Source organism: Bacteroidota bacterium, assembly GCA_017303975.1.
GTDB lineage: Bacteria > Bacteroidota > Bacteroidia > JAFLBG01 > JAFLBG01 > JAFLBG01.
This window is the reverse complement of the sequence record JAFLBG010000006.1, coordinates 57,672-109,202: the sequence shown is the minus strand read 5'-3', so window position 1 is coordinate 109,202 and position 51,531 is coordinate 57,672. Positions and strand designations below refer to the sequence as shown.

The window sequence follows — 51,531 nt, the reverse complement described above, 5'->3', positions numbered from 1 at the left end:
GCCAAACGCCTGTTAGCAGCATACCCTTCTTCTTTGTCTTGATGTTTTGATGTCACGTTAAAAAGAATCCACAAATAATTCCACCAATTAGTCCAAGTCCGAGTATAGGTTTATACTGCTTTGTAATTATTGCGTCTGGTAAACTTAAAATAAACCCTACAAGCCCGCCTTTAAGCCATCCAAGCATAGGAAGTTCCATATTGAAGATGATAAATCCAATTGCGAATCTGCTGATAAATGAAGCTGTGATTGCTCTTGTTTTATCTTCAAATTTCATAAAGAACATTGGAATGATTGACACTATTCCGAAAATTGTTCCTGCAATAAATCCTTTGATAATATTGTCCATTTGTCTACTTTTTAAGGTCGTATGCTGCCTTTAACCAAGTTAATAATTCTTTGTTAACGTCTTTGGGGTTTGTCAATTTGATTGTGTGGTGAAAACGATTTACTGAGGCTTGTTCTACCTTTGATACTCTGTCGCTTGTCAGTTTGTAGTTTAAGTGAACTTCAAGGTTAATGTAGTCCTTACGGGTATATACACCTGCAAAGCCGAATCTATTCCCGAGATGAATACTTGTCTTTTTAGGTTCAATTTTTAGTTGTCCGAATTTTTGAAGGTCAGTAATAAGCTTTTCGTAAATGTCAGTTACGATTTGTTCTTTGTCTTTTAAATGGTCAAGTTCAGAATATTCCATTGTCTTTGTCAGTTTATTGGTATTTGCAATGTCGTCAGTTAGGGTTGCTGCTAACGGTTTTCGGCTTGGCGATGTGGCGGAAATCGAAGCACATATGTTCAGTTTTGCACCAAAGTTCAATCGAAGAACTGCTGTTGAATTTAGCACTTCAGCCGCCATATTGCCAAACCGATGTTAGTGGCAGTTTTATTTGTTCTCTCAATTCGTTATTTATATTTTCTTTTGTCAAACCTACTGTTTTCAAGGTCTGCCATAATTCTGTTTCAGATTTTAGCAATACCAATAATTTATCTTTTCCATAAATTCGCATTGTCCTTTCACAAATAAGTGCCGAAGTCAAATATGGAACTGAAGTTTCATTTTCAAAATAAATTCTTTCATATGGGTCAAAATGTTCAGCAAAATTAAATGTCAGATTTTCTGCGATAAATTTCGCTAATTTTTTACGATGCCATTCATAGTCGTATTTACCACTTCCTGCAATGTATGTTGCAATTCCCTCGTCAATAAATTTGTCAATTTTGGGATAAAGTTCGTGAGTATAAATGTGTACTATTTCGTGTGTATAAATTTCGGAATTATTCCCTGAAAAAATAATATTACCATAATCAGCAAGTCCGCCAGTTTTGTCAACATACATCATTGGATTGTAGTCAAAGCCTTTTATTTCAAAAATTTCTTTTGGATTTACACAAGAATAATAAGTTAAATAAATTGGATTACACTTAAAAAATTGGCAAAGTTTTTCAATATCATTTTTTTGTTCAGCAATTTCTTTTTCGTTTGCTATTTTATTTGGAGATATTTTATAGGTCAAACCCAGTTTTACGTCTGTTATTGCTGTCCAATTTCTAGTTGAATAATCCAAATATCTGCTAAATACTATTTTGTCTTGTTTGATGTTAGCAATTAGATTGTATATTGATTTTAACTGATTTTCTTTTGTTTCATTGTTATGTCCGATAAAAGCAAGCTTTACAATTTTTTGATTTTGTCTTTCGGTAGGAATTATATCCACTAAAGTAGGCAAATAAAAATCTTTCCCATATTTTGAGTTTTCAATATTATAAATGTCGAGATATGGATAAATGAACTTTTGAAAATCTGATTGAGCCCAAAATTTATTCTCTGTCATCGAAGTATTTTTGGTTTTTAGAAATTCAGTCAACGTTTCAATAATTATCTGATTTGTTTTGTCAGTTTTGTCAATAATTGGAGAAACGGTCAATGCAAATTTATCTTGCTTTGGTACTTGTCCGTTACAAGCCAAAGTCAAAAAAGTCGTTAATATGAGTAAAATTTGTTTCATTGTTCAGTTCTCTAAAAATTGCCACTAACGTTTCGCGGCTTTGCGTAGTGGCGGATTTCGAAGCACTAAACTGTCAACCCTCCACAAAGTTAATTTGAAAAACTGACCTTCAATTTACCACTGCACCCGCCATTACGCAAAACCGCTGTTGTGTGCTGCCCTTCTGTCTTTATCGTCTGTTTGTCAGTCATTTAGTATCTACTTTGTCTTGGGTTAGCTTGGTGGCTCTTTTGCAAAACTTGGCTTTAGCGTGGGATTGTGCGGTTTTGCAAATGTGCCTCCAAATGCGTTGGTGTTTTAACGTGTTTCTAAATAATATTTTGCTCTACTTTCTTTAAATAATCTAAGTTGTTCAACGTGTTCTTTATACAATTTATGAAGTCCGTTTTTAGATGTTTTTTGTTCGGGAAATGTCAATGAAAAAGCATCTGAATCGTTTGTGTGAATTGCATTTTCAGGTACAGCTTCTTTAATTTTTTCTAAAGCACTGAAATAATATGTTTCGCTGATTTCACAAGCGGTTAAACTCAAACCTGCTTTGTAGCAAGCAATCGCAATAGTTCCGCTACCCAAATGTGTGTCTAAAATTTTGTCACCTTGTTTAGCGTACATTTTCAAAAGCCATTCGTAGAGTTCAACAGGTTTTTGTGTCGGATGAATTTTATTTCTGTTTTTTCTTACGCTAAATTCAAAAATTTTTGAAGGCTTGTCTAACGAACTCCAAGCCATTTCAGCCATTGAAAAATTATTTAGCGTTTCTGGTTGTTTTTTGTCCCAAATGATAAATCCTTTGTTGTATTCACTTCTTGTCCATAGTTGCCCAAAGTAGTTTCCGCCCCATATAATTTGATTTTTTGAAACACGAAATAACTCATTGAAGTAATCATCATTGGGTTTTACATCCCATTGACTATATTCATCCATATTGAATTTATAGTCACCGCCACGTTTTGTTTTGTTTAATATTCCATAAGGTGGGTCCACTATTGCAAGGTCAAAATAATTGTCGGGATACCTTGCCATTAATTCTATATTGTTTTCTCTTGTAATTGTAATCATAGCAAGTTTATTTTGAAGTTGCGAACCTTGAAATAGTCAAGTCTGAAATGTTTTTACTGATGTCTTTTCCTAGATTATTGATAATAATGCTGTCAAAATCTTCGTAGTCAATTTCTCTTACATCATTGTCAATACAGTTGTATAGATATTCAGAAAAAGTATTTGCACGTATTATCACAATTGGACTTGTACGAATATCTTGCAGTACCGCAGGAACGTATCTTGGCGTAACAACTATTGTATAAGCACCACCAATTTTTTCTCTGTGTCCTGCCAATCGTCCTGCGTTTACGCTAGAAAGTTTGTTTTTAGTTGATTTGGCTTCAACAGTAAATTTCTTCTTTCTTGGAATGTACAAACATTCCAAATCTGTGTTTCCTGCTCCACTGATTTTTTGTGCTTCTACATTGTGGAACATATTGAAACCGTCTGCCAAAGCATCCTCAAATAGATATGCTTCTGCTCCTTCGTTATTATTGGCGTATTGTTCAATTAGTTTTGGAAGATTTAGTAACTCAAATTTAAAGTCATCAACAGCTTCGCCAATTTCAACCAAAAGTGTTTTTGGATAAAAACTGTAAATTTCTTTGATAACGTCTAATTTCAGACGTTCAGGGTCATTAAGTAATAATGGTTTTTCTAAAAACGAATATTCGTTTTGTAGCTGTTCAACCAATGATTTTAGATTATCGGGAATAGAAACTTCGTTTCTTGTAATTTTTCTAAATGTATTTGTAGTTCCGTGTTGCAGTTTGGTAATAACTACACCATCTTGTTTATTCAAAACACCTGCACTTTCAAACAATCTTGAAACGTAATAATCCCATTCATATGCAGAGTTCACAAAGGCGTGTTTGTTTTCTTGGAATTTCTCTTCAAGTTCATTATCTGAAAGTTTTCGTAAGTCCAACAATTCATTGACTAATTCATTGTAAGTCTCTTTAGTTGCCTCTTGTAGGAAAACAACAGAATAAGCAACTTCAAAAGCATAAAGTTTATTGGAAAGTTTAGGTTCTGAAAGTAGTTTGTAAATCAAACGAAAAGGATACAGTTGAAAATCGTTGGCTGTTCCGCTATGAGGGTGCTGATATTGAACAGCCCAAAGCATTGTAAGAAAAATTTTCGCTGTTTTTTCTTTGTCTTCAACGTGTTTTAAAAATAAATTCCCAAGCGGACTGAATAAAAATCTGTCCTGCCCGTCAACTTTGGCTTGATAGCCAAACATATAATACGAAAGTTGATTGATTTTGTGATTAATTGCATCAAGCGGCAATTCAGGATTTCTCTCGTTGTACAATCCTAATTCACGCAACTTTAAATTTAATTGCGTTTTCTCGTCAGTTGAAATGCCTGTCTTTGTGTACGACTTCAAAAATTCAGCAACAACACAAAGTTTATCAAAATCCCTTGTGTGTCTGTACAAAATCCATTTCTTACTATCAATTCTTAAAGTCATTTTATTGATTTATTTGAGCAACGATATTTTTAATTAGTAAAGGTGGAATACATTCTCCAATACATTTTCTGATTAATAATTCAGGGGTTTTATCTGGAATATTCCAATCTTGAGGCAATGATGATAGTAACATTAATTCTAATGGAGTTAAGACCCTTGCATCTGAATAAATTCCATTTTTCAGTTTCCTTCCTGGATGAACATTTAATTGAGAGCTAATTGCATCATTTCTCATAGTAATTGTTGGTGCGGGTTCATCCCATTTAATTCGTCTGTAAGTTGTATTGTAGCTTTTAATCTTTTCTCCATTAGCTTTAACTGGAAAAAAATTGGGGTTATCAAAAGCCGTTTGACCTGTTGGAGTATGCTTCATCCATTCAATATGGCTTTCAGAATGTTTCCTAGCAAAATGCCATTTGATTTTTGATTTTTGCCCTGCTTCAATGCTTGGCAAAAAACCAATTTTATCTTCTACGGTTATTTGCTTTTCAGATTTTTTTGGTTGTCCCCATTTTTTACCTTTTCGATACAATTTTATAATTGCTCTTGTTCGTCTTTGAGCAACGCCAAATTCAGCTGCATCATAAACATTAGCTTCAATATTATATTCTTCTCCAAATAAATCGTTTAAAATATCTATGACCTTTAAAAATTCACTTTTGTATGGTAAAAGAAGCTTGAAAAATGTTGGGACATTTTCAATTAATACAAAATCAGGAGATTTTAATTTTATAAAATCAATTATTTTAAAAACAAGGTAATTTCTCTCGTCATTGAGCATTTGCTCCGTATTTCGATTTTTTCCTGCAACACTCATTCCTTGACAAGGAGGTGAAGCAATAAGAAAATCTAATTTTTTCGGGGTGCTTTTGACAAGGGTTTTAAATAAGGTTTCATCTAAAATATTTCCAGCGATCATTTTAGATGTCGGATATAGTGCTTGGTAAAGATTTGCTCTTTCTTGTATTAATTCATTGGCAGCAACAATCTCTATTCCTACTTCATTTAAGTAAGTTTCTGCTATGCCTGCACTTGAAAATAAAGATGCTCCTATCATAGTTAAAACTTTATTTTTCCTTGTTCCACCTTTTTAGTTCTATAATACTTAGCTTTTTCTTCGGCTAGTGTCAATAGTTCGGCTGAGTTCGGAACTCGATAAATCATTTCTGCAATTTTTTCGCTGTAAAATTCGTTTTCAAGTTTCTTGATGTCCAATTTGAAAATCTTTGCAAGTTTTGGAAGTTTTTCTTCAGGTATACTGCGTTTCTGATTTTCAATTTTAGAAAGTGTCGATTGGTCTATATCAAGAGAAGCCGCAAGTTTGGTCAAAGTCAAACCGTGCTCAACTCTCAAATTGTGGATGTATTCTCCAAAAGTTTCTTTCATAGTCTTGAATATTTTGCCTTGACAATTTTGTCAAAAGTAGTAATATCTCTGTTGATAGCCAAAATATTTAGCAAAAACTTGTCAACTACTGATTAGGGTGGTGGGTGGGCTTGGGTGCGGTTGGGCAAAATAATATGTGCTGCAATTTGTGTCGGCTTGTGCGTTGGCTTGCAGCTCTTTTTATTTTGCGAAGGGTTGGCATTTTGTCTGTCTTTTTTCTGTTCGTTTATTGTCGGTAGTGTCGTCTTTTGGGGTTGCACACAACGGTTTGGGTATTGCCGAAGGCGGGGATTTTTAGCGCAAAAGTTCAAACGAAGGACGAATGTTGAACCTTGCACAAATGTCCAATCGAAGTCGTTCAGCCCCGCTTTTGGCAATACCTTGTTGTACGACGTAGTTATTTATTTAGTTTTTAATTCGTCCAAATATTTTCGTATGTCTTTTTCTAATTTTTTGGGATAATCATAATTTAGTTTTTTCGATAATTCAGTTCCAATTTTTGAAACTAAATCAGCCATTGCAAATAAAGCATCCCAATTATCATTTTTTTTACTTCCTGAAAATGTTTGTTCTATTGTTTCCCACAAATCGGTAGTCAGGTATTTTTTAAAAAGTCTGCCGTATTTATTGGTTGTAATATTCCAATTATGTTCGCTTGAAATGTACCATTCGATTAAAGGGATTAAATAGTCTGTTCGGATATTATTTTCAGTCATAAACTTTGTATAAAACAAGTCATCCCTAATAATACATTTTGCGGTATGAGCAATGTCCCACCAAAAGTCATTTAAAACTTGTTTGAATTTTTTTTCTGTAGGTTTTTTTATTATAAAAATCTGGTGAGTAGGCTTTTTTAGACTATTTGTTAGCCCTTCTTTATCCACCAAAACTTTATAGCCAATATCCCAATCTTCGTGTAATTCATTTTTTTTTGCGTCAAGTAAAAATTCGGGTTTGCTGTATAATTTGAAATCTACTTTGACATAGTCAGCATATAAAACCATTTTCATAGCGTGTTTACCTTCGAAATAGGTTTCGTCTTCTTCAACCATTGCAATTGGATTTCCAAAATTTTCTGTCCAAGTATTGTCTGAAATATATTTGGCGTTATTTTCGAATATAAGTTCAATGTCTAAGTCGCTAAAATCGTCAACAGGTGCTAATGGATTTACAAGTGAACTTGTCAATAATACTGCTCTTATGTCTCGGTTATTTTTAGACCAATCAATTATTGCTTTTAGTTTTTCGTCACGAACTTTCATTTTTACGAGGTGGGTTTTACTATGTCGTACAACGTTTCGCGGCTTAAAAATGTGGCGAAAATGCAACACCAAGCCTTCACAAATATAACCAAAACTTTAAATTAAACAATAGCGTAATTTCGGATTTTCCCGAAACTCGCCATATTTTTAAACCGCTGTTGTGTGCTGCATAATATTTTCAGAACTTAAAAACTCAACACAAAGTTTATCGGCAAAGTTCGGGTTTTCACGCAACGTTTATTTTCAGGTTTTGATTTCACAACGTATTTTCAACACAAAGTTTATCGACAAAGTTCGGTTCTGTTTTAGTTTTTCACGCAAGATTTTTCGGCTAAAATTTATTCAGAAAAAATAGGAGAGGAACGTTCAGCGTAAGTTCGGAAAATATGTTGCACACAACGGTTTACGGCTTGGCGATGTGGCGGATTTTTAGCACAAAAGTTCATTGGAATTACTACTTTTGAACCTTGCACGAATGTTTCATAGAAGCAGTTCAGCCGCCATATTGCCAAACCGATGTTAGTGGCAGGTTTTATTTTTCTGCCCATATTTTTTCATTCGGTAAACGTAATAAAAATGTTGTAATCTGAGAAATAAGTTGTTGTGCTATTTTTTTCAAAAACTACATTTTTGTTTTGTTTAATCTGACTGTTAAACACTGGTAGCGAATTTACTTTTATTTCAAATCCGCAAATTCCTTGCAGTTTTTTTGAGTGCAATAATTGATTTATTTTGCTTGATTTTTTTCCGTCTAACAAATATAAATTGCTTTGTCCTACTTTAAATAATCGATAAGGCGTTTCTAAATAGTTGCCACTTTCAATTTCTGTAAAACCTAATGCCTTATATTTTTTAATTTCTACTTCAATTTTATTTGTCAGAAAATAAATTGCTGTTAAGGATTTTGCCGTATTTGAATGTGTTGTAATTGTTGCATTTTCTTTCCAATTTTTGTTAACGTATTCAATAAAAAATAAATCAGCGTTCTCAGGTTCAATAGTTTGCCATATTTTAGTACTGTCAGCAGTAAATTGCATGGTTTTTTCTTTCAACATTTTTTTTATCAATTCAGCATTTGAAACTGAAATAGCCAAAGAAGTTCCACCTTGTCTTGTTTTTAAAAAGTTAGCGTAATATTTGCCAATAGTTTGTGAATTGTCCAAAGGTTCTATAAATTCAAGATAAGTGCCGTCTTGAAATTTTACAAAACAGTTTTTTATGCCTTCGTGTACTTTTCCTTCTTTTATGGTGAAATGTAATTGGTTTTTAAAAATATCTTTAATTTTTACTAAATCGTTTACCACAATGGGAATATGGTCAATGGAATTAAATAAAGAATTATTTTTTATAGAACTTTCATTGCCTTGTAGAAATCCCAAATCATAGAATATTTTTTTTGTTATTTCTTTTCTACAACTTCCAAAATCATCTCGATTGTTTTTTCTGTTTTGCAACAATCGAGTGGCAAAGAAATAGGTATTATTTTGAGTTTCCAAATAACCAACCCACCAACCTGTGTTAGTATTGTTTTCTCTTGTCCAACCTGTTTTTGCTCTAATCGTATAATTGTTTGTTTGTTCGGAAAGCATCACTTTTTTTACAATTTCTATATTTCGTTCTGAAAAAGGTAATTTTTCCTCGTACAAATTTTTGATAAATTCAACTTGATTAATTGGTGAAATACCGAAGTTGCCGAAGTTCCAAAAATCATCATTGTTTTGAGTAAGATTAAGATTTCCATAATTACAAGCGGATAAATATTTTTTGTAGTTGTCTTTGCCTATTTTTTTTGCCAACTCAATAAACACCCAACCTGCCGAAACTTCAAACGCTTGTTTAACTGACATATCGTGATAAATTTCAGGTCTATAACCGTACTTTACAGTATCTGTTTTGCCAACCCATTTCACAATTTCATTTTCGTCTTTTATAGTTTTAGTTTCTAAGGCTATCAATAAATTAATGATTTTGAAAGTTGAAGCTGGCAAACTTTCGGTCTTTACATTGAGTGTGTCAGATAAAATCCAATGTTGATTATTTTTATCGAAAATTACGATAGAGCCTTCTACACCACAGTTTTTAAAGTATGTTTCAAAGTCATTATGCACTGTGAAGTTGTTGTTCTTTAAATTGTCAAAGAGTGAATTACTTCTCTTTTGTTGTGAACAAGATAGACAGGTAGATAATGTAAATAATAATAAACTGAGTATTTTCATTTTTCTGTATGAATGTTATTTTTATGAAGTATATCTTTTTAACTTGCTGCTAATGGTTTAAGTATGTGTTAGTATTTGACAATTTTTCCTACTTTTAAGATTAGTTTCCAGGTCATTTCCTTATATGTTTCAATTCCTCCCCAATGTTGTTGCAACTTTTGTGACAAGTTTTCCATAGGATTTTCGTTATACTTGTCTATATATTTTTGAGTAGCCGACCAACTTCTTAAATGTCCTAATGTTTCGGAAAGTGTTACTTGCTTTTTGATAAAAAAATCGGGTGTTTTTATTTCGTCAAATGGAAACGGTATTGTTGAATATTCCTTGTCAATTAGCTTGTTTTCGGATAGCCAAAATTCGCCAACAATGTTGTCGTGAAAGTCTTTGATTATGATGTCTAATTCTTTACTTATTGTCGGAACACCATAAGCCCAAACTGCAATTATTCCATTCGGTTTTAAAACTCTTTTTACTTCGGTATAAAATTTGTCGAAGTCAAACCAATGAACTGCTTGTGCAACTGTGATTATATCAACTGAATTGTTTTCTATTGAACTTGGATTTTCGGCATTTTCAACTTTATAAACTATTCTGTCGTGTGGAATAGCATTTTTTATTTGTTCTTGGCTTGGATCTGTCGCATAAACTTTTTCATAGTAATTAGCTAATTTCATTGCAGATTGTCCGTTTCCTGTTCCGCAGTCCCAAGCTAATTTGTGTTCTAATGTCAAGTTTGCTAAAAACTCAAATAATTCAGTTGGGTAAGTTGGTCTAAACTTAACATATACCTCGGCTTGCTTTGAAAAATTGTCCTTGAATGTGTTCATTTGAGTGTTGGTTAAACTTGCCACTAACGTTCCGGGGCTTGCCGAAGGCGGGGCATATCAGCACTGCCGTTCATTTGAAAAACTAAAGTTTGGTTAAGCACAAAACTGTCATAGAAGCTCGTCCCCCCCGCTTTTGGCAAGCCCTTGTTGGCAGCAGTTTTACTTTCTGTCCGAAGTTGTGTCGTTTCAATCTTCATCTTCACTTTCTTCGTAGTTAAACTCCACTTTGCTTTGCGTTACAATCTCGTCAAGGATTTTATTCAAATAACTTTGCTTCACTGCTTCATTAAATCTGTCTGTGAGAGTTGGAATATTTATCACTTCTTCAATGCAGTCCATGTATTTATCAACGATGGCTTTGATTGAATATGTTTTGCCTGCGTTATCACGGATTTTCTTTAATAGGTCTTTGGTCGGTTCGGTAGATTTAATCACGAAAGTGATTGGATACTTTTGAATTTTGTCAATGTCAAGGAAATATTTTTTGAAGTCAAGAGTTTCTGTTACCTGAAAAAATCTGCCAAGCGGTTTCATTACAAAGTCAATTCCTCCGTCATTAGCGTTGGTTCTGCCTGTCTTGTAAAGCTTCAAATTTTCTCGGTTGAGTTTATCCATCTCAAAACCCCAAATAATTTGCTGGTCGTGATAAAAGTATTTGAGAATAGAATAGCTCACAATTTCAAAAAGCCGTGCATCAACATTTGGAGCAAGCAAACCGATGATAAACTCCTCAACTTTTTTCGGAGTTTTCTTTCCAACTTTTTGAAGTTCTTCGCATGACTTCACGAAACGCTGAAATGCATCTTGCTTTGTCTTTGCATAGTCGTCAATAATCTCAATGATAACCTTAGCGATATTGAAGTTGGCGGAGCCAACTTTTATTTTCAAAAGGTTTTCATTGAACCAATAACGATTGGTTTCAAGATTGCGAAGAATGGGGATGAACTCTGAACTCGGAAAATACTTTTGAAACTCGGAGTTCATGCGATTGTTCAACGCATGGTTTTGAAGTTTGCTTCCGAATGGTAATTCTCTTTGTCGGGTGAAAAGTTTTACAAATGCCGCACCTTCATATTTTGAATAGTCGCCTTTCTTGTCGTAACCTTTAGCGATGTAGTCCTCAATGATTACATAAATGGCGTAAAGGTTTGCAAAACTTGAACGGGCTTTTGAACCCTTGTTTGCTGAACGGGTTTTCTCGTTGATGTATTGAATAAGTTGGCTCTTTTCAAAAACATCATCAGCACTTTTGCCAAAGTGCTTTTGTAAAATGGCTTTAATGTTTGCTGTGAATATATTTTCCATGTGGCTCTTCAAATAATTTTAGGTTGGTTGCAGTCGCCAACTTTTCGGTTTCAAAAGTGCGGATTTCTTTTTGCAGTTTTTCGCCTTTAAACTCTTTGGCTAAATGCAATCTCCGCAAACCGATTTTTACATACTCATCTTGTAACTCTATGCCAATGGAATTTCTACCTAATTCTTTTGCGACAAAGCAAGTTGTGAATGTTCCCGAAAATGGGTCAAGCACCAAATCACCCTCGTTTGAACTTGCTTTGATAATTCTTTCAAGTAGTGCGATTGGTTTTTGTGTTGGGTGATTTTCGTATTCGTCCATGCGGTAACGCACTCTTGCAAATTCCCAAACGTTGCCAGGAACTTTTTCAGAATTGTAAACTGTCGGAACGGCTTTACGATAATCAATCAATTTTCTTTTTGCTCCTGTTTTTGCTTCAACTAAAATGTCGTCAGCATTGAATGTGTATTTGTCTTTGTCCTTAACGCAAAACAAAATCGGCTCATACATTGAACCGAAGTATTTTTTTGCCTGAACGCCTGAACTGTCATAACTCCAAACAACCCTTGAAAGGATGTCAAGTTTTTTGCGAAGGTGAATGTCAAAATAAGGCATGAACTGCGTTGCGGTCATTACATAAAAACTTCCAGTCGGTTTAAGTTTTTGAACGCACAAGTCAAGCCATTTGTAACACCAAGTCAGATATTCTTCCTCTGTAGCCCATTTGTCCTTGTGTCCGTTGAAGTTTTTACCGATGTTGTAAGGCGGGTCTGCGAAAATCAAGTCAATAGAATTGTCTGCAAGCGTTGTCAATGCTTGTAAAGCGTCACCGTGAATAATTTTATGTCTGTTGTTACCCAATATTTCCATTGTCATTTACCAATAAAGTTGTTTCAAAAGTAGTCAAAAAAACAGGTCGTCCTCTTGAAAGTCAGGCGGTTTTTATTCACAAACTGTCGGTGAAGCACTGCTGCCCAAAAATTGCTGCCAACGGTTTGCGGCTTGGCGAAGGTGGCGATTTTCACCACAAATGTTGATGCGGAGAACCAAACTTTGATTAACCACAAATGTGTCTGCGGAGAACGAAACCGCCACTTTTGCCAAACCGCTGTTACCTGCTGGTGTTCTTGTCATACAGCTTGTTTTTGATTATGTTCTGCACAGTCAATGCGTAATTCTGTGTCGGCAAGTTTGGTGTTTAGAAGTCCGCAAAAGTGTTCTTGTCCGTTTTTGTTTGCTTTATAGAAATGGCAAGTAAAACACATTCTTTGAATAGTTATTATTCCTGATTTATTCAAATGATGAATGATGTCTAATAAACTTAATAATAAATTTTCTTTGTCTGTTGAATGCAATTTGTCAATAGGAACTTGAATTTGTTTTGCAAACAAAGAAGTCTGTTCTGCAATTTCTTTTCCTTTTTTTGTTAGCTGAATTATATAACTTCTTGTGTCGTGTTGCTCGAATTCTTTTTTGATGAGTTGTTTTTGTTCAAGAGTTTTTATGGTGTCGCTGATAGTTGCTTTTGTCATATTAAACTCGTCTGCCAAGTAACTCACTTTCCTTTTTTGGTCTGAATGATGTAATAAAAATATCAGCACTTGAACCTGAATTGGGCTTAGCGAATGTTCTTTACTCTCGTTCCAAAGCAAAACTCTAAATGCCTGTGAAACCCTTTCTAATGAAGCAATAATTTTGCTTTCAATACTCGAATTTTGGTGTTCTAAGTCGAATGCCGATTTTTTCATACAGTTTGGATTTTATGAAGCATTAAACGTGCTATGTTTCCTGCTCTTAATTTTGCTTCATTGGCTGTTTCTCCTTCAAAAAGTGCATCAACAGTATTTGTAAAAAGTAAAAGCCATTCTGAAAATTCAGTTTCTGTCATTGATGTGATTTTGCTTAAAGCAATATGTTTTTCCATTGGATTGCCTGAAAAACTATGTTCTGCTAAAAGCAAACTTGCCCAAAACGAATACATTTTTGGTAAATGACTTTCCCATTCAATTTTGGCTACATCATTAAAAATATAACCAAGTGTTTTATTTTCTTTTACTGAATTGTAAAATGTATTTACAAGTAAAATAATGTCTTCTCTATTTTCGATATCTTTTTTCATTAATTACAATTTTCCATTTCAATGATGAAATATCCATTTTGCTTAATTTCTGTTTCCCATTGTGGTCGTAAAGTTTCAACGTGGCAAAATCTACATTCCTTTGATGTCAAAGGTTGTTCTTCTTGCTCTTTTGATTTTAAATAATCCTTACCATAATTATATATTACGCTTGTATCTTTAATGGTTTCGGGTGCAAGAATGTCAAAATGCATTATTGTTCCGTCTTTTTTTGTTACATAGGTGTCCCATACTGCTATTTTCATTTTAGTATTTGTTTTATGTTGAGTTTGGCTATAACCTTGAAAACAGATTAAAAGCAAAACAATATTTAAAATTGGTTTCATTTTACATTTTTAAAATGCCCCACAAAGGTAGTTATCCTAACTTTATGGGGCAAATTTTTTAACCTTTTACGTCTGCCATTGATGCACCAAAGTTGATGTGTAGCACATTTCCATTTGGTGTAACCAATGCTGGAACAGATTTTACACCTGCTTTTTCTGCTTCGTCAATTCTAGATTTGTCGTTACCGAAGTGAACAACATCTACATTGTCTTGACCTAAAAGGTTAATGATGTCGTGTTCTGCACTTACGCAAACAGGACAACCTGCGTGATAGAAAACTGATTTACTCATTTTTTATGAATTTAATTTGTTATGACATTATTGTCGGTGCAAATATAGTTAGGATAACTAACTTAATGAAATAAAAGTTTTCAACATTTTCTTTTTCAGTCAAAATTTATTGCTGGCTTGTTTAGGATTGTCGGTCTGTTACACTTGCAGGTAACGTTACTTGGCTAAACGCGGGGAGCGGATTTTTACTAAAATGTTCCTTGCGAAGAACCAATTTTCAAATATACGAAAAATTGTCTGACGAAGCACAAATGCCGCTACTCGCGGTTAGCCAATGTTGCCAGCAGTGTTTTATTTTTTTCAGGTTAAAACGAATTGCCACAACGTGTTGCTAACATTAAATTCTTCTTAAAAAGTACTGTGTTGTCGGTCTTATTTATATACACTTTGTCTATAATAGTTCGATGCTTGGAAGTTTCGGTAATTTTTTTTGTTTTAATTTTTTTTACGATTTGGTTTTCTTTGTCAAAAATCACTACATTTCCTCTATCAGTCAATTGAATTATTAAATTGCTAATATTCCATTCGATACTATCAACTTTATCGTGAAATGGAAATGAGTGTCCGTAGAATGAAATTGTGTCATTGTTAGTTTGTTGAATACTTTTAAGTATTAAATTTCTTGAACGGTTTAAGTAATTATTCTTTTCCATTTTGCTAATTAAATTTAATATGGATGTTGTATCAGAATAGACTTTTAAACTGTCAAAATAAAACAGTACAATGATTCCTTTAGGTTTGTAAGTCAGTCTTATATTACCAGTTAATGCAAAATTAGTTAGTGTGAAAAATACCAAACATAAAAGAATAAGCGAGAATTTTATTTTATTTCTATTCATAAAAATTTGTTTGTTTTTTGATATTTAATTAATTGTTTACCGATTGTCCCACGAATTTCTATTGTAAACACCGGGATTGGCATGGTCACCAAATTCAAAATCATAAGCGACAAATTTAATTCCTTTCAGTTCTGTAAATGAATAAGTAGTGGATACCATAAATTGGTCTGCGCCTGTTGTTCCCATCTGTTGTGTCAAAACTGTACTATTAGGAATTTTAATGAACACAGTGTCATGAGACGTTCGCAAATATTTTACTTGAACTTTTGGCCAAGTTTTATTTACAATTTTCTCAATAGTTTTTTCGCTTAAAGTGTCCGTAAGAAAAACACGTAATTTAGTTGGTTTATATACGCTTGTTATGGTGTCAAACGTATAATCCCATAATACTTCGGAAGTGTCATATTCCAACGAATTTTCTTTTGGTATTTTGTCAAAATGTAAGTTGTCAGAATTAATTTGGTCAGGTCTAAGAGAATTGGAATTTTCACAACCAAAAGTCAGAAATATAATTACAATATATATAATTTTCTTAATCATATTCTTAAGGTCAAATTTTAGGTTGCAATAACTAACATTGCTGGCAACGTAGGGCTAAGAGCATTGCTCTTATTTACATTATAGTTTTTGGGGCTAATCTAATGGATTTTTTATTAATCCCAAAGCCGAAACTGCTACGTGTGTATAAATTTCGGTGGTTTTGCTCGAACTATGACCCAGCAACGTTTGAATATACCGCAAATCGGTACCACTTTCCAATAAATGTGTTGCAAAACTATGCCGCAACATATGCGGACTAACAGCCTTATGTATTCTTGCTTTTCTGCTCGCAGCATTTATGATCTCTTTTACACTTCCCGCGCTATATTGGTCGCCAAATTGCCCTTCAAATAACCACTTGTGTGGCCTGTATTCCTTAAAATAGATGCGTAAATCTTTTAATACTTCAGACGAAAGTAAGGTAAATCTATCTTTATTGCCCTTGCCAGCATTTACCCGAATTAACATTCGCTTACTGTCAATATCCGATAGCTTTAAGTTAAGTAACTCGCTTCTCCTTAGCCCTCCTGAATATAATAAGGCAACAATGCATTTATGTTTTATATTGTTCGTATTAGCTATGATGGCCTTAATCTCCTCCTTTGACAACACCTTGGGCAACTTGTGCTCCTTGCGAGGTCGTTCAATACTGTAAAATCTATTGGGCATTCCTTTTACCACTTCGTAATAAAATTTAATGGCATTGATCATTTGATTTACATAGGAATTCGACTTTCCTTCCTGAATAAGTTTTTGAAGATAGTTTCGAATATCAATCTCATTTAGCTTCATTAATTCTACACTGCGATAATAATTAATAAATACCTCAAAGCAGCCTACATATGTTTTTACAGTATTATTGGAATAACGTTTAAGTTCTAACTTTTGCAAATACTCCTCAGGACAAGACCTATATGTAGGGCTGTGGGTTCGGCTTCTAAACCATTTTAAATCTACTGCTTCGTTAGTTCCGGTTATGGTGCGATTTACGAAAAAATGATTGCAGTTTATCCAAGCTACTCCTCTAAATTTATTGAAAATTAGATCGAGAGTCTCCTTGTTATTAGGCACATACACCATATTAAATTCCTCACTATATCTGAGCGAAGGCAATTCTTTTACAAGAGCTTGAATTATTTTGTCGGGATAAAATTGTAATCCAACACATTTTTTCTGATCAATAAAAAGGTTTTTTAAGGTAATGGACTTTTCGGGCATAGCTTTAAAATATTTTATCTATAACAACTGCTCAGGTACAGTTTAATATATCATTTACTACTGCAAATGAACATGCGAACGCGTATAAAGCAAAATTTATTCGTAGATTTATCCGTTTAAATCTACAGATATAAGTAAGGAACTTTTCAAATTCATGTTTATGAACCGATTGTGTTTAAATTGTAACGATGCATTAGAGGGCCGAATAGACAAAAAATATTGTAGCGACTATTGCAAGTCAAATCACAATTACGAGAAAAACAAATTGAAAGAAAGTAGTTTGTTTAAAAAAATTGACTTACAATTAAAACTAAATAGAAGGCTGCTTCGCGATTTTAACAAAGCTGGAAAATCAACAGTAAGAGCCGAAAAAATAATGGAAGCTGGCTTTAATCCAAAATATTTCACCCATTACTGGAAAAATCAGAAGGGCGATGTATATTTATTTTGTTTCGAATATGGATTTTTAAAAAGAATGGAAAACGGAAAAGCCAAATATATTCTGGTGGAATGGCAAAGCTATATGAATTAAGTTTCCCCTAAAACCTATTTACTACAAAACATAGTTTGAATACATTTTGAATTTTTCGCCCATGTTGGTGTTATCACCAACAATGGCGAAATAACGAGCTATTTCTTATTCTTCTCCACACCACCGTTTACATCCAGTGCATTTTTAACTTTTTCTTTGAGCAGCGCATTCTGTATCACTTCCAGCATGGTATCAACGTACGTAAACTTCATATCCTTAACGTAGTCGGATTTTATTTCGGCAATATCTTTTTGGTTGTCGGCACACAAAATAATTTCTTTTATTCCGGCACGTTTTGCAGCCAATATTTTTTCTTTAATTCCACCCACCGGCAATACCTTACCACGCAAGGTAATTTCGCCTGTCATGGCTAAGTGCTTTTTTACTTTACGTTGTGTAAATGCAGATGCTAGTGCAGTAAGCATGGCAATTCCGGCACTTGGTCCGTCTTTTGGAGTTGCGCCTTGTGGCACGTGTATATGCACATTCCAGCTGTCAAACACTTCAGGGTTGATGTCAAAACTATCGGCATGAGATTTTAAATACTCCAATGCCAGTGTAGCCGACTCTTTCATCACATCACCCAAATTACCCGTCAATGTTAGCTTTCCGCCTTTGCCTTTGCTTAGGCTTACTTCTATAAATAAAATATCTCCACCCACCGATGTCCATGCAAGACCTGTAACCACACCTGCTACATCGTTTCCTTGGTATTTATCTTTTGGATGAGATGGTCCCAATATTTTCAATAAATCTGATTCGGCATATTCCAAGTCAAATTTTTCTTCGGTAGCTATTGCTTTTGCCCTGTTACGAACCAATTTAGCAATAACCTTCTCTAGGCTTCTTACGCCCGATTCGCGCGTATAATTTTCAATTAAATATTCAATATTCTTTTTAGTCAGAGCAAACTGGTTTTTCAAAACACCATGCTCTTCTAGCTGCTTAGGAATTAAATGCGTTTTGGCTATTTCCATTTTTTCTTCCACAGTATAACCGGAAACCTCTATCACTTCCATTCTGTCTAACAATGGAGGCTGAATAGTGCTTAAGGAGTTGGCTGTAGCAATAAACAACACTTTTGACAAATCGTATTCTATTTCTAAATAGTTATCATAAAAAGTGGTGTTCTGCTCCGGGTCAAGCACCTCTAACAATGCAGAGGATGGGTCGCCATGAAAATCGCGTCCAACTTTGTCTATTTCATCTAATATAAAAACTGGATTAGATGATTGTGTTTTTTTAATATTTTGTATAATACGCCCCGGCATAGCACCAATATAGGTTTTGCGGTGCCCACGCACTTCCGATTCGTCTTTCAAGCCGCCCAACGAAACACGTACATACTTTCTACCCAAAGCCTCAGCAACTGATTTTCCTAGCGATGTTTTACCTACTCCCGGAGGGCCATACAAACAAAGGATTGGCGCCTTCATGTTGTTTTTTAATTTCAACACTGCCAAATGCTCCAGTATACGCTCTTTTACTTTATCTAAGCCATAGTGATCGCGGTCTAATATTTTTTTAGCATTTTTTAAATCGAATTTATCTTCGGTGTATTCGTTCCAAGGCAAGTCTAGCAATAGTTCTAGGTAATTCATTTGAACCGAATATTCCGCAGCATTAGGATTCATGCGAGACAATTTATTCAGCTCTTTAGCAAAACTTTGTTCTACTTCCTTGCTCCATTTTTTATTCTTCGATTTTTCGCGCAGCTCTTCTACCTCTTGCTCGTAGTTATTTCCGCCCAACTCCTCTTGAATGGTTTTTAATTGCTGGTGTAAAAAATACTCGCGTTGTTGTTTGTCCAAATCAACTTTTACTTTCGATTGAATTTGATTTTTCAATTCCAACATTTGCATTTCTTTGGTCAAGTAGCCAAGCACCAATGTAGCACGCTCTTTCAGGTCTGCCACTTCTAGCATCTTTTGCTTATCGGCAACTGATGCATTCATATTTGATGAAATAAAATTCACCAAAAAAGAAGGAGTTTCAATATTTTTTAGCGCAAAACCAGCTTCGGTAGGGATGTGTGGCGATAGTTTAATAATCTGCAATGCCATATCTTTCAGCGAAGAAACCAAGGCATCAAATTCTTTGTCGCCCTTTTTAGGCACAATATCTTCAAAAGCTTGTATGCTCGCCTTTAAATATGGTTCGCTTTCTACCAACTCATTTAATTGAAAACGTCTTTTGCCTTGAATGATAGCAGTAGTGTTTCCATCGGGCATTTGCAACATTTTAATAATGTGCGCAATGGTTCCCACTCGGTTCAACTGGTCGAAATTAGGGTCTTCTACCAAGTCGTTTACTTGCGAAACAACACCAATGGTTTTATCGCCTTTGTAGGCATCTCTAATGAGTTTAATAGATTTATCGCGTCCAACTGTAATAGGAATAACAACACCCGGGAAAAGCACGGTATTGCGCAGTGGCAATATCGACAACGTATCCGGCACTTTTTCTGCATTCATTACATCTTCGTCTTCTTGAGACAAAAGAGGTATAAACTCGGCATCGTCATTAATTACGTTTGACAATGATATATCTAAAGGAAAATTTGAATCGTTCATAAAAAAGTCATTTTGTCAGTTTACACAATTGGATATAACTATCCCCAATACATTTCCATTCAAAAATACTGATTTTAAAGGAAATTAGAATAACTAAGTCAATTGGTATGCCAAACAGTGAATTGGGACAGATTGGCAATAAAAAGGATAATTTAATTCGTAAACCATGCAATCTGTTAGTGTTGCCACTCACATTTTTATTGCAAATGTAATTCTGAGTTCCGGCTTAAAACCCATGTATGGATTGTCTTCATAATCATAGGTTCTGTCCTTATATTCCAAATCATAAGGCTTGTACAAATTTAAAAGAGGCTCAATCCTCCATATAAAGCGTTTGTTTATTTCTAGCTTATAAGCAAGTAGTCTTGGAGTTATGTTTAGAATAAAGAAGTTTATAGCTCCTTTTGTTTGTTTCTCTTTTCTGTTATAAAATTTTATTGAGGATTCTGTATATATGACATTATACTGTTCTTTCATTAGTAAAGAATTAATTGATAGCCCTAGGTATAAGATACTTTTAAGTGATTTATTCTTATGATAACGTTCAAAATAATTCATATACCATCCTATTCCTGCCGACATTGCTTTATAACTATTGTAGGACATATAAGCACTGCGTGTATCCTCAATCCCTTGAGAATAATAACCATACTGTTTAATAGCTTGAATGTGACAAATGGCATCGCCTTGTAATTCCTCATTAAGAGAGCCAGCTGATACAGCAAAATTAAACTCCCAAAATGATTTTTTATTTGTTTTTGAAAAGGAAATTCCTGAATGAACTACACCTGCCTTTATGTTTTTATTTAATTTACCTCCTCCAATAATAAAGGCGCCAAGCTCTATATTCTTAGAGTAAGATTCAAAAAAAAAGAAAATCGAAATGGTTAAAAAAAATATTTTCAAAACAGTAGTAAGATACGATACTCCAGATGTTATTTGGCCTTAAAGTGGTAATCTCGGTTAGAGCCATTAACGTTCCATCTATACCAAAATTCATTGTTTTTTAGCTTCAGAATTTTGTAAGTAAACTCGCTTCCAATACTTGGAGCCATTTTAAATTTAACTTCTTCTTTTCCCGGCAAAAACTCCCAAACACCATAATCAATAATACTCCCATTAAAATAGTAATCGGTGTACTTAAAGTCTCCAGATTTTTCAATTTCAAGCAAATCAGGAGAATAACCTCCTAAATAACTAGCTGTTTCATCAACTCCATCTACCAGATACTTTTCTAATACCCAAGAGCCGCTGATTCTCGCTTTTTTGGTTCTAAGGGAAAAGGCAGGACCTTCTTCATACTTTTTACATCCTATTAATAGGATACCTAATAAAATAGTTGCTAAAAAAAATCTTTTTTGTTTCACAGTATTCTTTTTTAGTATAGACAATTAAACGTAAGAAAACGCTGCTTGTTATATGCATTAAAAATAATTTTAATCCTTCCCTAAAAATGGATATCTGTAATCAGTAGGCGGCACAAGCGTTTCCTTGATAGTACGAGGAGAAACCCAACGTAATAAATTTATTTTTGCACCTGCCTTGTCGTTTGTCCCACTGCCACGAGCGCCACCAAACGGCTGTTGCCCAACAACAGCTCCTGTAGGCTTGTCGTTTATGTAAAAATTACCAGCAGCGTTTACCAATAGTTTAGTTGCAACATCCAATGCATACCGGTCTTGCGCATGAATAGCCCCTGTTAGGGCATAGTTAGAGGTTGAGTCAACAATTTTTAATGTTTGCTCAAACTTATTTTCATCGTACACATAAATAGTAAGTATTGGACCAAACAACTCTTCGCACATAGTAACATAATTAGGATCTTTTGTTACAATGATAGTTGGCTCAATAAAATATCCTTTTGTTTTGTTGTATTTTCCACCTGCAATAATTTCTACCCCTTTATCTTTCTTGGCTCTATCAATGAATCCAGCCAGTTTGTCGAATGATTTCTCATCGATTACAGCGTTTACAAAATTGGTGAAATCTTCGGTCGGCCCCATTTTCATGGTCTTTAAATCAGCCAATACCAATGCCTTCACCTCTTTCCATAAATTGGAAGGAATGTAAGCACGTGATGCTGCAGAACATTTTTGTCCTTGGTATTCAAATGCACCGCGAGAAATAGCTGTAGCTAACACATTTGCATCTGCACTTTTATGAGCCACAATAAAATCTTTACCTCCTGTTTCGCCCACTATACGTGGATACGAACGATACATATGAATATTATTTCCTATTGTTTGCCAAATATTTTGAAACACTTCAGTAGAACCTGTAAAATGAATTCCGGCAAAATCTCTGTGTTTAAAAATTACATCCGCTGCATCAGGGCCGCTTGGATAAATAAGGTTAATAACACCATCCGGCACACCAGCTTTTTTAAATATTTCCATTAACACATTAGCAGCGTAAACTTGTGTATTGCTTGGCTTCCAAACTACGACATTACCCATCATTGCGCACGATGTAGGCAAGTTACCCGCAATAGCAGTAAAATTAAATGGTGTAAGAGCGTAGATAAAACCTTCTAATGGTCGCCATTCCATACGATTCCAAATTCCGGGAGAGGAAACAGGTTGCTCCGCATAAATTTCCGTCATAAACTGCACATTGTAGCGCAAGAAATCAATTATCTCGCAAGCAGAATCAATCTCTGCTTGAAATGCATTTTTACTTTGCCCCAACATGGTTGCAGCATTTAACTTTGCTCTATAAGGCCCTGCAATTAGCTCTGCTGCTTTCAAAAATATAGTGGCGCGATTTTCCCATGATAAATTTTGCCATTTTTCTTTAGCAGCCAATGCAGCTTGAATAGCTTGTGTTACATGCTTTTTATCGCTTTTATGAAAATAACCTAACGTATGTTTATGATCGTGTGGTGGAGCCAATCGAATTTTATTACCACTTCGCACTTCTTTATCGCCAATATACATCGGAATATCAACCTGTTTAGAGCGCAATTGCTTTAGCATTGCCTGAAGCTCTTTACGTTCAGGGCTTCCCGGAGCATAATTTTTAATAGGTTCGTTTACTGCGGCTGGTACTTTGAAAAATCCTGTTGACATATATAGTGAGTTTTAAGTATGAACATTATAAAGATTGAAGGATAAAGTTAGAAAAAGAAAAGGAGAGAAAAAATCACTAAAACCGTATTCCAATTACCAGCATATCATCCGTTTGTAGGCCTGGTCCTTTCCATTGTTCAATTGCATTATCTAGCTTACTACGTTGTTCTTGCAAGGAAAGATGATGAATAGAGAGTAGCAAATCTCTGAATTGCTTAATCATAAATTTTTTATTGCTCGGTCCTCCAAACTGATCGATATAGCCATCGGTAAATAAATACACCATATCATCTTCTTCCAACTTTATTTTTACTTCTTCAAAATGCTTATCGCCACTTTGCATACCACCTAAAGAAAGCTTGCTTCCCTTAAATTCCTGAATTTGATTATTGCGGATTAAAATAGCGGAGCGTTTTGCAGATGCATATACTAACTCTTTTTTATGTTTATCTACTTTTATCAACGCCAAGTCCATTCCGTCCTGCACCATGGCTGTACGAGATTTATCTTGTTTTAGTGTAAATGTTATTTTTTTGTCGAGCTCCTGCAATATTTGTGCGGGTTGGGTAATTTTATTTTCTGCCACAATCTGGGAAAGGGAATTGCTGCCTATTACTGTCATAAATGCACCGGGTACACCATGGCCTGTACAATCGGCACAGGCTAAAACATAATTATCTCTATCTAATTCGTGCAACCAATAAAAATCGCCACTTACAATATCTTTGGGTTTATACAAAATAAATGCAAGCGGAAGAATTTTAGCCAATGATTCCTCGTGTGGTAAAATGGCGTACTGGATTCGCTTGGCATAATTGATGCTGGAAACAATATCTTCGTTTTTATTTTCGAGCTGAATACTTTTTAATTCTAGCTCCGCTTTTGCCAGTATAACCTCATTCCTACTTTTTTCCACATTTGATTCGTTAATGAGCAAAATCACAAACACCATCCCACTTGCAAAAAAGATATTCATAAATATGTAAGTTCCGCTCCTGGGACTTTCATTAAAAAAATCACGAAAGTGGTTGATGTCGGCATATACATAGAATAATGCAGTTATAACACCAAATGTAAACCAAACATAAAATGTAGGTTTATTACCCACCAATAAAAACCATGCAGGCAAGGCAATCATATACCAAATCATATCGGGAGAATAAATACCTCCCGAATATTGATAGGTGTCTAATACTCCCATCCCTACTATTAACCCCATCGTATTAACCAACAAAATTCTTTTGCCAAAATATTTATACACGGTAATTAACGCCAATATGGCAAACGTTACAAAGGTCATTTTGGAGATAAAAAGCAATGTTTGTTCCTTAGGAACTTTAGGAGCCATGTAGACTGTAAGTGCTACATTGATAATTGCAAATAAAAGCAACGTGCTTTGAAAAAAAACTCCTTTTCTCTTTAGTTCAGACGTTTTTAGCTCTTCTTTGTAAACAAGCTTTTCAATAAACTGATTCAGATTCATTCATTTTAAATTTAATTCCAATAAGCTGTATATTATCAATCTGTTCAACACCCCCCTTTCACTCTTTTATGGCTTTATCCATATCCTTTTTTTGTTCGCCCATGGGGTAAGTATGAATGGCAAATAACAATTCGCGAAATCGCTTACTTTAATATTTTTTCACTTCCGGCCCTCCAAACTGATCGGTACAGCCATCGGTATAAAAATTAATAATGTATTTTCTGTTTATGTTGAATGATAACTAATATTAAAGTTAGTGAAATTTGAAGTAAGTAAAATAGCAGTTACAATTTTATTCCCATCACTAATATGTCATCTGTTTGTTGAATATTACCTTTCCATTGTTCAATTACAAATTCCAATTTTTGTCTTTGCTCATTAAGCGGCAAATGATAAATTGTTGACAATAGTTCTCTAAACCGTTTAATCATGAATTTTTTATCGCTTTTTACTCCAAATTGATCTATGTATCCATCTGTAAATAAATATATCATGTCACCTTCTTTATACTTTATTTGCTGTTCGTAGAAGAGCTTTTCCGCAACATGAATGCCACCCAAAGAGAATTTACTTCCCTTTAATTCTTGCAGCTCACCGGTATTTCTTATAAGTATTGCAGAACGTTTAGCCGAAGTAAAAATAAATTCTTTTGTTTCTTTATTGACCTTTAAAAGTGAAAGGTCCATACCGTCTTGAACTAAAGCTAACGTAGCTTTTTCTTGTTTCAATGTTGCTGTTATTTTTTTATCAAGTTCAGTAAGTATTTGAACTGGCTCTGTAGTTTTACCTTCAACTACAATTTGCGATAATGAATTATTTCCTATAAAAGTCATAAAGGCTCCTGGAACACCATGGCCGGTACAATCAGCACAAACAATAATATAATTATCCTTATTTATTTCATGTAACCAATAAAAATCTCCACTAACAATACCTCGAGGCTTATACAGGATAAATGAATTAGGAATTATAGCATCGATGGTATGCTGAAATGGAAGCACTGCATTTTGAATCTGTTGAGCATACGATATACTGGAAATAATTTCTTCGTTTTTTTCCAAGAGTTGTAAGCGCTGATTGTTTATTTGTACTTCTGTCTTTTCTCTTGTTTAAAAAAAACAGAGAACCTAAATAGCTAAAAAAAAAGGAACAGAAAGTAAAGCTGAGAATGCAAATGAAACCATATAAACATGATGCCAAACTTTATTTACAATTAAATTCGCATAAAAAATGGATTCCAATAAGAGATAGTATATCGAGAAATTATAAAGTAACAATATTTTCGCTCTATCAAAAGACACTATCTGTTTTTGATAAGTAGTCACCAATAAACCACTTTCGCAATAAATTCATTAATTATTAATAGAATCAATTTAAGCGCGGAGGATGCACCAAGTCAAACTCGGGAATATTTACATAAAACTCCTTGGAGTCTAATTCTCGCTGCATCAAATAAGTACCTGTCATTTTGCCCATATCGGAAACTAAATCGCAAGCAGACTCATATTCGTACTTTTCTCCTGGAGCTAAAACCGGCTGCACACCAACAACGCCTTCGCCTTCAACTTCTCTAGTTTCTCCTATTGAATCGTAAATAAACCAATGTCTGCGAAGTAATTGTACCGTGAAATCGCTTTTGTTTTCGATGGTAATGAAATAGGAAAACAGAAAATAGTTTTTCTCTGGTTGAGAAAATTCTTCTCTGTAAATAACTTTTACTGATATTTTAATTCCGTTTGTAACTAAGGTTACCATGGGTAAATATAATTAAGAAATATACACACTACAAAATTATTATTATCTGACGGACGTTACTCGTTGCACCCCAATCAACTGGTCGTAAGTAAGTCCTAATTGTGATTGATGATATACATACACAACATATTCGTTTTCGGTTTCAAAATGTTCGCCTTCAATAAAACCTTCGTCTAAATTTTTAGTGCCATCTTTTGCTAACACATACTTATAATCGTAATAGCCTTGCTTTACATAAATAGTACACTCATATCCTTTTTTTCTGTGGTTATATGTCATCTTGTTCATTTCGCCACACTGCCAGTTAACAAAACCTCCTACTACGTATAACGTGCCATCCATCGTGGGTTCCGGAATAGGAACAAAAAAATGCACATACACGTATTCTGCTTCTATATCACTATTGTTGCCATTCATGGTTTTTATTAAAAACTTTCCATTAATATCTCGTTGTGTTGAATAACGCTGCGAACTACGTTTTTCATCGTTCAATAAAAACATGTGAAAGCCTGTGGAGTCCGTCTCTATGTGCTTTACATTCATGGTTTGGTAACGAATATTTCTACAATCAAAACTTCTAAATTCATTTCCACCTGAAAATAAATTTTCGGTGTCGTAATCGTACACCAGTTCCTTGTGCTTTACATACGTGGGTTTTAAAGTAAACAAGGCATTGTCCCACCTATCATTTTGGGTTATAACTATTTTTAAATCTTTATATGCATTTGTAATTTCGTACTCCGGTGTTACAATCCGCAAATCTACTTCTTGCTTTAAGTAGCGCTCACTTACATTTGTTGCAGCTGTAACGGTAGGAGCTACGGTTACTTTTTCATCAAATACCATAAAGCGTTTGGTAAGCACTATATCATCCGGATTATTGTTTTCATACACTTTCACTAAATAATTGCCCGACTTTGTAATTTTAAAATTATTGCCCGGAAACACTACTGAATAATGGACATAACGCTGCAAGGTGTTTAATGAAAATTGGTAACTGTAAATGTTGTTTTCGAAAAATCCGTCTAGATATTCATTCGGCTGAAGGCTAGATGGATTCCAGTATGCATCGCAATGCACTAGGGTGTAGTTGAAATTTTTTATTCCTAAATCGAAATCATCAAAACTTAATTTTAATTGTTTGTCAGAATTAAGAAGTACTACAGGAATTGTAAAGTTTATGGCTGTTTGTTGAAACTCTCTAATATCGCCAAAGCTTTTAATATCAGGCACAACAACACCATTGTAATTCAATAATACTGTTTTGATATTGGGCTTATATACATAATCGGCATAGCGTAAAAAATTATCTTGGTAGTAACCTGTGTGCTCTTGACTCCAAATAGAATAGGATAAGCACGTTGCTAACAAAACAACATAAATTCTACGTAAATAGTCTGTTTTTTTCAAAGTAATTAATATGGGTGTAAAACTAGACAAAAATCATTGCATCCTAAAAACGAAAATTTGAAGCTAAAATTTTATTCGCACTTAAATAGTTCTAATTTTGCCGCCAGTTACATAATTTGAATAACATGACATCAAAACAAGATAAAATAAAGAATTTCGACCCTAATGATTTAGGAGATAGAAACAACAATATATTTGGATTGCCATATACAACTAATGAGGCAGAAATTGTTTTCTTACCCGTGCCATGGGAGGTTACTGTATCTTATGGCGGAGGAACCGTAAATGGTCCGGAAGCCATTTTTGATGCATCTTTCCAAGTTGACCTATTCGACCCAAAGGTAAAAGATGCTTGGAAGATAGGCTATGCAATGGATACAATGCCTAAAGAATTAAAAACCAAAAGTAAAAATCTACGAAAAAAAGCAGAAGCCTTTATTCGCGCATTAGAAGCCGGAAAGGTAACGAAACAACAACATGCTATTCAAAAAGAAGTGAATGCGGAGTGCGAAAAAATGAATGCATATGTAAAAAGCAAAAGTAAATCGTTTTTAACAAAAAATAAAATTGTTGGGCTTGTAGGTGGCGACCATAGCACACCGCTTGGACTAATGCAGGCATTGAGTGAAAAACACAAATCGTTTGCCATATTGCAAATTGATGCACATGCCGATTTACGCGATGCATACGAAGGTTTTACCTACTCACATGCTTCCATTATGTTCAATGCGTTGAAAATTAAAAATATTTCAAAGCTAGTGCAAGTAGGTATTAGAGACTATTGTGAGGACGAAGTAAACATTATTAATAATTCCAAAGGAAGAGTAAAAACATATTTTGATAAAGATATAAAGCACGCACAATACAAAGGAAAAACCTGGAATGCAATTTGTACAGATATCATAAAGCAACTACCGGAGCTTATATATATCAGTTTTGATATTGATGGTCTTGACCCTAAATTATGCCCAAATACAGGCACTCCGGTGGCCGGAGGATTTGAATTTGAACAAGCTGTTTATCTTATTGAGAAATTAGTTGATGCAGGCAAAAAAATTATTTCGTTCGATATAAACGAAGTGTCACCAAGCAAAGATGAGTGGGATGCAAACGTTGGTGCACGTTTACTTTATAGAATTGCTAACCTAGCGGCATTATCCAATGGAAAGCACAACTAATTTAGATCAACTTATTTCTTTTTTTTCGGAGTTTGTTTCGGAATCTCGCTTGCAGCGGTTCAACGAAGTAATTGCAAACAGAACGAGGCATATTACTGTAGTACTTGAGGATATTTATCAATCGCACAATGCGAGCGCTGTGCTTAGATCATGCGACTGCTTTGGTATTCAAGATGTACATATCATTGAGCAAAGAAACAAATACACCATTAATCCGGATGTGGCTATGGGAGCTTACAAATGGATAAATATGCATAAATACAGGAGCCCTGAAAATCCTACTAAAGAATGCTTACAGCATTTGAAAAGCAAAGGCTACACTATTGTAGCAACTTCTCCGCACAAGAGCAGTTACAAGTTAGATACGCTTCCCATTGATAAAAAAATTGCATTGGTATTCGGCACAGAAATTGATGGAATAACAAGTCAAGTAATGGAGGAGGCGGATGAATTTATTACCATCCCAATGTTTGGTTTTACAGAGAGTTTTAATATTTCTGTTTCTGCTGCTCTCATTATGTATGAACTAACAAAGCGATTGCACAAATCTGAACTTAACTGGCACTTGTCAGAAGATGAACAAAAGGTAATTATGCTAGAATGGCTTAAAAACACGGTAAATAAGCCAGAATTACTAGAAAAAGAATTTTACGCAAGAAAGTAGGTGCACAGAATTGAATTAGCCTTTTTGTAATTCAATTACAGTTACCTCTGGCCAAATGCCAACTCTGCCGGGGAATCCAATAAATCCAAATCCTCTGTTTACGTATAAGTATTTGCTTTTTTCTTCATACAATCCTGCCCACCTAGGATATCTATATTTAACAGGGCTCCATTTTATTCCCGGAATTTCAATGCCAAACTGCATACCGTGTGTATGACCTGCAAGTGCTAAATGTATATGTTGTTTATGATTAAGTACTTGATTTTCCCAATGGGATGGGTCGTGCGAAAGAAGTATTTTAAACTCTGCCGGAATAACTCCTTCCAGCGATTTTTCAAAATCTCCATATTTAGCAAAACCTCCAGCCCCCCAATTTTCTATGCCAATAAGCCGTATGGATTGTCCATTCTTGGTTACAGAAATATTCTCGTTCAGCAATATTTTAAAACCCATTTCGGCATGTGCACTTAAAAGTGCATTAAAATTAGCTCGCTTCTCGTCCAACGTTTTCCACTCTACATAATCCGCATAATCATGATTTCCTGTTATCGAATACTTTCCAAATGGAGCATCTAATGTTTTAAATAAATCTATCCATGGTTTTATTTCGTGTGCAAAATTATTGACTAAATCTCCCGTAAAAACAACCATATCCGACTTTTGCGCATTTGCCAATTCACCCCCTTTTTTTACCGCTTCGTAATTATCAAAACTTCCGGCATGTATATCGGATAGTTGAGTAATTTTAAATCCATGAAATGCATCAGGTAAATCCTTAAATGTAAGCGTTACCTTATGAACAGTGTATTTGTAGCGTCCTTTTAAAATTCCATGAATAATTCCAACAAAAGGAATAGCGGCTATTACAATGCTCAATTGGCTTATAAATTCTCTGCGTGCCATCCAAATCCCCTTATTTTCAACACTTCTATAAATAAATGTATTCATTGTCCAAAGCACTGCAGCTCTAAAAATTCGCACCACATCTTCGGTAAGCAAAAAAAGTGTAATAATTAATTTAGGAACCGTTAAAAGAATAAAAAAAGAGCCTACCAAAAAAAACAACCTTCCTGAAGGTTCTGTGTTTCTGGAAAAATTTAAAATCCCAAAAACAACAAGTGCAATAAAAGCAATATTTATTGTCCAAAAGCCATAAAAGATAAAAAGCTTAAGTCTATCATTTTGCATGCTACTCAAGGCTGTTTTGAATCCTCGAAAAACATACCAGTCTATAACTAGCAAAAAAAGAATGAAGAGTATAAAGCGAAAAAAAAGAAGGAGTGGTGTAGTCATAACAAGAATTACAAGGTCGCTAAGTTAAATAATATTTAACACTAGAGGTGAATACTAAAATCATTGCTTTATACAAGTAAAACCTAAAAAGTTGCTATGATTAAAATCGTATGACTAGATGACCCTAATCATAATTTGCTTCGGACTTACCATATAGATTTGCTTAAAACAACAATCAATTATGGAAAAGCACGATTTATTGCACGAATTCCCTCAACACAAACAAAAAATTCATGATTTAAAAGTATCAGACAATCACTTTAGAAAGCTATTTGACGAATACCATGAGGTAGATCATCATATTCATCGAATAGAGACCGATGCGGAAAAAACAACAGATGATCATTTAACAGAATTACGAAAAAAAAGAGTGCACATAAAAGACCAACTATACACGTACTTAAAGTAGTAAAAATTGAAATGGTAATCAGCCTGTCAGCTTCTTTGTTGATAGGCTGATTTGCATTAATTATAACTCAATTGGAAATCTGCGCATAAATTCTGCACATAAGATGGCTGTTGCAATTGCAGCGTTAAGCGATTCCGCTTTTGCAGCGCCTGAATTATAAGATGGAATACTTACTGGAAAAGTAAGTGTTTTTTGCAATTCATCCGAAATACCTTTCGATTCGTTTCCAATAACAATTAGTCCGGATTTTTGTAGGTCTTGTTCATATATATTTTTCCCTCCCAAAACAGCTCCATAGATAGGCTCATCCAAACTTTTATACTCTCCAATAAAATCATTCAAGTGCTGATAACTTACATGCACTCTAGTAATCGAGCCCATTGTAGATTGCACTGTTTTGGGGTTATAGACATCTACACAATTTAATGAGCAGATTATTGTTTTAATTCCAAACCAATCGGCTGTTCTAATAATAGTTCCCATATTTCCTGGGTCACGAATATCGTCCAGCGCAATTACCAATTTACCTTTCAACTTAGGTATATCCAAATTAGATTTAGGCATCTCACATACCAACAAAACAGAGTTTGGAGTTGAAAGCTCACTTATCTTGTTTAATTCATCGTTACTTACTAAAATTACAGAATTAACAGAGGGGTTCTCTGCAATCCATTTAGCAGTGGCAAAAACGTGCTTAACTGAAATCATAGATTTTAAAATCTCAGCAGCTAACTTTTCTCCTTCTGCAATGAATAAGCCAAGATCATCCCTGTTCTTTTTCTGTTTTAGGGAGTTAACAAATTTTAGTTGATTTTTTGACAACATTTTCTTGAATATACTGGTTTAGACTTAAGTAAGCAACTATTATGAAATAGAACCTTTTAACTTTCTAAACTGTTAGCTATTCTAACTTTAATTTAATACTTATATTCGCATCAGTAAAATACAATAGTAATTCATTAGTACAGTTGATTATGTCTAAATTCCATAAACTTAAAGTAACTAATATCCGCCAAGAAACGAATGATTGTGTTTCCGTAGCATTTGATGTTCCGGCTCATCTAAAATCCGATTATTCGTTTATTCAAGGACAATACTTAACACTTAAATTAACTGTAAATAATCAAGAAATAAGACGCTCTTATTCGATTTGTTCTAGCCCGATTGCAGAAACCGAGTTGCGAGTTGCTGTCAAAAAAGTAAAAGATGGACTTGCCTCTAACTATCTAAATGAAAAACTAAAAGAAGGCGATGAGATAGAGGTAATGACTCCTATGGGAGGTTTCTATACCGAACTTAACGAATCGAACAAAAAAAATTACGTGCTTTTTGCAGGTGGAAGTGGTATTACCCCCATGCTATCTATCATTAAAACCGTTTTGGTAAAAGAGCCAAACAGTACACTAATGTTGGTTTATGGAAATAGAGACGAACAATCTGTTATTTTCAAAAACGAGCTTGAGTCAATTGAAAAAAGTAATTCGGCTAGAGTTAGAGTTGTTCATGTATTGGAAAAACCCTCCGGAGCTTACCCTGAATTATATACAGGCATTCTAATGCCGATTAAAGTGCGTTCTATACTAGAAAATCATGTCGGATTAAATTTAGACAATGAATTTTTTGTTTGTGGTCCTACACCCATGATGGATAATGTAAAGCAGGTACTTAAAGAATTAAAAATAAACGATAGTCGAATACACATTGAATACTTTACAGCATCTCTTCAACCAACAGAAAAGAAGGCTGCAACAACCAATTCAGCGCTTATTAGCAAGGTTACAGTTGTGTATGATGGCTCAGAAACTAAGTTTGACTTAGCTACCGGAGGAAAATCGATTTTAGATGCAGCTATTGATAATGATGTGGATGCCCCATTTTCTTGCAAAGGTGCCGTGTGTTGCACATGTAGGGCAAAAATAATCTCTGGAACTGCAGTAATGGATAATAATTACGCTCTTACAGACGATGAAGTTGCCGAAGGATTTATTTTAACATGTCAAGCACACCCAACATCTGCCGAATTGATAGTTGATTATGACCAATAGCAACTTGTTAATTAAATGTGTAGAAAAAAAACGATTCTTTTATAAAAAAATGAGGATTAGTTGATTGTAATTCAGATATTTTTCTATTTTTGTGAAGATTACTATGAATACACCGATGAGAAAACTTATACTTTTTACCCTACTTTCATTAATAATGTTGGATGTATATAGCCAAAGAAGGCGTGTACGTTATAAATACGAGATTATATACAGTTTAGGGATGACAAATTTTCTAGGTGAAGTTGGTGGAGCGAATCGAGTTGGAACCAATTTTGCTCGTGATTTAGAGTGGCGAGCTATTAGACCCGTTGCCGGTATTGGATTACGCTATAAAACAAGCCCTTATTATGGTTTTAAAGTAACACTAAATGTTGCTCAAGTTACAGGAAGAGACAGCTGGACAGAAGAAATGTTCCGAAATAATAGAAATATTACTTTCCGTTCTTCTATCATTGAGCTTGGAGGGCATATAGAAGGCTATTTCACAAAAGAAAATACGGCTAGTATTTATCGTATAAGAAATGTAAAAGGCCGAAAAAAGAAAAACATTCAGGCGTATGGTTTTACAGGTATCCATGGTTTCTATTTCAATCCAAAAGGTAAATACCAAAACTCATGGGTTGCATTGCAACCTCTTGGAACAGAAGGGCAAGGCTTAAATGGAACCAAAAAATACAGTCGATTTGCATTGGCTATTCCTGTTGGTCTTGGTATGAAATACAAAATAGATAGGAGATGGAGTTGGGGAGTTGAATTTGGTTTGCGAAAGACTTTTACAGACTATATTGATGATGTAAGTACTGTTTACTATGACAATGCCGCTATTTTGGCCGCAAAAGGTGCTCCGGCAGCATACTTGGCAGATCCAAATAAAGGAGTTCCTGAACTTTGGAGCTCTACTTTAGCCGGGGAGCAAAGAGGAGACCCTAAAAATAAAGACTCTTATATGTTTTTAACCTTTAACGTGAATTACAAATTCATGTACAAGAGAAAAACTAGATCTAAGTTCTAATACATTTATCTTCTTTTATTTCTGTTATTCCCTTTTTTGAAGGTTTGCTATTGTTATATTTGCACAAGGTCAAATTACCAATTATATGAAACCTTCAACACCAAAAGGAACCCGAGATTTTTCGCCTACCGATGTAGCTAAAAGGAATTATATTTTCCATACGATAAAATCTACTTTTACTCGCTATGGATTTGACCCAATTGAAACTCCGGCCATGGAGAATCTTTCTACATTAATGGGAAAGTACGGAGAGGAAGGGGATAAATTACTTTTTAAAATTTTAAATTCAGGGGAAATTTTAGAGAAATTAAGAAGTAAGACTGATGAATTGAAAATTGGCGATATAACAGAAAAGGGGTTGCGTTACGATTTAACCGTGCCTTTTGCTCGCTATGTAGTACAACACCAAAACGAGATTACATTCCCCTTTAAACGCTACCAAATACAACCCGTTTGGCGTGCCGACAGACCACAAAAAGGAAGATACCGAGAGTTTTACCAATGCGATGCAGATGTTATTGGCAGTGAATCGCTTTTAAATGAAATTGAGTTGGTAAAAATGATTGATGATGTTTTTTCAACGCTAAAATTACCTGTTATAATTAAACTAAATAATCGAAAAATTTTATCCGGATTAGCCGAGGTAATTGGAGAGCAAGAAAAGATAATTGACATTACAGTGGCTATCGATAAGCTGGATAAAATTGGTATAGAGGGCGTAAACAAAGAATTAACAGAAAAAGGTATTTCGAACCAAGCAATAGAAAAATTACAACCTATAATCAATTTTGCTGGAGATTATATAGAGAAAATAGAATTGCTTTCGACTATTTTGGCTGGCAGTGCAATTGGGTTAAGAGGCATTGAAGAAATAAAATATGTTTTTGAAAAAATAGCGAATTGCGAATTGCAAACTGCAACCTGCGAACTCGATATAACTCTTGCGCGTGGTTTGAATTACTATACTGGAGCTATTGTAGAAGTTAAGGCAAATTTAGGAACTTTAAAAAGCAGTATTTGTGGAGGCGGAAGGTATGACGATTTAACCGGAATTTTTGGATTGCCTAATCTGTCCGGAGTAGGAATTTCTTTTGGCATTGATAGAATTTTTGACGTACTGGAGGAAGCTAATTTATTTGCGGATGTGAAACCATCTAACACAAAGGTTCTCATTATTTGCTTTAGCGAACAAGAGTTGGATTATGGATTTCAACTGCTGCTGAAGCTAAGAAATGCTTCTATTAACAGCGAATTGTATCCGGATAGAGTTAAAGTGAAAAAACAATTTGAGTATGCCAACAAAAAAAACATTCCATATTGTATTGTAATTGGTAGCGAAGAGATGGCAAGCGGACAGCTATCAGTAAAGAATATGCAAAGCGGAGAGCAAGAAAAATTAACCATAGACAATCTTTTACTTTTTTTGAACAGGTAGCTATATGCAATCAATAGAACTAAGCCCCAATAAGCAATTAAGTCTGGAAAAAATTTCAGCTTACATAAATAAGTCGCTTAAAATTTCTTTGTCGGAAAATGCGAAAAAGAAAATAGAAAAAAGTCGAAAGTATTTAGACGAAAAAATAAAGTCATCCAACAAGCCTATTTATGGTATAAATACCGGTTTTGGCTCTCTATGCAACACTACCATTGATACTACTGACTTAGAACAATTGCAAGAAAACTTAATTTTATCTCACGCCTGCGGTATTGGAGAAGAGGTGCCTGCGGAGATAGTAAAGCTAATGTTATTGTTTAAGATTCAAGGATTATCTCACGGAAACTCGGGTGTTCAACTAAGCGTGGTAAGGTATTTACAGCTATTTTACAACGAAGATATTTTACCTGTCGTTTACAATCAAGGATCACTCGGTGCTTCCGGAGACTTAGCTCCCTTGGCACATCTTTGTTTACCACTAATTGGAGAAGGCGAAGTAATGTTGAACGGAAAAAAAATAAAAGGGAAAGATATTTTAAAAAAATTAGGGCTTAAGCCAATTAAATTGAAATCGAAAGAAGGATTGGCACTATTGAATGGTACGCAGTTTATGAGTTCTTATGGTATCTGGTGTTTACTGCATGCGCAAAGGCTTTCTGTTTGGGCTGATTTAATTGCAGCTTTATCATTAGATGCATTTGACGGACGTGTAGAGCCCTTCGATGAGAAATTACATGTAATCCGTCCGCACAAAGGACAAATTCAAGTAGCCGAGAGAGTGCGAAAAATACTATCAGGTAGCCAGTTGATTAAACAACCTAAAAAAGCTGTTCAGGATCCATATTCATTTCGTTGTGTGCCGCAAGTGCATGGAGCATCACTCGATACAATTGACTATGTAACCGAAATTTTTGAAACAGAGATAAATTCGGTTACAGATAATCCAACCGTATTTGTAGAAGAAGACGAAATAGTATCTGGTGGAAATTTTCATGGTCAGCCACTTGCATTGGGATTAGATTTTTTAGCTATTGCACTGGCAGAAATTGGCAATATATCTGAAAGACGCACCTATCAGCTAATTTCCGGACAACGTGAATTACCGCCATTTTTAGCAAAAAAATCTGGACTAAATTCCGGATTTATGATTCCTCAATATACCGCTGCGTCTATTGTTAGTCAAAACAAGCAACTTTGCGCACCTGCAAGTGTTGATTCTATTGTTTCTTCTAATGGACAAGAAGATCATGTTTCTATGGGTGCAAATGCAGCAACAAAATGTCTGAAAGTAGTGGAGAATTGTTACAAGATATTAGCAATAGAATTGTTTACAGCGGCTCAAGCATTAGAATTCCGGAGACCTTTGAAATCATCTACGATTATTGAGCGGCTCATTAAAGAGTATCGTACAAAGGTAAAATTTATTGAAAAAGATAAATTGATGTATCCTGATATTCATACAACTGTTGATTTTATTAAGATGTATGAGCCGGGAGTTTAAATTTGTATTCATTGTCTTTTTCATCCTTACTTTTTTTTCATCTTTTGCATGCGAATGTCCACCTATTAATACACTAGATATTAATGAAGTTGACAAATACGATGTATTGTTTGAAGGGCAAGTTGTTTATGTTGATTCGTGCGATACAAAAAGCAGTGTGCAGTTTAGAATTGATAAGCTTTTTAAGGGTGTTTCGGATTCGTTAGTCGATATTCAGTTTGATTGTAGTTCCGATTGTCAAATGTCTTTTGCGGTGGGAGAAATCTGGATAATGTATGTGAAATATGCAAAATTCGGAAAACTGAAAGTTGATTTATGTAGTAGAACTCGAAAAAAATTAGATGCCACTGCCGATTATTATACAACAACACACCAATTAACGTTTGTTCAAGAAATTGAAATGCTTACGCAACTGTTAGGGAAAAAGGATGTGATGAAAATAAATAATCCTAATATGGGAAATAGAAATTTAATTATACCAAAGCGTCCTAGTATGTTGCTGATGTTGATTTTTTCAGTTGTTGGAATGGTTGCAATTTATTTTATCATAAAAAAAATTATGTAGGCATTCCAAAAATAATGTTGACTAAACTAACCTACATTTAGTCAAATCGATTTTTTTTTAATACTATAAAAATCCGTTTAATTTCTTTTATCCATAAGTAAATTAATACCGGAAAGACAATAACTGAAAGTTTGTTGTAATCAAAAGCGGTGCTAAAATCAAAATGAATGAGGTGTTGTACGGCTCTGGTCATCCCGCAGCCAATGCATGTTTGGTCAAATAAAAGTACCGACAAGCAAATTGTTTGTCCGTTATCAAAAAACGTGCTTGGCAAATAAAACAACACAAATGGAATACTCAACAGTACAAGAAAATAAAAAATGTAAAAAGAGTATTTCACAAAAAAGATTTTAGTCTGTATAGTTTCCATTTCTAGGTTGAAGACCTCCGGTTAAAAGCATTATGCCATCAATAACCCAACCTATACCACAAAGCCCTGCAGTTAAAAGATATAAAATACCAATACCATAATGACCTAAATAAAATCTATGAATACCAAGCAATCCAAAGAAAAACCAAAATAATACTGTAACTAAAAAACTTTTATTATTACCACCTACATTATTTGTTACATTAACATTAACAATATTAGAACTAGAATTGTTGGGAGAATTATAATCAGAGCTAGGACTAGTAGCAGAGGAAGTAGATGAACTTTCTTGGGAATTCATCACAGTACTTGTGCCGTTAGGATACTTAATCATAAATATCTCTGACTTCAACTTTGTAAAGGTTGGTCCTGTTATATTGTCGCAAGCCTTGTATTTAATTTCGGATTGACCAACTTCTAACACTTTTGCTTTAAACTCTTGACCCGTTTTTAAAATAACAACATCGCACTCATCAACAATTTTAAATCTAGAGTTTTGTTTGGACAAAGCTATCTTACTATTTGATATAGAAGCAACCATGGGGCTTTCATTGGCAGAATGCTTTGTGGTAGCTTCCGGAAACAATGAAATTTCATTTATAGAATTTTGCTTTTCTTTTTGCAAAGCTATTTTGCTATTTATCGGCTTATTTGCTTCCCAATTAACATAATAACCTGACCTGTAAACTCTTTTCTCTATTGTACACGAGTTGATAAGAAGCACTAGTATTGCCGTGCAAAATAAAATTACAATTTTCTTCATTTGACTTGTTTTATAAAATTAACGTACAAAAAAATGATTACTCAAACAGGAAATACAATCCAACAAAAATTAAGATGATTGAAATAGTTGTAAATCCATATAAAATCCAATTATACAAATCCGGAATAGGGTTAAGTATAGATAAAATACAGCTTAAAAAGCCCATAAAAGCCCCAATGCCCAACCAAATAAAACCAACAAACTGCCGTTGCGAATTTTTCGTCTTTTTGTAGTGCGCAATATGCAACTCTATGCTTTCATTATCCATTTCAAGCGCTAACATGCTTTTCTTAATGGCATCCAATTCTAAATTGGTATCAATCCATTTTTTAATAATAGCAGAATCAATTTTAGTAGTTTGAGCTGACATGTAATAAATACTAGTTGTAATTTAGGTTCTTTTTTGGTTTTTTTCAAGAAAAAGGAATATAAAACTGCACTAAAATAGATTAAGTGCTACTTAACTAAATTTTAACTAAGGGTAAATAGTGTGCAGCTCAACTAGTTAAAAATGGTATATTACCTATTGTTACGATATTGTATTACACAGGATCGTACTAATAAACTTTAGAAGCTTGCAATGCATGTATAGTGTATGTTAATCTAAATACAATTCGCAAATGAACAGCTACACCGAAACTTTTGCTTCATGGAATAAAGTAGCAAAACTTTACAATGACAAATTCATGAAGTTGGATATTTATAATTATACATACGATGCATTTTGCACAGAAGTACACGAAGAGAATCCTACGATACTCGAGATTGGTTGTGGTCCAGGAAATATTACTCAATACTTACTAAAGAAGCGCCCCGATTTTATACTAGAAGGAATTGATGTTGCCCCCAATATGATAGAATTAGCTAAATCAAATAACCCGAGTGCGCATTTTAGTGTAATGGATTGTAGAAGTATTAATACTATTAAAAATCAATTTAATGGAATTGTTTGTGGCTTTTGTTTACCTTACTTATCGGAGGAAGATGGCATAAAACTTCTAGAAGATTGTAACCATTTATTGGCAAACAACGGAACCATTTACCTGAGTTTTGTAGAAGGAGATTATGCCCAATCGGGCTTTAAAAAAGGAAGCAGTGGAGATAGAATGTATTTTTATTACCATAATTTAAACCAACTAAAACAATGGTTTTTGCAGGCGGGCTATTCTATTTCCAATATATTTAAAGTAAATTATGAAAAAAATGATGCCGGGTTAGAAGTGCATACAGTGGTAATTGCGAAAAAAACGAAGTAATACGATGCAAAGAAGGAAGGGTTACTAATTAGGTATATTTATCAAGAAAATAAACGTTAGCAAGTAATTACAAATGCTTACAATTAATTACAATTAATTACAATTAGACTTGCGTTTATCTTTTAGTTAGTACCAATTATTCAGACAAAATGAAATTCACATTTTTAATATCGACACTCATTCTTTTTTTTAACATAAGTGCACAGACATCTTTGTTAAAAAAAGGAGAAAAAGCACCTGACTTTGAAGCTGTCGAAATATCCACAAGAGCCGACAAGAAATTAAGTTCAATTAATTCTGACTATTGCTTAGTTGTTTTTTATATGAAATCTTATGACATACTTGGATTAAAAAATGTATACACAGACTATAAGTCAAAGGGACTTAAAATTTATGCGGTATGTATCTGTGACAATTGCGACCCAGAAATCAAACGTTTGGAAGATTTAAAAATTGAATGGACCACAGTTAGACCTTGGGGTAATGCATATACCAAGAAAGGGAATATAAATAAATATTTTATAATATCTCCAAGAGGTCTAAGCAGACCTGTTTATTATTTGCTCGACAAGGAAAAAATTACTCTCTCAGACCGAATTAACAATTATAAAAAACTTGAATTAGAACTTAAGAAAGCAATTAAATAACTGTTACTAACAGCAGCCTTGCAATATGCTGGGCTTTGTGCAAGCTGCAAATGTTTATTAATTCGGTATAAATTTATTTCTAAACATTTGCCTTAATCAATTATGCTTTTAATTTATATTTGTGGTAGCAGACAGTGAAGTGCTTTCTAATCCAGCACATCGCAATGCAGCCAACCGTTAGCGGTAATTTTTAGCCCATGTTGGTGTTATCACCAACATGGAGTTGTTTATTTTGTTTGAAGGTGTTAGATTAAGATTCCATCAGGTTGTTGGTGGATAACGCCAACAAAGGCTAAAAGAGGCCGAACCCTTTTTCGGCAACCTTAAGACAACAATATAACTTTAAACCACGCATCTAAAATCAACTTTTTTTTAGACCGTCTATAATTTGTTTAACGACAGCTTCCTTATCATTTCGTAACTGTTTAGCAAACTGCTTTGCATAAGGATGGACATCATGATATTTCTCACTCCATGAAATAATCTCAACCAAAGCTGGAACCAAATCAATCCCTTTGGGTGTGAGTGTATATAGAATTTTTGCTTTGCTTTCAGGATGCTTTTGTCTAGTAATGATACCACCTGCTTCCAACAACATCAATCTGTCGGCAAGAATATTTGTAGCAATTTTTTCACCACCGTTCAAAAAATCACCATAAGTGTTCATTCCATTAAAAACCATATCACGAACTATCAATAAAGACCATTTATCTCCTAAAATATCCAAAGCGGTGCTAATTGGACAAGCAGAACGATATTCAATTTTTTTCTTCTTCACGACACAAATTTACAAATCCACTTGCATATAACAAGTATTTTGCTTTATATTTGCACTTTCAAATAGCAAGTGAAATTTTAAAACACAAAATTATGAGCAAATTGCAAGCACACAACGAAGCCTTAATCAACTCACCAATAAGTAACGTTTGGGCAATCATTACCGACATTACACTTTTAGACAAAATAAATCCTGGCGTTATAACGGCCACAGGTCGAATGGACAAACAAGGCGAAACACGAACTTGCGAAATGGAGAACAGGGGCAAACGAGGTACAATGACCGAAAAATTAGTTGAACTGGTTCACGAAAAGAAAACCGTTTGGGTTATTGAAAACGATAGCATGGGAATGGGTAAGATGTTGAAAGACCCACGATTTTGCTTCTATCTTGAAAAGATAGACGAGAACCGAACTAAAATCATAAATGAATCATATTACGAGCCCGCAAACCTTTTAGTAAGAATTATGAATGCGTTGATGATGAAAAAAAAGATGAGTGAGATACAAGGAAAAATTCTTTCAAACATTAAAGGTTTAGCAGAAAAATAAATTGATAAGGCAACTATTCACAACGAAATAACAATAAACGCATCGGTTGATAAAATTTGGGAAGCATTGACAAACATTGAACTCCTTGACAAGTACGACCCAACTGTTAAACAATCAACTGCACTTTCAGAAAACAAAAGCGGATTAAATGCAAAAAGAAAAGTATTGATGCTTGATGGCAAAAATTGGTTCGAGGAAAAAGTAACAGTATTCGAACCAAACGAAACATTAACCTATCAATTGACTGACTGTTCTTTTCCAATCGCAGGACTGAAACACAGTTACAGCTTCGAGAAAGTTGGCAGCCAAACAAAAGTGAAACAGGTAATGGAATACACGGTTAAGTTTGGTTTACTGGGCAAGTTTCTTGACAGTTTAATGTTACGCAAACAATCGGACGCAGGAATTAAAAAATTCTTTGCAGGACTTAAATCGTATACGGAAACTCATTAACCCTAAATCATGGCTTACAACGAAAAATTAGCAAATCGCATTCGAGAGCAACTTGAAGACCTTCACAACATTCAAGAGAAAGAAATGATGGGAGGTTTAACCTTTATGTATAATGGCAAAATGTGTGTGGGTATTATTGCAGGCGAAATGATGTGCCGCATAGACCCCGACTTTCACAAAGCAGCGATAGAAAAAACAGGTTGCCGAACAATGGATTTTACAAAGCGACCAATGAAAGGCTATGTAATGGTGGACAACACAGGCATGAAAACCCAGAAAGAATTCGAGTACTGGATAAATCTTTGTTTGGTATTCAATAGCAAAGCCAAGGCATCAAAAAAGAAGAAAAAATAATTTCATTAATCAACTACAAAAATCAACTACCAAAGAGTTGTTTATGTTATTTGAAGGTGTTAATTTAAATTCCATCGGTTCGTTGGTGGATAAGTCGAACAAATGCTCAAATTAACAATTCGAAAAATTATTATAAAAAATATTAAAACTATGAAAAAGTTACAATTCAACGTAAGCATCAATGCACCTGTAACCAAGGTATATGATTTTATGCTTGGCATTAAGAGTAAATCAACTTATGAACAATGGACTTCTATGTTTAACCCGACCTCTACCTATGAAGGGGCTTGGGACAAGGGAAATAAAATTTTATTTATTGGAGTAGATGATAAAGGTGAAAAGGGAGGTATGGTCTCTAAGATAGTTGAAAACATTCCCAACCAATTTGTTTCAATTCAACATTATGGTCTTTTAAAAGCTGACAAGGAAATTACAGAAGGACCAGAAGTGGAAAAATGGGCAAACGGATTTGAAAACTACACCTTCGAAGAAAAGAATGGAACTACAACCGTTATTGTTGACTTAGATACCACTGAAGAATTTTTAGATTATATGAACCAGACCTACCCAAAAGCACTCGATAAGTTGAAAGAATTTTGTGAAAAATGATAATTTCTAGAATATCTTTAGCCCTGTTCGTGTTATCTCCATTATGGAATAATTTGGGTTATTTGAAGCTGTTAGATTAAGATTCCATCAGGTTGTTGGTGGATAACACCAACAACGGCAGAATCTGATGAATATGTAATAGCCTTATCCAATAACCCACAAACAGTAACAATGACACGGTGCTATACTATTATAAACTAACAATTACCTCACAATGAAAATAGAAGTAAATGCACAAGTAGATAAATACCTTATTGATGGTTGCATGCGTTGCAAATACGGTGGAACAGCGCAATGTAAAGTAAACACCTGGAGAGCAGAATTAGAAACACTCCGACAAATTGTTTTGGAATGTGGCTTAAAAGAAGAAATAAAATGGGGTGTTCCGGTGTACACACTCCATGGTAAAAACATTGTAACAGTAGCAGCATTAAAAAACTATGCTTCAATCGGCTTTTTTAAAGGAGTACTTTTAACAGATGTACATAAAATTCTCTCGCAACAAGGCAATCTCCAGTCTGATAGGTTAGTGAAATTTGTGGCTTTAGATGAAATATTAAAGCTACAAGATGTACTAAAATCTTATATACTAGAGGCAATAGCAATTGAAGAGAGTGGGAAAAAAGTTGTATTCAAGAAAAACCCAGAACCTATACCTGATGAGCTTTTACAGGCATTCGACAAAGATTCTAAATTAAAAAATGCTTTTTACGCTTTAACACCGGGAAGACAAAGGGGGTATATCATTTATTTTTCCCAACCCAAACAAGCGCAAACTAGAATAAACAGAATTGAAAAATGCAAACAACAAATTTTAAATGGTATTGGCTTGAATGATAAATAGTGCTGTAAAAAACTATGCAACTATTTACAAATTAACTTACAGTTGCTTTATCAATTTCTTTACGTAAAAGCACAAAGGTATCGTCAATGGTGCCCATTCCGTTTATGGAACGGAATTTATTTTGTTTTTCGTAAAATTGCTTAACTACAAGCGTTTTGGTATTGTATTCCAAAATACGTCTTCTGATGGTAGTTTCGTCTCTATCATCTGCTCTTCCAGACAATTCGCCTCTTAGAAGCAATCTTTTTATAAGCTCTTCATCACTTACTTCTAAGGCAAGCATCATCGTAATAGAAGTTGCTTTATCGTGCAGTAATTTATCTAATGCTTCTGCTTGCGCTGTAGTGCGAGGAAATCCATCAAATATAAACCCCTTGGCATTTTTATTATGCTCTAGTTTAGAGCTAATCATCCCAATCACAATTTCATCCGGCACTAGTTTGCCTTCGTCCATCAATTTTTTAGCCTCAATGCCTAGCTGCGTTCCCGCAGCAAATTCAGACCGCAATAAATCGCCCGTTGATAAATGCAGAAGATTGTATTCATCTATTAACTGCTGCGACTGAGTTCCTTTTCCTGCTCCCGGAGGGCCAAACAAAACAATATTCAACATATCTGACTAACGTTTATTGCTATTTATCATTGTATAAATGTGCTGCAAATTTCTTCCATGTCCATCGTAATCTAACCCATACCCTACCAAAAAACGATTCGGAACTTTAATTCCCACATAATCAATTGGAATATCCTTTTTATAAGCCTCTGTCTTCATCAACAAAGACGCTACTTTTATTTGTTTGGGCTTTACCTTTTTTAATTCTTTAAAAATAGCTTCAATGGTTGTGCCTGTATCAATAATATCTTCTACAATTACCACTACTCTATCTTTAACAGATTCGGTAAATCCTAAATCAAATTTTACCTTACCGGTTGTTTTAGCACCTTTGTAAGAACTTGCTTTTACAAACTCATAAGAGCAATCTGTCTTAATCAATTTAAGAAGGTCGGAACCAAAAAAGAAACCTCCATTAAGAACAACCACAAAAACTGGATTCTTTTTCTTAAGATCCTTATTAATTTTTGAAGCAACGCGCTCAACAGCCATTGTAATTTCAGTTCGTGAAATAATGCGCTCAAAGCGTTTCTTGTTAATCTTAATATCCTCCATAAATAATTTGTCTAATTTAACAATTAACCTGAATTATCAATAAATAAAAATTTAATTTCTTTGGGTAAAAACATTTATTTTGCGAGGTAGATTAGAATGAAAAACAGTATCCTATTTATTACACTTATAAGCTTACAAAAACTAACTACACTTGGTTTTGGGAGCACACTCAATTATAGTGTCGGGGCTCGATCGGCAGCTATGGGCAACTCATCTGTTGTTTTACAAGATAGTTGGAGCGCCCAACACAATCAAGCCGGACTAGCCTATACCAAGGACTATTCTTCGGCACTTTACTACGAAAATCGTTTTTTTATAAAAGAAATTAGCCTAAAGAGCTTAGTTGTGGCTTTACCTATAAAAAAGGCTACCCTCGGCTTATTGGTGACCAACTTTGGCTACAAGCTATACCAAGACAACAAAATTGGGCTATCGTTTGCCAAACTATTAACCAATAATTTTGCGGTTGGTGTACAGTTTGCATACTTAAACACCCGAATAGCCGAAGGATATGGCAGCAAAAGTGCAGTGGCAGGAGAAATTGGGTTTATTGGCAAACCAACCAAAAATTTAACTGTTGGGGCTCATATATTTAATGTAACAAAAGCAGCCTATACTGCACAAGAAAAAATACCAACCACACTTCGCATAGGAATTGGCTATAGTTTCTCTGATAAAGTACAGCTTACAGCCGAAACAGAAAAAAACAATTTGAATAGTGCATTGCTTAAAACCGGTGTCGAATACACTCCTATCAAAGCACTTGCCATACGAGCAGGTGTTGCTAGTGCTCCGAATTACGCATTACTATCCTTAGGTTTTGGCTACAAAATTGGAAATCTACAAACAGACATATCCTCTAATTTCCATCCGGTGCTAGGCATTACATCGCAAATTGGCATTGCATTTTCGGTAAACAAATCGGCAAAAAATGCGGAGGAAAAGTAAATCATTCTTTGCAGTAGTATGTTACACTCTGCTAACCTTTGCAAGTTATGCGCAATCGGACAATCAGCTTATAAACCAAAAGCTTGAAAATATTGCAGAAAACACGAATAGCGAAGATCTAGATTACACACACATTTTAGAGCAAATAGAATACTATAAATTTAATCCGATTAACCTAAACAACACCGGATATGAACCTCTTTCGGAGCTACACTTATTATCCGAAATACAATTAATCAATTTTTTCAATCACATTCGCAAACACGGAAAACTTATTGCTATTCAAGAACTACAAAGTATTGATGGATTTGACCTAACAACTATATATACACTACTCCCGTATGTAACGTTAAAAAACAATACAATTGAATCGTTATCGTTTAAAACAATTCTAAAAGAGGGAAAAAACGAACTAATTATACGCAACTCGAGAGTTTTGGAGAAGCAAAAAGGATTCTCCCCCATCACAGATTCTGCACTAAACGCTAATCCCAACGCACGATACTTGGGTTCTCCGGATAAACTTTTTTTTAGATACAAATTTAACTATGCGAATAAAATCGGAATAAATTTTATTGCAGAAAAAGATGCGGGAGAAGAATTCTTTAGAGGAACTCAAAAAAACGGATTCGATTATTATAGCGCGAACCTATTTCTTAAGAACATTGGAAAAATAAAAGCACTTGTACTGGGCGATTATGTGGTAAACTTTGGTCAAGGACTGGTAATGTGGGCTAACTTAGGATTCTCTAAAACATCTGACGCTTTAAACATCAAACGAAATGCAGTTGGCATCAAACCGTATACTTCTATAAACGAAACTAATTTTTTAAGAGGCGCTGCCATCACTATTCAGACAAATAAAATTAATTACACCTTGTTTGCTTCGCACAAACTAGTAGATGCTACAGCCGGAGACACCTTAGATAATGGAGAACTACAAACTATCACATCGTTGCAAGAAACAGGAATTCATGCTACCGCCAACGAAATAGCCTATCGAAAAAATAGCGCCCAAACAATTGTTGGGGGAAATATGTGTTACACTCACAATCAGCTAAAACTAGGCATTACAGCACTGCATACACAATTTAGTAATCCACTAGCCAGAAATTTACAACCGTATAGCTTATATGAATTTACAGGAAAAGAGTTGTATAATATTGGAGCGGACTACAACTATCTTTGGAAAAACATAAACCTATTTGGAGAAATTGCTTATAGCAATAGTGGTGGAATAGCTACCGTTAATGGACTAATGGCGTCAATCGACTCAAGAGTTTCGGTAAGCTTATTGTATAGAAACTACCAACTAAAATACCAAGCACTACTAAGTAATCCTTTTGGAGAAGGCAGTAATCCATGGAATGAGAAAGGTTTCTACATTGGAACAACGATTAAAATAAATAACGCTACTACCCTTAATGCATATCACGATATTTTTGTGTTTCCGTGGCTACGATATCAGATTGATGCACCTTCCTACGGATACGACCGTTTTATTCAGCTAAACTACGAGCCTACAAAAAAATTTAGCATGTATGCACGATATCGAAAAAGAGATAAATTTAAAAACAGTACTAACAACGAACGTATTGACTTTACATCACTTATAGAGCAAGAAAACTATAGAGTAAACAGTAGTTTTCAAGCAACGCAAAGTATAAAAATACAGCAACGCATAGAACTGCTGCATCTTTTAAACCAAGCCAACAAAAAGGAATATGCATTTATTACCTATTGCGATTTATCAATAAAAAAGCCTAAGGGTAAAATTACATTTACTGCTCGCTATGCACTATTTGACACAGAAAGCTACAACTCACGAATATATGTATTTGAAAATGATGTTCCGGGCTCTTACTCTATACCCGCCTATTACTACAAAGGTTCCAGATTTTATATACTACTGGATTACACTATAAACAAGCATCTTACGCTATGGCTAAGACTTTCCCAAACTATTTATGATAATGTAAATGTTATAAGTGCCGGAAGTTTAAATGAAATTAATGGAAATACACGTACAGATGTAAGAACACAACTATCTTATAAATTTTAGTATAAAGTCTACTCTAAAATAATTTCCCATTTTGGGAACTATTGTGTACATTTGTAAAAAGAAGTTTACTTGAGAGTTATTTCTAAAAAAATATTACGCGACTTTTGGATCAAACATTCCGATTGTAAGGAACAATTAATGGCTTGGTATCAGGAAGCTTCTGAGGCTTACTGGAAAAGCTCAAAGCCAATTAAGGCGGCATACCCTTCGGCTAGCTTTTTAATAAACAATCGGGTGGTATTTAATGTTAAGGGGAATAAGTATCGTCTTATTGTTCGAATAAATTATGATTATGGAATGATTTGGATTCGGTTTATAGGAACACATGCCGAATACGATAGAATAGATGCAACTAAAATTTGACAAAATGACTATTAAACCGATTAAAACACAAAAGGACTATCAAGCTGCTTTGCTACGCTTGGAAGAAATATTTGACGCCAAAAAAGGCTCTAAGTATGGGGATGAATTAGAAATTTTAGCAATACTCATCGAGAAGTACGAAGACGAACATTTTCCAATTGGCTTTCCGGATCCTATTGAAGCTATTAAATTTAGAATGGAACAATTAGGATATAATCAAACTGAACTTGCCAAAGTAGTGGGATTAAAGAGCCGTGTAAGCGAAATTCTAAACAAGAAGAGAAAGCTTACTCTTGAAATGATCCGTCAATTGCACGCTGCTCTGCAAATACCAACCTCCGTGCTCATACGTGCGTATAAGTAGCCCAACATTATATTTACACGGTTTACAAATCGAAGTAAAAAAGCGTTTTGCAAGTATCCACTTGTTGTAATACTATTCTTACAAACTTTACTTAGCATCTAAACTATTTAAAGAATGAATCTCAAGGCCGGTTGCTCTATCATAGAACAAAACTGTTGTGTTGTTTAGTATATTACTATTACTGTTTTTATCCCATACATAATAATAATCAATTCCATATTCTTTTAATTGAATTGTATTTTGAGCAGTACTGAAATCGCTTGACAATTGACCATAATACGGGTTGCTTAAATAAAATGATATTAGTGCAGTGGATGCATACTGATTTCTTTTCTTAGATAATTTTTGTGATGCTACACGCCCTTTCAAATCTGGTCTTTTTTTGAGCGTATCAATAAGTTGAAATAAATTCTTATCTGCTTGATATGTTTCTTGCAGTTTAAGAATAGGGCTTTTTATAGTTTCAGAAAACTCTTCAAGACTTACGGACGTATCCTCTATAAAAATAAGCTGCTTTATTGGTCTTTTTATAACAACAAACAACATTAAACAGAAAATAATGATGCCAATAAATTTACCAAGCTTACTTACACGTATAATTTCCGAGATAAAATAAGTAGTAACTACTATCAACAATAAATTATTTATCCATAAGTATCTAGGTTCGATAATCACAAGCCCATAGCCACAATAAAAAAGAGCAATTGTAAACAAAGTCCCGCCAACTAGAAAACCAATCTTGCTGAATGGCTTTTTTATAAAAAGAAAAAATACAAATAAAGAAACGATTGAAATCATCCCAATCTGCCTTTTGAAATCATTATAATAAATACTCAAAAAATTACGTTTTACAACTAAAAAATAATTCTTAAAAGCTGCTTTAGAACTAAAGGCATCAAACCCTGCCACTTTTATTGATGCAGGATCTTCCCAGGCACACACTGCTGTTTCGTTTGACGGAGGCAATAACAATCCCCTTTCTGTAAATGGATGATGATACTCCTTTCCTTTTATATTCGTAACAATTTCAGGACTTAGGTTGTATGTGGCTGAATAACTAATTGTGAGTTTATTGTATTTGAAACTTAGTAGTAAAATCCAAGCACCACTAATAATAGAGAATACAAATACTGCGAAAAAATACTTCTTTACAACTGCTTTTCGAGCTATAAATTCGGCCTTCTTAAAAAAAGAAAAAAATTGAAACGCAGTAAAATGAACAAGAAAAAATGGAAGACCAAATGATTTAGAAAAATATAACAGGGCTCCTACTACCCCAAAAACGAATGGATTATTACTGTCAACAACACACATTTTTAAATACACCAGCAAAAACAAAAGCATTGTTAAATCGGCTGTCATCGTACTAAAAACATAAGACAAGATTATTGGCACAAAAGCCATTTTTAAGCCTTTCCTAAGCCATTCATTTATTTGTTGTTTTTCTATAAAAAAAAAGGAGTAGTGCAAAATAAACATCCCAATAGTAATTTGAAGCACTCTAAATGAAAAAATTGGATCTGCACCTATCCATAAAAAGGGAACTAAAAGCCAAGAAGTCAAAGGGCCCCAAAAACCATTTAATGCGTTATAAAAATCGCCTTCAACATACTTTTGTGCAATGGTTAAATATTGTAAGGTATCACTGTTGTCAACATAATAGCTTAAAATTGGGAATAACGCAATCGATAAAACAAGATAAATGAAAAGAAGAATAAATTCATAAAACTTTACTTTCCTTAGATCATTAAACATTGAAACATAATTTTCATCAAACCTAAAAAAAAATAACAAATGAAGATGTAAGAGTTCAAATATCCTTTAAATTCTAGGATTATTATATCTTTGCGCCCATCCATGCTATTATCCGCGCCATACAAAAAAAGTTATTATGACATTTTAAAGATAGCATATCCTGTATGCCTCAGCAATCTGGGGCATATTACCGTAGGCATTGTAGATACCGCCATGGTTGGCCAAGTAAGCACTACTGCACAAGCCGGAGTAGCTTTAGCAGGTAGTTTATTTTACATTTTATTAGTATTCGGCATTGGAATTGCATTTGGAGTAACACCTTATGCCGCAGAGGCAGATGCGCAAAACAATCATTCTAAAATAAAGGCTCTACTAAAAAACTCGTTGGTTTTAAATTTTCTGGTAAATATGATATTGGTGCTTATTTTAATAGCATCCTCCCCCTTACTCCGAAAACTTGATCA

58 protein-coding genes (1 of these 58 cut by a window edge) are annotated in these 51,531 nt (G+C 34.3%); 21 read left to right on the top strand and 37 right to left on the bottom strand.

Annotated elements, in window-relative coordinates; all coding sequences use genetic code 11:
- Nucleotides 1–52: 52 nt before the first annotated feature.
- The 20 genes from J0M08_03970 to J0M08_03875 form a co-directional block, all read right to left on the bottom strand.
- The gene (locus tag J0M08_03970; protein MBN8702196.1) at nt 53–349 is read right to left on the bottom strand and encodes a hypothetical protein; all 297 of its coding nucleotides are present in this window, start codon (nt 347–349) and stop codon (nt 53–55) included.
- A 4-nt stretch (nt 350–353) separates the two neighbouring features.
- Nucleotides 354–857, bottom strand: a complete 504-nt coding sequence (locus J0M08_03965) for a hypothetical protein (protein ID MBN8702195.1) — start codon at nt 855–857, stop codon at nt 354–356.
- Nucleotides 847–2,007: a hypothetical protein gene (locus J0M08_03960; protein MBN8702194.1), complete on the bottom strand. Its 1,161-nt coding sequence runs from the start codon at nt 2,005–2,007 to the stop codon at nt 847–849. Before J0M08_03960 ends, J0M08_03965 begins: the two co-directional genes overlap by 11 nt.
- 297 nt (nt 2,008–2,304) lie before the next feature.
- The gene (locus J0M08_03955) at nt 2,305–3,066 is read right to left on the bottom strand and encodes a site-specific DNA-methyltransferase (GenBank protein ID MBN8702193.1); all 762 of its coding nucleotides are present in this window, start codon (nt 3,064–3,066) and stop codon (nt 2,305–2,307) included.
- A 7-nt stretch (nt 3,067–3,073) separates the two neighbouring features.
- Nucleotides 3,074–4,522 carry a restriction endonuclease gene (locus J0M08_03950; protein MBN8702192.1) on the bottom strand — a complete coding sequence of 483 codons (1,449 nt, stop codon included), beginning with the start codon at nt 4,520–4,522 and terminating at the stop codon, nt 3,074–3,076.
- A 1-nt stretch (nt 4,523) separates the two neighbouring features.
- Entirely contained in the window at nt 4,524–5,579 is a 1,056-nt protein-coding gene (gene dcm, locus J0M08_03945; GenBank protein MBN8702191.1) for a DNA (cytosine-5-)-methyltransferase, read from the bottom strand.
- A 2-nt stretch (nt 5,580–5,581) separates the two neighbouring features.
- Complete coding sequence (locus tag J0M08_03940) at nt 5,582–5,908, bottom strand: helix-turn-helix transcriptional regulator (GenBank protein MBN8702190.1); 327 nt, start codon at nt 5,906–5,908, stop codon at nt 5,582–5,584.
- A 401-nt stretch (nt 5,909–6,309) separates the two neighbouring features.
- On the bottom strand, nt 6,310–7,170 hold the full coding sequence (locus J0M08_03935) for an AadS family aminoglycoside 6-adenylyltransferase (protein ID MBN8702189.1): 861 nt from the start codon (nt 7,168–7,170) through the stop codon (nt 6,310–6,312).
- Nucleotides 7,171–7,724: 554 nt separating this feature from the next.
- Entirely contained in the window at nt 7,725–9,386 is a 1,662-nt protein-coding gene (locus J0M08_03930) for a VOC family protein (GenBank protein MBN8702188.1), read from the bottom strand.
- Nucleotides 9,387–9,454: 68 nt separating this feature from the next.
- Nucleotides 9,455–10,213 carry a class I SAM-dependent methyltransferase gene (locus J0M08_03925; protein ID MBN8702187.1) on the bottom strand — a complete coding sequence of 253 codons (759 nt, stop codon included), beginning with the start codon at nt 10,211–10,213 and terminating at the stop codon, nt 9,455–9,457.
- A gap of 186 nt (nt 10,214–10,399) precedes the next feature.
- Nucleotides 10,400–11,518, bottom strand: a complete 1,119-nt coding sequence (locus J0M08_03920; GenBank protein ID MBN8702186.1) for a restriction endonuclease — start codon at nt 11,516–11,518, stop codon at nt 10,400–10,402.
- Nucleotides 11,490–12,377 (bottom strand): adenine-specific DNA-methyltransferase, encoded by an 888-nt coding sequence (gene yhdJ / locus J0M08_03915; GenBank protein MBN8702185.1) that lies wholly within the window; start codon nt 12,375–12,377, stop codon nt 11,490–11,492. The genes J0M08_03920 and yhdJ overlap by 29 nt, the downstream gene beginning before the upstream one ends.
- Nucleotides 12,378–12,449: 72 nt before the next feature.
- A complete protein-coding gene (locus J0M08_03910) occupies nt 12,450–12,641 on the bottom strand; it encodes a hypothetical protein (GenBank protein ID MBN8702184.1) in 192 nt (63 codons plus the stop codon).
- The gene (locus J0M08_03905) at nt 12,638–13,255 is read right to left on the bottom strand and encodes a winged helix-turn-helix transcriptional regulator (GenBank protein MBN8702183.1); all 618 of its coding nucleotides are present in this window, start codon (nt 13,253–13,255) and stop codon (nt 12,638–12,640) included. The genes J0M08_03910 and J0M08_03905 overlap by 4 nt, the downstream gene beginning before the upstream one ends.
- The gene (locus tag J0M08_03900) at nt 13,252–13,626 is read right to left on the bottom strand and encodes a group III truncated hemoglobin (GenBank protein MBN8702182.1); all 375 of its coding nucleotides are present in this window, start codon (nt 13,624–13,626) and stop codon (nt 13,252–13,254) included. Before J0M08_03900 ends, J0M08_03905 begins: the two co-directional genes overlap by 4 nt.
- The gene (locus tag J0M08_03895) at nt 13,626–13,889 is read right to left on the bottom strand and encodes a DUF2024 family protein (protein ID MBN8702181.1); all 264 of its coding nucleotides are present in this window, start codon (nt 13,887–13,889) and stop codon (nt 13,626–13,628) included. The genes J0M08_03900 and J0M08_03895 overlap by 1 nt, the downstream gene beginning before the upstream one ends.
- A 139-nt stretch (nt 13,890–14,028) precedes the next feature.
- Nucleotides 14,029–14,262, bottom strand: coding sequence for a thioredoxin family protein (locus J0M08_03890; GenBank protein MBN8702180.1), 234 nt, complete (start codon nt 14,260–14,262; stop codon nt 14,029–14,031).
- 305 nt (nt 14,263–14,567) lie between these two features.
- Nucleotides 14,568–15,101 (bottom strand): hypothetical protein, encoded by a 534-nt coding sequence (locus tag J0M08_03885; GenBank protein MBN8702179.1) that lies wholly within the window; start codon nt 15,099–15,101, stop codon nt 14,568–14,570.
- 36 nt (nt 15,102–15,137) lie between these two features.
- Nucleotides 15,138–15,641, bottom strand: coding sequence for a hypothetical protein (locus J0M08_03880; protein ID MBN8702178.1), 504 nt, complete (start codon nt 15,639–15,641; stop codon nt 15,138–15,140).
- 93 nt (nt 15,642–15,734) lie between these two features.
- A complete protein-coding gene (locus J0M08_03875; GenBank protein MBN8702177.1) occupies nt 15,735–16,859 on the bottom strand; it encodes a tyrosine-type recombinase/integrase in 1,125 nt (374 codons plus the stop codon).
- A 160-nt stretch (nt 16,860–17,019) separates the two neighbouring features.
- On the opposite strand from J0M08_03875, the gene J0M08_03870 reads away from it, so the two are divergent.
- Nucleotides 17,020–17,391, top strand: a complete 372-nt coding sequence (locus tag J0M08_03870; GenBank protein ID MBN8702176.1) for a hypothetical protein — start codon at nt 17,020–17,022, stop codon at nt 17,389–17,391.
- Between the two features lie 98 nt (nt 17,392–17,489).
- Here J0M08_03870 and lon read toward each other — a convergent pair whose 3' ends face one another.
- From lon to J0M08_03830, 8 genes are all read right to left on the bottom strand, one after another.
- Nucleotides 17,490–19,964, bottom strand: coding sequence for an endopeptidase La (gene lon, locus J0M08_03865; GenBank protein MBN8702175.1), 2,475 nt, complete (start codon nt 19,962–19,964; stop codon nt 17,490–17,492).
- Nucleotides 19,965–20,153: 189 nt separating this feature from the next.
- Nucleotides 20,154–20,870 (bottom strand): hypothetical protein, encoded by a 717-nt coding sequence (locus J0M08_03860; protein ID MBN8702174.1) that lies wholly within the window; start codon nt 20,868–20,870, stop codon nt 20,154–20,156.
- A gap of 29 nt (nt 20,871–20,899) precedes the next feature.
- Nucleotides 20,900–21,331, bottom strand: a complete 432-nt coding sequence (locus J0M08_03855) for a hypothetical protein (GenBank protein MBN8702173.1) — start codon at nt 21,329–21,331, stop codon at nt 20,900–20,902.
- A gap of 69 nt (nt 21,332–21,400) precedes the next feature.
- Complete coding sequence (gene pruA / locus J0M08_03850) at nt 21,401–23,032, bottom strand: L-glutamate gamma-semialdehyde dehydrogenase (protein ID MBN8702172.1); 1,632 nt, start codon at nt 23,030–23,032, stop codon at nt 21,401–21,403.
- Nucleotides 23,033–23,108: 76 nt separating this feature from the next.
- The gene (locus J0M08_03845) at nt 23,109–24,515 is read right to left on the bottom strand and encodes a SpoIIE family protein phosphatase (protein ID MBN8702171.1); all 1,407 of its coding nucleotides are present in this window, start codon (nt 24,513–24,515) and stop codon (nt 23,109–23,111) included.
- A gap of 284 nt (nt 24,516–24,799) precedes the next feature.
- Nucleotides 24,800–25,576 carry a SpoIIE family protein phosphatase gene (locus tag J0M08_03840; protein MBN8702170.1) on the bottom strand — a complete coding sequence of 259 codons (777 nt, stop codon included), beginning with the start codon at nt 25,574–25,576 and terminating at the stop codon, nt 24,800–24,802.
- Between the two features lie 307 nt (nt 25,577–25,883).
- Complete coding sequence (apaG, locus tag J0M08_03835) at nt 25,884–26,270, bottom strand: Co2+/Mg2+ efflux protein ApaG (protein ID MBN8702169.1); 387 nt, start codon at nt 26,268–26,270, stop codon at nt 25,884–25,886.
- A 42-nt stretch (nt 26,271–26,312) separates the two neighbouring features.
- Nucleotides 26,313–27,680: a DUF5103 domain-containing protein gene (locus J0M08_03830; GenBank protein ID MBN8702168.1), complete on the bottom strand. Its 1,368-nt coding sequence runs from the start codon at nt 27,678–27,680 to the stop codon at nt 26,313–26,315.
- A 125-nt stretch (nt 27,681–27,805) separates the two neighbouring features.
- Here J0M08_03830 and J0M08_03825 point away from each other — a divergent pair, with 125 nt between their 5' ends.
- Nucleotides 27,806–28,858, top strand: coding sequence for an agmatinase family protein (locus tag J0M08_03825; GenBank protein ID MBN8702167.1), 1,053 nt, complete (start codon nt 27,806–27,808; stop codon nt 28,856–28,858).
- Nucleotides 28,842–29,522 (top strand): RNA methyltransferase, encoded by a 681-nt coding sequence (locus J0M08_03820; GenBank protein ID MBN8702166.1) that lies wholly within the window; start codon nt 28,842–28,844, stop codon nt 29,520–29,522. The genes J0M08_03825 and J0M08_03820 overlap by 17 nt, the downstream gene beginning before the upstream one ends.
- A 15-nt stretch (nt 29,523–29,537) precedes the next feature.
- On the opposite strand, the gene J0M08_03815 is transcribed toward J0M08_03820, so the two are convergent.
- On the bottom strand, nt 29,538–30,815 hold the full coding sequence (locus J0M08_03815; GenBank protein MBN8702165.1) for a metallophosphoesterase: 1,278 nt from the start codon (nt 30,813–30,815) through the stop codon (nt 29,538–29,540).
- A gap of 181 nt (nt 30,816–30,996) precedes the next feature.
- On the opposite strand from J0M08_03815, the gene J0M08_03810 reads away from it, so the two are divergent.
- Complete coding sequence (locus tag J0M08_03810; GenBank protein ID MBN8702164.1) at nt 30,997–31,224, top strand: DUF465 domain-containing protein; 228 nt, start codon at nt 30,997–30,999, stop codon at nt 31,222–31,224.
- A gap of 60 nt (nt 31,225–31,284) precedes the next feature.
- On the opposite strand, the gene J0M08_03805 is transcribed toward J0M08_03810, so the two are convergent.
- A complete protein-coding gene (locus J0M08_03805) occupies nt 31,285–32,049 on the bottom strand; it encodes an RNA methyltransferase (protein MBN8702163.1) in 765 nt (254 codons plus the stop codon).
- A 149-nt stretch (nt 32,050–32,198) separates the two neighbouring features.
- Here J0M08_03805 and J0M08_03800 point away from each other — a divergent pair, with 149 nt between their 5' ends.
- The 5 genes from J0M08_03800 to J0M08_03780 all read left to right on the top strand — a co-directional run bounded on the left by J0M08_03800 (nt 32,199) and on the right by J0M08_03780 (nt 37,782).
- The gene (locus J0M08_03800) at nt 32,199–33,269 is read left to right on the top strand and encodes a 2Fe-2S iron-sulfur cluster binding domain-containing protein (GenBank protein ID MBN8702162.1); all 1,071 of its coding nucleotides are present in this window, start codon (nt 32,199–32,201) and stop codon (nt 33,267–33,269) included.
- A gap of 115 nt (nt 33,270–33,384) precedes the next feature.
- Nucleotides 33,385–34,281: a hypothetical protein gene (locus tag J0M08_03795; protein MBN8702161.1), complete on the top strand. Its 897-nt coding sequence runs from the start codon at nt 33,385–33,387 to the stop codon at nt 34,279–34,281.
- Nucleotides 34,282–34,366: 85 nt separating this feature from the next.
- On the top strand, nt 34,367–35,716 hold the full coding sequence (locus tag J0M08_03790) for a histidine--tRNA ligase (GenBank protein ID MBN8702160.1): 1,350 nt from the start codon (nt 34,367–34,369) through the stop codon (nt 35,714–35,716).
- Nucleotides 35,717–35,720: 4 nt separating this feature from the next.
- Nucleotides 35,721–37,217 carry a histidine ammonia-lyase gene (hutH, locus tag J0M08_03785; GenBank protein ID MBN8702159.1) on the top strand — a complete coding sequence of 499 codons (1,497 nt, stop codon included), beginning with the start codon at nt 35,721–35,723 and terminating at the stop codon, nt 37,215–37,217.
- A complete protein-coding gene (locus tag J0M08_03780) occupies nt 37,201–37,782 on the top strand; it encodes a hypothetical protein (GenBank protein MBN8702158.1) in 582 nt (193 codons plus the stop codon). Before hutH ends, J0M08_03780 begins: the two co-directional genes overlap by 17 nt.
- A gap of 37 nt (nt 37,783–37,819) precedes the next feature.
- Here the strand turns inward: J0M08_03780 and J0M08_03775 are convergent, their stop codons facing one another.
- The 3 genes from J0M08_03775 to J0M08_03765 all read right to left on the bottom strand — a co-directional run bounded on the left by J0M08_03775 (nt 37,820) and on the right by J0M08_03765 (nt 39,285).
- Nucleotides 37,820–38,122: a DUF2752 domain-containing protein gene (locus tag J0M08_03775; protein MBN8702157.1), complete on the bottom strand. Its 303-nt coding sequence runs from the start codon at nt 38,120–38,122 to the stop codon at nt 37,820–37,822.
- A gap of 10 nt (nt 38,123–38,132) precedes the next feature.
- Nucleotides 38,133–38,453 carry a TM2 domain-containing protein gene (locus J0M08_03770; GenBank protein MBN8702156.1) on the bottom strand — a complete coding sequence of 107 codons (321 nt, stop codon included), beginning with the start codon at nt 38,451–38,453 and terminating at the stop codon, nt 38,133–38,135.
- Between the two features lie 499 nt (nt 38,454–38,952).
- Nucleotides 38,953–39,285: a hypothetical protein gene (locus J0M08_03765; GenBank protein MBN8702155.1), complete on the bottom strand. Its 333-nt coding sequence runs from the start codon at nt 39,283–39,285 to the stop codon at nt 38,953–38,955.
- A gap of 250 nt (nt 39,286–39,535) precedes the next feature.
- Here J0M08_03765 and J0M08_03760 point away from each other — a divergent pair, with 250 nt between their 5' ends.
- Together J0M08_03760 and J0M08_03755 are read left to right on the top strand one after the other, a co-directional pair.
- Nucleotides 39,536–40,171 carry a class I SAM-dependent methyltransferase gene (locus tag J0M08_03760; protein MBN8702154.1) on the top strand — a complete coding sequence of 212 codons (636 nt, stop codon included), beginning with the start codon at nt 39,536–39,538 and terminating at the stop codon, nt 40,169–40,171.
- Nucleotides 40,172–40,320: 149 nt separating this feature from the next.
- Nucleotides 40,321–40,818 (top strand): hypothetical protein, encoded by a 498-nt coding sequence (locus tag J0M08_03755; protein MBN8702153.1) that lies wholly within the window; start codon nt 40,321–40,323, stop codon nt 40,816–40,818.
- 361 nt (nt 40,819–41,179) lie between these two features.
- On the opposite strand, the gene J0M08_03750 is transcribed toward J0M08_03755, so the two are convergent.
- Complete coding sequence (locus J0M08_03750; protein MBN8702152.1) at nt 41,180–41,596, bottom strand: helix-turn-helix transcriptional regulator; 417 nt, start codon at nt 41,594–41,596, stop codon at nt 41,180–41,182.
- Between the two features lie 92 nt (nt 41,597–41,688).
- Here J0M08_03750 and J0M08_03745 point away from each other — a divergent pair, with 92 nt between their 5' ends.
- From J0M08_03745 to J0M08_03725, 5 genes are all read left to right on the top strand, one after another.
- Nucleotides 41,689–42,147 (top strand): SRPBCC family protein, encoded by a 459-nt coding sequence (locus J0M08_03745; GenBank protein ID MBN8702151.1) that lies wholly within the window; start codon nt 41,689–41,691, stop codon nt 42,145–42,147.
- Nucleotides 42,148–42,600: an SRPBCC family protein gene (locus J0M08_03740; protein MBN8702150.1), complete on the top strand. Its 453-nt coding sequence runs from the start codon at nt 42,148–42,150 to the stop codon at nt 42,598–42,600.
- A 9-nt stretch (nt 42,601–42,609) separates the two neighbouring features.
- Nucleotides 42,610–42,954 (top strand): TfoX/Sxy family protein, encoded by a 345-nt coding sequence (locus J0M08_03735; protein MBN8702149.1) that lies wholly within the window; start codon nt 42,610–42,612, stop codon nt 42,952–42,954.
- 150 nt (nt 42,955–43,104) lie between these two features.
- Nucleotides 43,105–43,563: an SRPBCC domain-containing protein gene (locus J0M08_03730; GenBank protein MBN8702148.1), complete on the top strand. Its 459-nt coding sequence runs from the start codon at nt 43,105–43,107 to the stop codon at nt 43,561–43,563.
- Nucleotides 43,564–43,777: 214 nt separating this feature from the next.
- Nucleotides 43,778–44,407, top strand: a complete 630-nt coding sequence (locus J0M08_03725; GenBank protein MBN8702147.1) for a YdeI/OmpD-associated family protein — start codon at nt 43,778–43,780, stop codon at nt 44,405–44,407.
- Between the two features lie 31 nt (nt 44,408–44,438).
- Here the strand turns inward: J0M08_03725 and J0M08_03720 are convergent, their stop codons facing one another.
- A complete protein-coding gene (locus J0M08_03720) occupies nt 44,439–45,020 on the bottom strand; it encodes an adenylate kinase (protein ID MBN8702146.1) in 582 nt (193 codons plus the stop codon).
- A 6-nt stretch (nt 45,021–45,026) separates the two neighbouring features.
- Complete coding sequence (gene hpt / locus J0M08_03715; GenBank protein ID MBN8702145.1) at nt 45,027–45,575, bottom strand: hypoxanthine phosphoribosyltransferase; 549 nt, start codon at nt 45,573–45,575, stop codon at nt 45,027–45,029.
- A 96-nt stretch (nt 45,576–45,671) separates the two neighbouring features.
- Here hpt and J0M08_03710 point away from each other — a divergent pair, with 96 nt between their 5' ends.
- The 4 genes from J0M08_03710 (at nt 45,672) to J0M08_03695 (ending at nt 49,312) form a co-directional block, all read left to right on the top strand.
- Nucleotides 45,672–46,523 carry a hypothetical protein gene (locus J0M08_03710; GenBank protein MBN8702144.1) on the top strand — a complete coding sequence of 284 codons (852 nt, stop codon included), beginning with the start codon at nt 45,672–45,674 and terminating at the stop codon, nt 46,521–46,523.
- Nucleotides 46,507–48,585: a hypothetical protein gene (locus J0M08_03705; GenBank protein MBN8702143.1), complete on the top strand. Its 2,079-nt coding sequence runs from the start codon at nt 46,507–46,509 to the stop codon at nt 48,583–48,585. Before J0M08_03710 ends, J0M08_03705 begins: the two co-directional genes overlap by 17 nt.
- 69 nt (nt 48,586–48,654) lie before the next feature.
- The gene (locus J0M08_03700; GenBank protein ID MBN8702142.1) at nt 48,655–48,948 is read left to right on the top strand and encodes a type II toxin-antitoxin system HigB family toxin; all 294 of its coding nucleotides are present in this window, start codon (nt 48,655–48,657) and stop codon (nt 48,946–48,948) included.
- A gap of 4 nt (nt 48,949–48,952) precedes the next feature.
- Nucleotides 48,953–49,312, top strand: a complete 360-nt coding sequence (locus tag J0M08_03695; GenBank protein MBN8702141.1) for a helix-turn-helix domain-containing protein — start codon at nt 48,953–48,955, stop codon at nt 49,310–49,312.
- 87 nt (nt 49,313–49,399) lie between these two features.
- On the opposite strand, the gene J0M08_03690 is transcribed toward J0M08_03695, so the two are convergent.
- Entirely contained in the window at nt 49,400–51,067 is a 1,668-nt protein-coding gene (locus tag J0M08_03690; protein ID MBN8702140.1) for a hypothetical protein, read from the bottom strand.
- A gap of 102 nt (nt 51,068–51,169) precedes the next feature.
- Here J0M08_03690 and J0M08_03685 point away from each other — a divergent pair, with 102 nt between their 5' ends.
- Nucleotides 51,170–51,531 carry the start of an MATE family efflux transporter gene (locus J0M08_03685; GenBank protein ID MBN8702139.1) on the top strand. The gene runs 985 nt beyond the window's last position, so only the first 362 of its 1,347 coding nucleotides appear in the window; its start codon is at nt 51,170–51,172; the stop codon falls past the right edge of the window.

Excerpts from the sequence above, each read along its gene's own strand:
- J0M08_03910 (MBN8702184.1), bottom strand. The coding sequence starts at position 12,641 with ATGACAAGAACACCAGCAGGTAACAGCGGTTTGGCAAAAGTGGCGGTT.
- J0M08_03870 (MBN8702176.1), top strand. The coding sequence starts at position 17,020 with ATGAACCGATTGTGTTTAAATTGTAACGATGCATTAGAGGGCCGAATA.
- J0M08_03820 (MBN8702166.1), top strand. The coding sequence starts at position 28,842 with ATGGAAAGCACAACTAATTTAGATCAACTTATTTCTTTTTTTTCGGAG.
- J0M08_03900 (MBN8702182.1), bottom strand. The coding sequence starts at position 13,626 with ATGAAAAAAGATATCGAAAATAGAGAAGACATTATTTTACTTGTAAAT.
- J0M08_03765 (MBN8702155.1), bottom strand. The coding sequence starts at position 39,285 with ATGTCAGCTCAAACTACTAAAATTGATTCTGCTATTATTAAAAAATGG.
- dcm (MBN8702191.1), bottom strand. The coding sequence starts at position 5,579 with ATGATAGGAGCATCTTTATTTTCAAGTGCAGGCATAGCAGAAACTTAC.
- J0M08_03950 (MBN8702192.1), bottom strand. The coding sequence starts at position 4,522 with ATGACTTTAAGAATTGATAGTAAGAAATGGATTTTGTACAGACACACA.
- J0M08_03935 (MBN8702189.1), bottom strand. The coding sequence starts at position 7,170 with ATGAAAGTTCGTGACGAAAAACTAAAAGCAATAATTGATTGGTCTAAA.
- J0M08_03735 (MBN8702149.1), top strand. The coding sequence starts at position 42,610 with ATGGCTTACAACGAAAAATTAGCAAATCGCATTCGAGAGCAACTTGAA.
- J0M08_03845 (MBN8702171.1), bottom strand. The coding sequence starts at position 24,515 with ATGAATCTGAATCAGTTTATTGAAAAGCTTGTTTACAAAGAAGAGCTA.
- J0M08_03790 (MBN8702160.1), top strand. The coding sequence starts at position 34,367 with ATGAAACCTTCAACACCAAAAGGAACCCGAGATTTTTCGCCTACCGAT.
- J0M08_03730 (MBN8702148.1), top strand. The coding sequence starts at position 43,105 with ATGAAAAAGTTACAATTCAACGTAAGCATCAATGCACCTGTAACCAAG.
- hutH (MBN8702159.1), top strand. The coding sequence starts at position 35,721 with ATGCAATCAATAGAACTAAGCCCCAATAAGCAATTAAGTCTGGAAAAA.
- J0M08_03875 (MBN8702177.1), bottom strand. The coding sequence starts at position 16,859 with ATGCCCGAAAAGTCCATTACCTTAAAAAACCTTTTTATTGATCAGAAA.
- J0M08_03815 (MBN8702165.1), bottom strand. The coding sequence starts at position 30,815 with ATGACTACACCACTCCTTCTTTTTTTTCGCTTTATACTCTTCATTCTT.
- J0M08_03810 (MBN8702164.1), top strand. The coding sequence starts at position 30,997 with ATGGAAAAGCACGATTTATTGCACGAATTCCCTCAACACAAACAAAAA.
- J0M08_03705 (MBN8702143.1), top strand. The coding sequence starts at position 46,507 with ATGCGGAGGAAAAGTAAATCATTCTTTGCAGTAGTATGTTACACTCTG.
- J0M08_03760 (MBN8702154.1), top strand. The coding sequence starts at position 39,536 with ATGAACAGCTACACCGAAACTTTTGCTTCATGGAATAAAGTAGCAAAA.
- yhdJ (MBN8702185.1), bottom strand. The coding sequence starts at position 12,377 with ATGGAAATATTGGGTAACAACAGACATAAAATTATTCACGGTGACGCT.
- J0M08_03720 (MBN8702146.1), bottom strand. The coding sequence starts at position 45,020 with ATGTTGAATATTGTTTTGTTTGGCCCTCCGGGAGCAGGAAAAGGAACT.
- J0M08_03880 (MBN8702178.1), bottom strand. The coding sequence starts at position 15,641 with ATGATTAAGAAAATTATATATATTGTAATTATATTTCTGACTTTTGGT.
- J0M08_03770 (MBN8702156.1), bottom strand. The coding sequence starts at position 38,453 with ATGAATTCCCAAGAAAGTTCATCTACTTCCTCTGCTACTAGTCCTAGC.
- hpt (MBN8702145.1), bottom strand. The coding sequence starts at position 45,575 with ATGGAGGATATTAAGATTAACAAGAAACGCTTTGAGCGCATTATTTCA.
- J0M08_03970 (MBN8702196.1), bottom strand. The coding sequence starts at position 349 with ATGGACAATATTATCAAAGGATTTATTGCAGGAACAATTTTCGGAATA.
- J0M08_03905 (MBN8702183.1), bottom strand. The coding sequence starts at position 13,255 with ATGAAAAAATCGGCATTCGACTTAGAACACCAAAATTCGAGTATTGAA.
- J0M08_03885 (MBN8702179.1), bottom strand. The coding sequence starts at position 15,101 with ATGAATAGAAATAAAATAAAATTCTCGCTTATTCTTTTATGTTTGGTA.
- J0M08_03710 (MBN8702144.1), top strand. The coding sequence starts at position 45,672 with ATGAAAAACAGTATCCTATTTATTACACTTATAAGCTTACAAAAACTA.
- J0M08_03960 (MBN8702194.1), bottom strand. The coding sequence starts at position 2,007 with ATGAAACAAATTTTACTCATATTAACGACTTTTTTGACTTTGGCTTGT.
- J0M08_03965 (MBN8702195.1), bottom strand. The coding sequence starts at position 857 with ATGGCGGCTGAAGTGCTAAATTCAACAGCAGTTCTTCGATTGAACTTT.
- lon (MBN8702175.1), bottom strand. The coding sequence starts at position 19,964 with ATGAACGATTCAAATTTTCCTTTAGATATATCATTGTCAAACGTAATT.
- J0M08_03890 (MBN8702180.1), bottom strand. The coding sequence starts at position 14,262 with ATGAGTAAATCAGTTTTCTATCACGCAGGTTGTCCTGTTTGCGTAAGT.
- J0M08_03780 (MBN8702158.1), top strand. The coding sequence starts at position 37,201 with ATGAGCCGGGAGTTTAAATTTGTATTCATTGTCTTTTTCATCCTTACT.
- apaG (MBN8702169.1), bottom strand. The coding sequence starts at position 26,270 with ATGGTAACCTTAGTTACAAACGGAATTAAAATATCAGTAAAAGTTATT.
- J0M08_03745 (MBN8702151.1), top strand. The coding sequence starts at position 41,689 with ATGAGCAAATTGCAAGCACACAACGAAGCCTTAATCAACTCACCAATA.
- J0M08_03725 (MBN8702147.1), top strand. The coding sequence starts at position 43,778 with ATGAAAATAGAAGTAAATGCACAAGTAGATAAATACCTTATTGATGGT.
- J0M08_03920 (MBN8702186.1), bottom strand. The coding sequence starts at position 11,518 with ATGGAAAATATATTCACAGCAAACATTAAAGCCATTTTACAAAAGCAC.
- J0M08_03895 (MBN8702181.1), bottom strand. The coding sequence starts at position 13,889 with ATGAAAATAGCAGTATGGGACACCTATGTAACAAAAAAAGACGGAACA.
- J0M08_03795 (MBN8702161.1), top strand. The coding sequence starts at position 33,385 with ATGAGAAAACTTATACTTTTTACCCTACTTTCATTAATAATGTTGGAT.
- J0M08_03925 (MBN8702187.1), bottom strand. The coding sequence starts at position 10,213 with ATGAACACATTCAAGGACAATTTTTCAAAGCAAGCCGAGGTATATGTT.
- J0M08_03930 (MBN8702188.1), bottom strand. The coding sequence starts at position 9,386 with ATGAAAATACTCAGTTTATTATTATTTACATTATCTACCTGTCTATCT.
- J0M08_03805 (MBN8702163.1), bottom strand. The coding sequence starts at position 32,049 with ATGTTGTCAAAAAATCAACTAAAATTTGTTAACTCCCTAAAACAGAAA.
- J0M08_03690 (MBN8702140.1), bottom strand. The coding sequence starts at position 51,067 with ATGTTTAATGATCTAAGGAAAGTAAAGTTTTATGAATTTATTCTTCTT.
- J0M08_03755 (MBN8702153.1), top strand. The coding sequence starts at position 40,321 with ATGAAATTCACATTTTTAATATCGACACTCATTCTTTTTTTTAACATA.
- J0M08_03695 (MBN8702141.1), top strand. The coding sequence starts at position 48,953 with ATGACTATTAAACCGATTAAAACACAAAAGGACTATCAAGCTGCTTTG.
- pruA (MBN8702172.1), bottom strand. The coding sequence starts at position 23,032 with ATGTCAACAGGATTTTTCAAAGTACCAGCCGCAGTAAACGAACCTATT.
- J0M08_03825 (MBN8702167.1), top strand. The coding sequence starts at position 27,806 with ATGACATCAAAACAAGATAAAATAAAGAATTTCGACCCTAATGATTTA.
- J0M08_03940 (MBN8702190.1), bottom strand. The coding sequence starts at position 5,908 with ATGAAAGAAACTTTTGGAGAATACATCCACAATTTGAGAGTTGAGCAC.
- J0M08_03800 (MBN8702162.1), top strand. The coding sequence starts at position 32,199 with ATGTCTAAATTCCATAAACTTAAAGTAACTAATATCCGCCAAGAAACG.
- J0M08_03955 (MBN8702193.1), bottom strand. The coding sequence starts at position 3,066 with ATGATTACAATTACAAGAGAAAACAATATAGAATTAATGGCAAGGTAT.